At 60.9% G+C, this 56135-nt stretch carries 55 protein-coding genes and 2 tRNA genes (1 of these 57 running past the window's edge); 37 read left to right on the forward strand and 20 right to left on the reverse strand.

The annotated features are described in order from the left end of the window. Positions 1-182 precede the first annotated feature (182 nt). The 4 genes from AC27VU_RS24040 to AC27VU_RS24055 are packed head-to-tail and all read left to right on the forward strand — an operon-like array spanning position 183 to position 2632. A complete protein-coding gene (locus AC27VU_RS24040) occupies positions 183-491 on the forward strand; it encodes a BufA1 family periplasmic bufferin-type metallophore (RefSeq protein ID WP_086803514.1) in 309 nt (102 codons plus the stop codon). 25 nt (positions 492-516) lie between these two features. After that, positions 517-1404 (forward strand): MNIO family bufferin maturase, encoded by an 888-nt coding sequence (bufB, locus tag AC27VU_RS24045; RefSeq protein WP_488725053.1) that lies wholly within the window; start codon positions 517-519, stop codon positions 1402-1404. Beyond that, positions 1401-2159 (forward strand): HvfC/BufC N-terminal domain-containing protein, encoded by a 759-nt coding sequence (locus AC27VU_RS24050; protein WP_488725054.1) that lies wholly within the window; start codon positions 1401-1403, stop codon positions 2157-2159. The genes bufB and AC27VU_RS24050 overlap by 4 nt, the downstream gene beginning before the upstream one ends. Beyond that, positions 2156-2632 carry a DoxX family protein gene (locus tag AC27VU_RS24055; protein ID WP_103520435.1) on the forward strand — a complete coding sequence of 159 codons (477 nt, stop codon included), beginning with the start codon at positions 2156-2158 and terminating at the stop codon, positions 2630-2632. Before AC27VU_RS24050 ends, AC27VU_RS24055 begins: the two co-directional genes overlap by 4 nt. Before the next feature lie 107 nt (positions 2633-2739). On the opposite strand, the gene AC27VU_RS24060 is transcribed toward AC27VU_RS24055, so the two are convergent. Further along, positions 2740-3654 carry a LysR family transcriptional regulator gene (locus AC27VU_RS24060; protein WP_201135622.1) on the reverse strand — a complete coding sequence of 305 codons (915 nt, stop codon included), beginning with the start codon at positions 3652-3654 and terminating at the stop codon, positions 2740-2742. 103 nt (positions 3655-3757) lie between these two features. Here AC27VU_RS24060 and AC27VU_RS24065 point away from each other — a divergent pair, with 103 nt between their 5' ends. The 3 genes from AC27VU_RS24065 to AC27VU_RS24075 all read left to right on the forward strand — a co-directional run bounded on the left by AC27VU_RS24065 (position 3758) and on the right by AC27VU_RS24075 (position 6781). Then, a complete protein-coding gene (locus AC27VU_RS24065; protein WP_003222362.1) occupies positions 3758-4357 on the forward strand; it encodes a short chain dehydrogenase in 600 nt (199 codons plus the stop codon). A gap of 59 nt (positions 4358-4416) precedes the next feature. Further along, entirely contained in the window at positions 4417-5070 is a 654-nt protein-coding gene (locus tag AC27VU_RS24070) for a COG3650 family protein (RefSeq protein ID WP_488725055.1), read from the forward strand. A gap of 97 nt (positions 5071-5167) precedes the next feature. Then, complete coding sequence (locus AC27VU_RS24075; protein ID WP_003222357.1) at positions 5168-6781, forward strand: NAD(P)/FAD-dependent oxidoreductase; 1614 nt, start codon at positions 5168-5170, stop codon at positions 6779-6781. Positions 6782-6920: 139 nt separating this feature from the next. On the opposite strand, the gene AC27VU_RS24080 is transcribed toward AC27VU_RS24075, so the two are convergent. Then, complete coding sequence (locus tag AC27VU_RS24080) at positions 6921-8018, reverse strand: PLP-dependent cysteine synthase family protein (protein ID WP_488725068.1); 1098 nt, start codon at positions 8016-8018, stop codon at positions 6921-6923. A gap of 169 nt (positions 8019-8187) precedes the next feature. Here AC27VU_RS24080 and nhaA point away from each other — a divergent pair, with 169 nt between their 5' ends. The 4 genes from nhaA (at position 8188) to AC27VU_RS24100 (ending at position 11349) form a co-directional block, all read left to right on the forward strand. Further along, entirely contained in the window at positions 8188-9375 is a 1188-nt protein-coding gene (gene nhaA / locus AC27VU_RS24085) for a Na+/H+ antiporter NhaA (protein ID WP_488725056.1), read from the forward strand. Between the two features lie 305 nt (positions 9376-9680). Further along, complete coding sequence (locus AC27VU_RS24090; RefSeq protein ID WP_488725057.1) at positions 9681-10868, forward strand: colicin E3/pyocin S6 family cytotoxin; 1188 nt, start codon at positions 9681-9683, stop codon at positions 10866-10868. Continuing rightward, positions 10865-11095 (forward strand): DUF7683 domain-containing protein, encoded by a 231-nt coding sequence (locus tag AC27VU_RS24095; RefSeq protein WP_262143170.1) that lies wholly within the window; start codon positions 10865-10867, stop codon positions 11093-11095. Before AC27VU_RS24090 ends, AC27VU_RS24095 begins: the two co-directional genes overlap by 4 nt. Next, entirely contained in the window at positions 11092-11349 is a 258-nt protein-coding gene (locus tag AC27VU_RS24100) for a DUF7683 domain-containing protein (protein WP_488725058.1), read from the forward strand. Before AC27VU_RS24095 ends, AC27VU_RS24100 begins: the two co-directional genes overlap by 4 nt. A 72-nt stretch (positions 11350-11421) precedes the next feature. On the opposite strand, the gene AC27VU_RS24105 is transcribed toward AC27VU_RS24100, so the two are convergent. After that, positions 11422-11886, reverse strand: a complete 465-nt coding sequence (locus tag AC27VU_RS24105) for an outer membrane lipoprotein (RefSeq protein ID WP_003222347.1) — start codon at positions 11884-11886, stop codon at positions 11422-11424. A gap of 167 nt (positions 11887-12053) precedes the next feature. Between AC27VU_RS24105 and AC27VU_RS24110 the strand changes: the two genes are divergently transcribed. After that, positions 12054-12290: a hypothetical protein gene (locus tag AC27VU_RS24110; RefSeq protein ID WP_103485726.1), complete on the forward strand. Its 237-nt coding sequence runs from the start codon at positions 12054-12056 to the stop codon at positions 12288-12290. 5 nt (positions 12291-12295) lie between these two features. On the opposite strand, the gene pdxH is transcribed toward AC27VU_RS24110, so the two are convergent. From pdxH to dinG, 5 genes are all read right to left on the reverse strand, one after another. Beyond that, entirely contained in the window at positions 12296-12943 is a 648-nt protein-coding gene (pdxH, locus tag AC27VU_RS24115) for a pyridoxamine 5'-phosphate oxidase (RefSeq protein WP_488725059.1), read from the reverse strand. Between the two features lie 24 nt (positions 12944-12967). After that, on the reverse strand, positions 12968-14182 hold the full coding sequence (locus AC27VU_RS24120; protein ID WP_488725060.1) for an OmpA family protein: 1215 nt from the start codon (positions 14180-14182) through the stop codon (positions 12968-12970). Between the two features lie 111 nt (positions 14183-14293). Further along, positions 14294-15439, reverse strand: a complete 1146-nt coding sequence (locus AC27VU_RS24125) for a serine hydrolase domain-containing protein (RefSeq protein ID WP_488725061.1) — start codon at positions 15437-15439, stop codon at positions 14294-14296. Positions 15440-15649: 210 nt separating this feature from the next. Beyond that, positions 15650-18001 (reverse strand): beta-galactosidase, encoded by a 2352-nt coding sequence (locus tag AC27VU_RS24130; RefSeq protein WP_488725062.1) that lies wholly within the window; start codon positions 17999-18001, stop codon positions 15650-15652. A gap of 93 nt (positions 18002-18094) precedes the next feature. Then, entirely contained in the window at positions 18095-20239 is a 2145-nt protein-coding gene (gene dinG, locus AC27VU_RS24135; RefSeq protein WP_003222341.1) for an ATP-dependent DNA helicase DinG, read from the reverse strand. A gap of 98 nt (positions 20240-20337) precedes the next feature. Here dinG and AC27VU_RS24140 point away from each other — a divergent pair, with 98 nt between their 5' ends. Beyond that, positions 20338-20802, forward strand: coding sequence for a DUF2269 family protein (locus AC27VU_RS24140; protein WP_003222340.1), 465 nt, complete (start codon positions 20338-20340; stop codon positions 20800-20802). Between the two features lie 173 nt (positions 20803-20975). On the opposite strand, the gene AC27VU_RS24145 is transcribed toward AC27VU_RS24140, so the two are convergent. From AC27VU_RS24145 to AC27VU_RS24160, 4 genes are all read right to left on the reverse strand, one after another. Next, positions 20976-21734, reverse strand: a complete 759-nt coding sequence (locus AC27VU_RS24145) for a collagen-like triple helix repeat-containing protein (RefSeq protein ID WP_103522356.1) — start codon at positions 21732-21734, stop codon at positions 20976-20978. Further along, positions 21727-22002: a DUF1145 domain-containing protein gene (locus AC27VU_RS24150; protein WP_003222338.1), complete on the reverse strand. Its 276-nt coding sequence runs from the start codon at positions 22000-22002 to the stop codon at positions 21727-21729. Before AC27VU_RS24150 ends, AC27VU_RS24145 begins: the two co-directional genes overlap by 8 nt. A 162-nt stretch (positions 22003-22164) precedes the next feature. Further along, on the reverse strand, positions 22165-22890 hold the full coding sequence (locus AC27VU_RS24155) for a PA1041 family peptidoglycan-binding anchor lipoprotein (RefSeq protein ID WP_103522357.1): 726 nt from the start codon (positions 22888-22890) through the stop codon (positions 22165-22167). Between the two features lie 90 nt (positions 22891-22980). After that, positions 22981-23676 (reverse strand): PA1041 family peptidoglycan-binding anchor lipoprotein, encoded by a 696-nt coding sequence (locus AC27VU_RS24160; protein ID WP_003222336.1) that lies wholly within the window; start codon positions 23674-23676, stop codon positions 22981-22983. A 197-nt stretch (positions 23677-23873) separates the two neighbouring features. Between AC27VU_RS24160 and AC27VU_RS24165 the strand changes: the two genes are divergently transcribed. Genes AC27VU_RS24165 through AC27VU_RS24180 form a run of 4 tightly spaced genes read left to right on the forward strand, consistent with a single transcriptional unit; the run spans position 23874 to position 25595 of the window. Further along, entirely contained in the window at positions 23874-24371 is a 498-nt protein-coding gene (locus AC27VU_RS24165) for a DUF6231 family protein (RefSeq protein ID WP_041070621.1), read from the forward strand. A gap of 4 nt (positions 24372-24375) precedes the next feature. Beyond that, on the forward strand, positions 24376-24852 hold the full coding sequence (locus AC27VU_RS24170; protein ID WP_003222334.1) for a YchJ family protein: 477 nt from the start codon (positions 24376-24378) through the stop codon (positions 24850-24852). A 48-nt stretch (positions 24853-24900) separates the two neighbouring features. Then, a complete protein-coding gene (locus tag AC27VU_RS24175) occupies positions 24901-25395 on the forward strand; it encodes an LEA/WHy family protein (protein ID WP_003222333.1) in 495 nt (164 codons plus the stop codon). Continuing rightward, a complete protein-coding gene (locus AC27VU_RS24180; RefSeq protein ID WP_003198420.1) occupies positions 25392-25595 on the forward strand; it encodes an SEC-C metal-binding domain-containing protein in 204 nt (67 codons plus the stop codon). Before AC27VU_RS24175 ends, AC27VU_RS24180 begins: the two co-directional genes overlap by 4 nt. A gap of 148 nt (positions 25596-25743) precedes the next feature. Here the strand turns inward: AC27VU_RS24180 and AC27VU_RS24185 are convergent, their stop codons facing one another. Further along, entirely contained in the window at positions 25744-26301 is a 558-nt protein-coding gene (locus tag AC27VU_RS24185; protein ID WP_488725069.1) for a cysteine hydrolase family protein, read from the reverse strand. 143 nt (positions 26302-26444) lie between these two features. Here AC27VU_RS24185 and AC27VU_RS24190 point away from each other — a divergent pair, with 143 nt between their 5' ends. The 11 genes from AC27VU_RS24190 (at position 26445) to pdeM (ending at position 40543) form a co-directional block, all read left to right on the forward strand. Continuing rightward, positions 26445-27089 carry a glutathione binding-like protein gene (locus AC27VU_RS24190; protein ID WP_003222330.1) on the forward strand — a complete coding sequence of 215 codons (645 nt, stop codon included), beginning with the start codon at positions 26445-26447 and terminating at the stop codon, positions 27087-27089. A 202-nt stretch (positions 27090-27291) separates the two neighbouring features. Then, positions 27292-29739, forward strand: coding sequence for a penicillin acylase family protein (locus AC27VU_RS24195; RefSeq protein WP_488725063.1), 2448 nt, complete (start codon positions 27292-27294; stop codon positions 29737-29739). Between the two features lie 192 nt (positions 29740-29931). Continuing rightward, positions 29932-30966 carry a ligase-associated DNA damage response exonuclease gene (locus AC27VU_RS24200; protein ID WP_003222325.1) on the forward strand — a complete coding sequence of 345 codons (1035 nt, stop codon included), beginning with the start codon at positions 29932-29934 and terminating at the stop codon, positions 30964-30966. Then, entirely contained in the window at positions 30963-32651 is a 1689-nt protein-coding gene (locus AC27VU_RS24205) for an ATP-dependent DNA ligase (protein ID WP_201135635.1), read from the forward strand. Before AC27VU_RS24200 ends, AC27VU_RS24205 begins: the two co-directional genes overlap by 4 nt. Before the next feature lie 375 nt (positions 32652-33026). After that, a complete protein-coding gene (locus AC27VU_RS24210; RefSeq protein ID WP_003222321.1) occupies positions 33027-33809 on the forward strand; it encodes a transporter substrate-binding domain-containing protein in 783 nt (260 codons plus the stop codon). Positions 33810-33866: 57 nt separating this feature from the next. Then, positions 33867-34595 (forward strand): ABC transporter permease, encoded by a 729-nt coding sequence (locus AC27VU_RS24215; RefSeq protein WP_003222319.1) that lies wholly within the window; start codon positions 33867-33869, stop codon positions 34593-34595. After that, positions 34592-35302 (forward strand): ABC transporter permease, encoded by a 711-nt coding sequence (locus AC27VU_RS24220; RefSeq protein ID WP_003222318.1) that lies wholly within the window; start codon positions 34592-34594, stop codon positions 35300-35302. The genes AC27VU_RS24215 and AC27VU_RS24220 overlap by 4 nt, the downstream gene beginning before the upstream one ends. An 11-nt stretch (positions 35303-35313) precedes the next feature. After that, positions 35314-36432 carry a succinylglutamate desuccinylase/aspartoacylase family protein gene (locus tag AC27VU_RS24225; protein ID WP_488725064.1) on the forward strand — a complete coding sequence of 373 codons (1119 nt, stop codon included), beginning with the start codon at positions 35314-35316 and terminating at the stop codon, positions 36430-36432. Between the two features lie 13 nt (positions 36433-36445). Next, positions 36446-37210: an ABC transporter ATP-binding protein gene (locus tag AC27VU_RS24230; protein ID WP_003222314.1), complete on the forward strand. Its 765-nt coding sequence runs from the start codon at positions 36446-36448 to the stop codon at positions 37208-37210. A gap of 190 nt (positions 37211-37400) precedes the next feature. Then, the gene (locus tag AC27VU_RS24235) at positions 37401-39890 is read left to right on the forward strand and encodes a ligase-associated DNA damage response DEXH box helicase (protein ID WP_488725065.1); all 2490 of its coding nucleotides are present in this window, start codon (positions 37401-37403) and stop codon (positions 39888-39890) included. Continuing rightward, on the forward strand, positions 39887-40543 hold the full coding sequence (gene pdeM / locus AC27VU_RS24240; RefSeq protein ID WP_262142764.1) for a ligase-associated DNA damage response endonuclease PdeM: 657 nt from the start codon (positions 39887-39889) through the stop codon (positions 40541-40543). Before AC27VU_RS24235 ends, pdeM begins: the two co-directional genes overlap by 4 nt. A gap of 46 nt (positions 40544-40589) precedes the next feature. On the opposite strand, the gene AC27VU_RS24245 is transcribed toward pdeM, so the two are convergent. Both AC27VU_RS24245 and dcd read right to left on the reverse strand, forming a co-directional pair. Beyond that, positions 40590-40796, reverse strand: a complete 207-nt coding sequence (locus tag AC27VU_RS24245) for a hypothetical protein (protein ID WP_003222309.1) — start codon at positions 40794-40796, stop codon at positions 40590-40592. A 103-nt stretch (positions 40797-40899) separates the two neighbouring features. Continuing rightward, positions 40900-41466, reverse strand: a complete 567-nt coding sequence (gene dcd / locus AC27VU_RS24250; RefSeq protein ID WP_003222308.1) for a dCTP deaminase — start codon at positions 41464-41466, stop codon at positions 40900-40902. A gap of 353 nt (positions 41467-41819) precedes the next feature. Here dcd and AC27VU_RS24255 point away from each other — a divergent pair, with 353 nt between their 5' ends. Next, entirely contained in the window at positions 41820-42029 is a 210-nt protein-coding gene (locus AC27VU_RS24255; RefSeq protein ID WP_002554837.1) for a cold-shock protein, read from the forward strand. 162 nt (positions 42030-42191) lie between these two features. Here the strand turns inward: AC27VU_RS24255 and AC27VU_RS24260 are convergent, their stop codons facing one another. Then, positions 42192-43199, reverse strand: coding sequence for a DUF481 domain-containing protein (locus AC27VU_RS24260; RefSeq protein WP_003222306.1), 1008 nt, complete (start codon positions 43197-43199; stop codon positions 42192-42194). A 165-nt stretch (positions 43200-43364) separates the two neighbouring features. On the opposite strand from AC27VU_RS24260, the gene AC27VU_RS24265 reads away from it, so the two are divergent. From AC27VU_RS24265 to AC27VU_RS24280, 4 genes are all read left to right on the forward strand, one after another. After that, a complete protein-coding gene (locus AC27VU_RS24265) occupies positions 43365-43718 on the forward strand; it encodes an MGMT family protein (RefSeq protein ID WP_003222304.1) in 354 nt (117 codons plus the stop codon). A 43-nt stretch (positions 43719-43761) separates the two neighbouring features. Continuing rightward, a complete protein-coding gene (locus AC27VU_RS24270; protein ID WP_488725066.1) occupies positions 43762-45321 on the forward strand; it encodes an AmpG family muropeptide MFS transporter in 1560 nt (519 codons plus the stop codon). Positions 45322-45450: 129 nt separating this feature from the next. Next, complete coding sequence (locus AC27VU_RS24275; protein WP_003222299.1) at positions 45451-47166, forward strand: proline--tRNA ligase; 1716 nt, start codon at positions 45451-45453, stop codon at positions 47164-47166. Positions 47167-47183: 17 nt separating this feature from the next. Then, entirely contained in the window at positions 47184-48137 is a 954-nt protein-coding gene (locus AC27VU_RS24280; protein WP_003222297.1) for a hypothetical protein, read from the forward strand. A 119-nt stretch (positions 48138-48256) separates the two neighbouring features. On the opposite strand, the gene dinB is transcribed toward AC27VU_RS24280, so the two are convergent. Then, positions 48257-49318, reverse strand: a complete 1062-nt coding sequence (gene dinB, locus AC27VU_RS24285) for a DNA polymerase IV (protein ID WP_003222295.1) — start codon at positions 49316-49318, stop codon at positions 48257-48259. A 280-nt stretch (positions 49319-49598) separates the two neighbouring features. On the opposite strand from dinB, the gene AC27VU_RS24290 reads away from it, so the two are divergent. The 4 genes from AC27VU_RS24290 (at position 49599) to AC27VU_RS24305 (ending at position 54183) form a co-directional block, all read left to right on the forward strand. Then, positions 49599-49675, forward strand: a tRNA-Met gene (locus AC27VU_RS24290). Positions 49676-49895: 220 nt separating this feature from the next. Further along, positions 49896-49972 (forward strand) — tRNA-Met (locus AC27VU_RS24295). A gap of 279 nt (positions 49973-50251) precedes the next feature. Then, positions 50252-52891 carry a bifunctional lysylphosphatidylglycerol flippase/synthetase MprF gene (gene mprF / locus AC27VU_RS24300; RefSeq protein WP_003222293.1) on the forward strand — a complete coding sequence of 880 codons (2640 nt, stop codon included), beginning with the start codon at positions 50252-50254 and terminating at the stop codon, positions 52889-52891. Then, positions 52891-54183 carry a virulence factor family protein gene (locus tag AC27VU_RS24305; protein ID WP_003222292.1) on the forward strand — a complete coding sequence of 431 codons (1293 nt, stop codon included), beginning with the start codon at positions 52891-52893 and terminating at the stop codon, positions 54181-54183. Before mprF ends, AC27VU_RS24305 begins: the two co-directional genes overlap by 1 nt. 106 nt (positions 54184-54289) lie before the next feature. Here the strand turns inward: AC27VU_RS24305 and AC27VU_RS24310 are convergent, their stop codons facing one another. The 3 genes in view from AC27VU_RS24310 to AC27VU_RS24320 are tightly spaced (at most 1 nt apart) and all read right to left on the reverse strand, a layout consistent with a single transcriptional unit that may run on beyond the window. Beyond that, positions 54290-54961, reverse strand: coding sequence for a PP2C family protein-serine/threonine phosphatase (locus AC27VU_RS24310; protein WP_338800959.1), 672 nt, complete (start codon positions 54959-54961; stop codon positions 54290-54292). Further along, positions 54958-55656, reverse strand: coding sequence for a hypothetical protein (locus AC27VU_RS24315; RefSeq protein ID WP_003222287.1), 699 nt, complete (start codon positions 55654-55656; stop codon positions 54958-54960). The genes AC27VU_RS24310 and AC27VU_RS24315 overlap by 4 nt, the downstream gene beginning before the upstream one ends. Position 55657: 1 nt before the next feature. Next, positions 55658-56135, reverse strand: partial view of a MarR family transcriptional regulator gene (locus AC27VU_RS24320; RefSeq protein WP_488725067.1) — the 3' portion only. It continues 290 nt past the right edge of the window; 478 of the gene's 768 nt are visible here — the last part of the coding sequence; its start codon lies beyond the right edge, outside the window; it ends in the stop codon at positions 55658-55660.

The raw sequence follows: 56135 nt of genomic DNA on the forward strand, positions 1-56135 counted from the left end.
TCCGTGGGGATTTAACAACACACCGCCGTCGCGAGCAAGCCCGCTCCCACAGTGGATTGCCGTGTTCGAAAATCTTTTCGAAAAAACTTTGCACTGCGCTGTAACGCATCGCCATGAGCGTTCTCTAGTGGGGTAAGCAAGCGCACTTCGCTTGTAAAACCCAAGCTCAAATCTGGAGAAACATCATGACTACCACTCGCACCCTGTCCGCCGCTGCCCTGGTTCTGGCTCTTGGTTCCGCCCTGAGCATGACTGCCGTTTCCAGCGCCAATGCCGCCGATAACAGCAACATGGAAAAATGCTTCGGCGTGGCCATGAAAGGTCACAACGATTGCGCCGCGGGCGCAGGCACCACCTGTGCCGGCACAGCGAAGATGGACTACCAGGCCAACTCGTGGAAGTTCGTGCCAAAAGGCACCTGCACCACCACCGAGAGCAAGACCTCGCCGACCGGTTTCGGTCAGATGGAAGCCTTCAAAGCCAAGTCCTGAACCATTGCCTGCCCGAGTGACGCTCATGTTGACCACCCGCGAAACTGTCCCACCGCGCACTCGGGCAGCCCTCTGCGGGCTCCCGCCCCGCGCGGGGCTGGGGCTCAAGACCGGGCACTTTGTTGAAGTGCTCGGCACTCAACCGGACATCGGTTTCTTTGAAGTCCACGCCGAAAACTACATGGTCGACGGCGGTCCGTTTCATCATTTTCTCGGGTTGATCCGCGAGCAGTATCCACTGTCGCTGCACGGTGTCGGGCTGTCCATCGGGGCCGAAGGGTCGCTGGATGCTCAACACCTGCAACGCCTGAAAACGCTGATCGAGCGCTATCAACCGCAATCCTTTTCCGAACACCTGGCCTGGTCGAGCCACGGCCCGGTGTTCCTCAATGACCTGCTGCCGCTGGCGTATGACACGCCGACCCTGAACCGCGTCTGCGCGCATATCGACCAGGTGCAGAACAGCCTCAAGCGCCCGATGCTGCTGGAAAATCCAGCGACCTATCTCGGCTTCGAACGCTCGACCATCGATGAGCCGGAGTTCATTACCGAGGTGATCCGCCGCAGCGGCTGTGGTCTGCTGCTCGACGTCAACAACGTCTACGTCTCGTGCGTCAATCATCAACGCGATCCACTGACCTACCTCGACGCGCTGCCTTTGCACGCGGTCGGCGAGATTCATCTGGCCGGGTTCGCCGAAGATGCCGACAGCCTCGGCGACCGCTTGCTGATCGATGATCACGGCGCGCCGATTGATGACGCGGTCTGGGCGTTGTACCGGCTGGCACTCGAACGAATCGGCCCGATGGCAACCTTGATCGAACGGGACAATCAGGTTCCGGCGTTCAATGTGCTGCTGGCCGAGGCGCAGCAGGCCGAAGCGTTATTGCTGCACGCCGGGAGTCAGCCATGAGCACTCAAGCCGACTTCAGCGCCGCCCTGCTCGACACTCGCCGGCCCTGCCCCGCTGGCCTGTGCAGCGTTAACGGTGCTGATCCCGCCAGCCGATTCTCGGTGTATCGCAATAACGTGCAAGGTTCGTTGATCAACGCGCTGGCCGACAGTTATCCGGTGGTGCAGCAGTTGGTCGGCGAGGAATTTTTCCGTGGCATGGCCAGCATTTTCATCCAGCAGCAGCCGCCGCGCAGTCCGTTGATGAGCCGTTACGGCGACGGTCTGGCGGACTTCATTGGCGCCTTCGAACCGGCGGCCGGCGTCCCTTATCTAGCCGACGTCGCACGACTCGAACGCCTGCGCACCCGCGCCTATCACGCCGCCGATGCGCTGGCGGTCAATGCGCAACAGATCAGCGCTGCACTGGCCGATCCGCACACACTGGCCGAACTGACCATCGCCCTGCATCCCTCGCTGCACCTGCTCGATTCGGCCTACGCGGTGGTTTCGATCTGGGCGGCGCATCAAGGAGACGCGACGCTGGCGGGCATCGACGTCCATCAAGGCCAACACGCACTGGTGCTGCGCAACGCACTCGAGGTCGAAGTCTTCGCCCTCGATCACGGCGCCAGCGTGTTTATCCGCCACCTGCTCAACCACCAACCGCTGCTGCAAGCTGCGCAAGACAGCCCGCCCTTCGATCTGCCGCAGACCCTCGCCCTGCTGATCGGCCACAACGCCATCACCGACCTGAACAACAAGGTATCGCCATGAACAACCTCATCACTCGTGCCATCGGGCTCATGGAAAAAATCCCGCACAGCCTGATCGCCTTCATCGCGCGGTTCTCGATAGCCGCGGTGTTCTGGAAGTCCGGGCAGACCAAGGTCGAGGGGCTGGCCATCGATTTGATCGACGGCACCTTGCAACTCGGCTGGCCACATTTGGCGGACTCGACGATTCCGTTGTTTCAGAGCGAATACCACGTGCCGCTGCTGTCACCGGAAATCGCCGCGCACATGTCGGCGTTCGCCGAGCACTTCTTTCCGGTGCTGATATTGATCGGCTTCGCCACGAGATTTTCAGCGCTGGCGCTGCTGGGCATGACGCTGGTGATCGAGGTGTTCGTCTATCCCGATGCCTACCCGACCCACGGCACCTGGGCGGCGGTGTTGCTGTACCTGATGGCGACCGGGCCGGGGAAATTGTCGATCGATCATCTGATCGCACGACGTTTTGCCAGCTGACCACAAACTGTAGGAGTGAGCCTGCTCGCGATAGCGGTAATCCAGCTAACATTTTTGTTGAGTTTGCTTACGCAATCGCGAGCAGGCTCACTCCTACAGGAAATGAGTTAGCGCTGAAGTCGATCCAGCGCCTCGCCGCTGCGCTTGAACCAGCCAATCAGATAATCCGCCAGCACTTGCGTGCGTTTGGGCAAACCGCCCTGATAGGGATGCACCAGATACATCGGCATCCGCCGCGTCTGAAAGTCGCGCAGCAGCCAGCGCAACCGTCCGTCAGCCAATTCCGTTTGCAGCAAATACGACGGCAAACGGGCGATACCAGCGCCGGCCAGTGCGGCTTTCTTCAGCAGGTTGTAATGGTTGCTGGCGAACGGCCCCGACACCCGCACCCGCAGCAATTCGTGCTGTTGGTGATACAGCCATTCCTCGCGACCACTGTAGTGACTGTTGAGCAGGCAACGGTGCTCGACCAGCTCCTGCGGGCTCAGAGGTTCGCCGAACTGCTCAAGATACGCCGGGCTGGCACAGGTCATTTCCTGCCACGCCAGCAGTGGCCTGGCCACCAGCCGTTCGTCATTGGCCACTTCGCTGCGGATAGCTAGATCAAAGCCATCCCGGGACAGGTCGCGATAACTGTTGTTCAGCTCCAGCTCGATCTGCACCTCGGGGTATTTCTGCGAGAACTCCAGCAGCAGGCCATCGAAAAACGTTTCCCCCAGCGACACCGGTACCGTCATCCGCACCGGCCCGGCCATGTCGTCCTTCAAGCGCGCCAATGCCTGACGCGCGCGCTCCACCTGAACGACCAGCGCTTGCGCCTGCGGCAGCAAAGCGGCGCCGGCGGCAGTCAGGCTCAGACGGCGCGTCGTGCGTTGCAGCAGCACCACGGAAAACTGTGCTTCCAGCTGACTGATGCGTTTGGACAACTGGCCCTTGCTGCAACCCAGTTGCTGCGCCGCCAGGGTAAAACTGCCGGCCTCGATCAACACCGCAAACGCCGCCAGATCATCCATTTCGCTCATGGATTGTTTCCATTTGAAAACCAAAGGTTGCCTATTAGTGCGCTTATCCGCAGAAAAAACCACTCTAGACTGAAACCTCATTCAACCCATTGAGGAACAGCCCATGAAGATTCTGTTGATCGGTGCCGCCGGCACCATTGGTTCGGCCGTGGATAAAGAGCTGAGCCAGCGTCACGAAGTCATTCGTATCGGTCGCAACAGCGGCGATTTCCAGGTAGACATCAGCGACAGCGCGTCGATTCGCAAGCTGTTCGAGCAGACCGGCAAGTTCGACGCGCTGGTCTGCGCCGCCGGCAACGTGACCTTCGCCCCACTGGGCGAGATGAACGCCGACAGCTTCGCCCTGGGCCTGAAAGACAAGCTGATGGGCCAGGTCAACCTGCTGCTGATCGGCCGCGAATATGCCAACGACGGCGCCTCGTTCACCTTCACCACCGGCGTGCTCAGCCACGACCCGATCCGCTCCGGCGCCTCGGCAGCACTGGTCAACGGCGCCCTGGACAGTTTCGTCAAAGCCGCCGCCATCGAATTGCCGCGTGGCTTGCGCGTCAACTCGATCAGCCCGACCGTGCTGCTGGAAGCCATGGGCAGCTACGCCCCGTACTTCCGTGGCTACAAGCCGGTTCCGGCAGCCGATGTGGCATTGGCCTACGCCAAAAGTGTCGAAGGCCTGCAAACCGGTCAGACCTTTCACGTGGGCTAAACCCTTGTGATCAACGGTCAGCCTGCGTAACGTGGCGGCACTTGTCTGGAGAGCCGAAGATGCGTGTTGCCCGTTCGTTGATCGTTGTTGCCCTGCTGCCGTTGTTCGCCGCCTGCCAATTGCTCGATGGCCCGCGTGAAAGTGCTTCCCACGTCGGGCAGACCCGGATGCAGGGGCAGTTGACGGCGGCCGACGGCAAACTGGTGTTCCAGCCCTGTGGCGAACAGCGTCAGTACGTGGTCAACGACATCGGCGGCACCAGCGTGCTGCAAGAGGCCGCGACCCTCGCCGATCAGCAGGGCAAGCTGTTTGCCGATGTGCGCGGGAAGATCGCCGGCGACCGGCTCGACCTTGGCCAGTTGTATCGCGTCGAGCGCTCCGGCACCGCGTGCGATGACCCGAATTTCAAACTGTTGATCTTGCGTGCCGCCGGCCACGGTCCCGAGTGGAACGTCAAAGTCAGCGGCAAGGGCATGGTCATTGACCGCGAAGGCCAGCCGGCGCTTGCCGTGCCTTATGTCGAAGAGCAACTGGGTGATGGCCGCTTCAACCTCAGCAGCGAAGCCAACAACCAGCGCATCGAGTTGTGGGTCGCGCCGCAACGCTGCGTCGACAGCAGCAACGGCAGCGTGCAGCACATGAGCGCCGAACTGCGCATCGACGGCAAGGTCGAGCGTGGTTGCGGGTATTTCGGCGGATCGCGTAACGACTGAGCGTTTTAGCCTCACCGGATCCGGCCTTTGCGGCTTATAATCGCGGCCTTCAAACGCCCTGGCGCAGTTGTGCGCCCCGCGAATCCGGATCCTCGCCATGTTACGAATCACCGAACTCAAGCTGCCAATCGACCATCCCGAAGAAGACCTGCGTGCCGCCATCGTGCAGCGTCTGGGCATCGCCAGCGATGACTTGCTCGATTTCACCTTGTTCAAGCGCAGCTACGACGCGCGAAAAAAGTCCTCCGAACTGTGCTTCATCTACACCATCGACCTCACCGTGCGCGACGAGGCCAAGGTGCTGGGCAAGTTCGCCGACGACCGTAACGTCAACGTGGCGCCGGATGTCAGCTACAAATTCGTCGGTCAGGCGCCGAGCGACCTGAGCCAGCGCCCGATCGTGGTCGGTTTTGGCCCGTGCGGGATCTTCGCCGGCCTGTTGCTGGCTCAGATGGGCTTCAAGCCGATCATCCTCGAACGTGGCACCGAAGTCCGTCAGCGCACCAAGGACACCTGGGGTCTGTGGCGTAAAAGCGTGCTCAACCCCGAGTCCAACGTGCAGTTCGGCGAAGGCGGCGCGGGTACGTTCTCCGACGGCAAGCTGTACAGCCAGATCAAGGATCCGAAGTTCCTTGGCCGTAAAGTCCTGCACGAGTTCGTCAAGGCCGGCGCGCCGGAAGAAATCCTCTACGTCAGCAAACCGCACATCGGTACATTCCGTCTGACCGGCATGGTCGAGACCATGCGTGAAGAGATCCGCGCCCTGGGTGGCGAAGTGCGCTTCCAGGAGCGCGTCACCGATGTGCTGATCGAAGACGGCCAACTGGTCGGCGTCGAGTTGGCGAGCGGCGAAACCCTGCATTCGAAACACGTGGTTCTGGCCCTCGGCCACAGTGCCCGTGACACCTTCCGCATGCTCCACAGCCGTGGCGTGTTCATGGAAGCCAAGCCGTTCTCGGTGGGTTTCCGCATCGAACACCCGCAGTCGCTGATCGACCGTGCGCGGTTGGGCAAGTACGCCGGCCACCCGAAACTCGGTGCTGCCGACTACAAACTGGTGCACCACGCCAAGAACGGCCGTTCGGTCTACAGCTTCTGCATGTGCCCGGGCGGCACCGTAGTGGCGGCGACGTCCGAGCCGAACCGCGTGGTCACCAACGGCATGAGCCAGTACTCGCGTAACGAGCGCAACGCCAACTCCGGGATCGTCGTCGGCATCACCCCGGAAGTCGATTACCCGGGCGGCCCGCTGGCCGGTATCGAGTTGCAGGAACGTCTGGAATCCCACGCGTTCATCCTCGGCGGCAGCGACTACAAGGCCCCGGCGCAACTGGTCGGCGACTTCATCAATGGCACCCCGTCGACCGAACTGGGCGAAGTCGAGCCGTCGTACAAACCGGGCGTGGCCCTGGGCGACCTGGCCCTGGCGCTGCCGGACTTTGCCATCGAAGCGATTCGTGAAGCGTTGCCGGCGTTCGAGAAGCAGATTCGCGGTTACTCGCTGCACGATGCGGTGTTGACCGGCATCGAGACTCGCACCTCGTCGCCGCTGCGGATCACGCGTAACGAGTCGCTGCAGAGCATGAACGTCAAAGGTCTGTTCCCGGCGGGTGAAGGCGCGGGTTATGCGGGCGGGATTCTGTCGGCGGGTGTTGACGGGATTCGTATCGCGGAAGCGGTGGCGCGCGACATTCTAGGCCTCGAAGCCTGATACCTCTGTTTTGCAGTAACAGCAACCTCCTGTGGGAGCGGGCTTGCTCGCGAATGCAGTGTGTCAGTCGACGAAGATGTTGACTGACCCGACGCATTCGCGAGCAAGCCCGCTCCCACATTGGTTTCCGCGTTCGGCTTTAGATATTGGCGCGCAGCACTGAAGTCGGCAGCGCCTCACCTTTCTCGGCGCTCGCCGCCACTGCCCCCATCAACCCCTCCAGCTCATAGCCCTGCGCCTTCAGCCAGGCCTGATCGTAATAGGTGTCGGCATACCGCTCGCCACCGTCGCACAGTATCGCCACGATCGACCCCGACTCCCCCGCCGCTTTCATCTGTTGCGCCGCCATCAGTGCGCCGATCAGGTTGGTACCGCTCGACCCGCCGACATGCCGTCCCAGACGCTGTGCCAGATAATGCATGGCCGCCAGCGACAGAGCATCCGGCACCTTGACCATCGCATCGATTACCTTGGGCAGGAACGACGCCTCGACCCGTGGCCGGCCAATGCCTTCAATTCGCGAACCGCAATCCAGGCGCAGACTCGCGTCGCCAGTCTGGTAGTAATCGAAAAACACCGAACGCTCGGCGTCGGCGCACAGCACCCGGGTGCAATGCTGGCGATAACGCACGTAGCGGCCAAGGGTCGCGGTGGTGCCGCCGGTGCCGGGGCTGGAAATCAGCCAGCTCGGTTCGGGGTGTTGCTCGAAACGCATCTGCTGGAAGATCGACTCGGCAATGTTGTTGTTCGCCCGCCAGTCGGTAGCCCGCTCGGCATAGGTGAACTGGTCGATGAAGTGGCCGCCATGCTCGCGGGCCAGACGTTCGGATTCGGCGTAAATCTGCGTCGGATCCTTTACCAGATGGCTCTGGCCACCGTAGAAAGCGATCTGCGCGATCTTCTCTTTCGAGGTGGTCGCCGGCATCACCGCAATGAACGGCAAACCGAGCATGCGCGCGAAATACGCCTCGGAAATCGCCGTCGAACCGCTGGACGCCTCGATCACCGGCGCGCCGGGCTTGAGCCAGCCGTTACACAACGCATACAGGAACAACGACCGCGCCAGGCGATGCTTGAGGCTGCCGGTGGGATGACTGGACTCATCCTTGAAATACAACTCGATACCCGGGAAACCCGGTAGCGGCAAGGGGATCAGATGGGTGTCGGCGCTGCGCTGGAAGTCCGCTTCGATAATGCGGATGGCTTCGCGGGCCCACTGGCGGTTGTCGCTCATGATCATGCTCTCGTTGATTCGGGCAGAAATTGCCTCGTCACAGGCTCAGCCGCCAAGCATAGGAAAAAACCTACAGGCCTCACAGATACAGCTGAGCCTCAATATATCCGCCAACTGCTAGGCTCTGTGCAAGTGCGTGTCCGACCTTTTGCCATGTAAATGGAGAGTGACCTTGCCGCTGCGCAGAACCTTTACCCGTTTCTTTCAGCTGGAAGCGGCCAGCGGCTTGCTATTGATTGCCGCCGCCATCCTCGCCCTGATCATCAACAACTCACCGCTGTCATGGCTTTACACCGGTTTTCTCGACACCCCGGTGGTGACGCAGATCGGTGCGCTGAAAATCGCCAAGCCACTACTGCTGTGGATCAACGACGGCCTGATGGCACTGTTTTTCCTGCTGATCGGTCTGGAAGTGAAGCGCGAAGTGCTCGACGGGCAGCTGTCGAAACCGTCGCAGATCGTCCTGCCGGGGGCAGCGGCGGTCGGCGGCATGGTCGTACCGGCATTGATTTACTGGTTTCTTAACCGCGACAACCCGCCCGCCCTGAACGGCTGGGCGATTCCCACCGCCACCGACATCGCCTTCGCCCTCGGCGTACTGGCGCTGCTGGGCAAGCGTGTGCCGGTGTCGCTGAAACTGTTTCTGATGACGCTGGCGATCATCGACGACCTCGGCGCCATCGTGATCATCGCGGTCTTCTATTCCGGCGAACTTTCGAGCCTGTCGCTGGGTCTGGCGGCGGCATGCATCGCAGCGCTGGTGGCGATGAACCGGCTCGGCGTGGTCAAGCTCGGCCCGTACATGATCATCGGTCTGATCCTGTGGTTGTGCGTGCTCAAGAGCGGGGTTCACGCGACACTGGCCGGGGTCACGCTGGCATTCTGCATCCCGCTGCGCACGAAAAATGCCGAACCCTCGCCGCTGATGGCCCTCGAGCACGCGCTACATCCGTGGGTGGCCTACGGCATTCTGCCGCTGTTCGCCTTCGCCAACGCCGGGCTGTCGCTGAGTGGGGTGACCGTCGAAAGCTTCACCCATCACGTCCCCATGGGCATCGCCATCGGCTTGCTGCTGGGCAAAACCGTCGGTGTATTCGGCCTGACCTGGCTGGCGGTGAAAATCGGCATCGCCGCTCTGCCCCAAGGTGCCAATTGGGGTCAGGTGCTGGGCGTGGCGATCCTCTGCGGCATCGGTTTCACCATGAGCCTGTTTGTCGGCTCGCTGGCCTTTGAACCGGGCGTGAGCGACTACGCCGGCATGGACCGGATGGGCATTCTGACCGGTTCGATTCTGGCGGCGTTGATCGGGTATGCGGTGACGGCGGCGGCGAGTCGCCATAACGCACATTCACCTGCATAGGACCTGTGAATGGGCTCGTTGTGGCGAGGGAGCTTGCTCCCGCTGGAGCGCGAAGCGATCCCAATATTCCGGGTCTGCTGCGCAGCCCAGCGGGAGCAAGCTCCCTCGCCACAAGTCCAGGCTCGTCTGAAAACCAGCGAACAATCCCGGAGATAAATCCCCTCACCACAGGCCTGGCTTGTCTGACAAATAGCGAACAATCCCCAGCCCATTAGAGATGCGTCCTACAGCCACCCTTTGTCTGCTTCGTTAACGTCGCACAGCCCTTTCGAAGGGTTGTCGATGGATGAACGAAAGGACGCTCAGTGGCTCGCAACAAGGACATTCCCCGGGTTCCCAACCCACCGGCGGGCGACGGTCATCACGTCACCTACCGCTACATGACAGCCACCGAACTGGCCGAGCGCGACGCTCGACAAAACGCATACGACGCCATGCTGGCGCGGCAGGAGGCTTTCGAGCGCAGTCGAGAGGTTGCGGCGAAAAAGCCTGATCCGGTGCGAGCCGGGTGCGTGTTCGCCAAGTCCTGCAAATTGCCGGACGCGATCATCGATTACTCGAATCCTTCGGGGATGGTGCCGACTGACAGCCTGAAAGATTACGGCGAGTTGATCCTGCTGGGCGCTCGCGAAAGCGATGAAACCGGCGGGGTTGCCCTGAAGAAAATCGGCGCCACCGCGATTCCCGCCGGGCTGGGCAGTTTCGCCCTGGCCGGCGCCGCCTTCGAGGCGCTACCCGCTATCGCCGCCGGAACCGCTGCCGCCACCCTGGCAGGACTGGTGGCGCTGCTTATGCCTTCCAGCCTCGGCGACAGCGCGCTGTACAGCGATGAGCAACTGCGCAGCCTCAAACAGGCCCGCACACGCGTGCGCCTGCGCGTCGAACAACAGGCCGACGGCAGTCTTCGGGGCTACGGCTTCTACACCGGCAGGAATCGCGACTGGGAAATGGTCGATGTCGTGCAGTTCACCGCGCGCGGCAGCCGGTTCGTCGCCGACCTGGGTGAAGGGGTCGAACTGCTCTGGACGCCGGCGGTGGATGGCTCGGACGTTCTCGGCATTCCGGCGCTGGAGGCTGCACCGCAGGCCCCGCACATCTGGGTTTATCCACCGACGAAAGCGGCGGACGGGATTCTGGTGAATCCGGTTTATCCGCCGGAGTATCGGGATTTCATTCTGGTGTTTCCGGCGGATTCGGGGGTAGCGCCGATATACATCGTTCTGAATATTGCTGGGGATATCAAATATCATCCGGCTCCAAATTCCCTTACAGCCTTTCCTGAGGCCAAATCCGCACCAATGAAAACCTCTGTTCGTGGGGGAGGAAAAAAACGCAGGCGATGGAAGGATCTATCAGGGAAAATTTATGAATGGGATTCCCAGCACGGCAAGGTTGAGTTGTACACCAAACAAGGAAAACACCTTGGAGAATATGACCCAAGAACCGGGGAACAGACAAAGCCTGCTGACCCCAAAAGGAGAGTAGAAAAGTGAAACATATAGTTGAGGTATTTGATCAGAAAACCGAGGTTTTACTTCTAAGCGTTGATATCGCCGAACATCATGAAGACGCGCTGAAGGTAATCATGAACTGGAAGCAACCGGAAGATGAATTCGATGGGTACGACCTGTCCGAGGAACAGATTAGTATTTTGGAAGACTGGACCGGGAAAAAGCTATCAGGTGTAAATCGTATAGTTCAACTGGTATGCACCGAATGACATGTCGCTACCCAAAACTTAATCATACTGTCGATGCCTATGATAAAAAAACGTCACTCCCTGTTTTCGAAATACCTGTTCCAGACGGGAAGATCGACCAGCTCAGAACAATCATGAAGTGGACCGTGCCAGAAGACGAAATCTACGGCTACGATCTCGATCCCGAGCAAATAACACAACTCGAAGTTTTAATCGGCCGGTCATTTTACGACCCGGAATATGACTTTCAATTGAGCTGTTATGGAAGTGAGTAATACTGATTAGTCTTGACAAAAAAACCCCGACCAGTCACCTGATCGGGGTTTTCTTTTACCGCTCGTTCTCGCTTAGTGCGAAACGCGGCTGGTGCCACCGACGGTGGAGATGCGCACGCGCTCACCGACACGGAACACTTCGTTTTCCTGAACCTGTTGCACGTAGGCACGCATGCTGCCGTCGTCTTCGCGCACGGTGATTTCAACGCCTTGGGTGCGGGTCATGCCTTCTTCAGCGGCCGAGCCCAGCAGACCACCGGCTACCGCGCCGATGACCGCAGCCACGGCGCTGCCGCGACCGCCGCCGATGGCGCTGCCGCCGACACCACCGACCACTGCACCGGCGACACCGCCGATCGGGGTCTTGGTGCCTTCGATTTTCACCGGACGCAGGGATTCGATGGTGCCCATGCGAATCGTCTGCACGCGACGCGCTTCGTCACGGGAGTAGGAGTCACCGGTCAGGCTCGACTGGCAGCCGGTCAGCAACATCGCCATCGTGGAAAAGGAAGCAACCAGCAGAACAGACTTACGCATAGCATCAACTCCAAAAGAACATGTATTCATTAAACCCCGCAGCTTGACGCCTGTCACGACGCGGCCGGGATAAACTTGATTTTATTCAGGCCCGGTACAGGCACCTGCCGCCCACCCAACAGTAGCGCCAAATCGCCCAACCCGCCCTGCCGACCCAAGGATTTTTCATGGATTACGTGATCATTTTCGTCACCACCGTCGCCGGTTTGTACTTCCACGGGTGGCTGTACGTGCGGATCAAACGCTGGATGGATCGTGATCTTGCACTATCCCTGGCGGGCAATGATGACGGCAAACGCGCCTTCATGCTCGAACAGCTGGCCCATGCCCGCTCGCAGAAAATCAAACGGCAGGATCTGCCGAAGTGGCTTGAGGCCGCTGCGGCAGGCTATCCCGCTCGGTAGACTGCTTAAGGCGCCAGACGTTCAAGAATCCAGTTAGCGCCCTGCCGACGATAGTTCAGGCGATCATGCAGACGACTTGGACGGCCCTGCCAGAACTCGATGCGCTCAGGCAGCAGGCGATAGCCGCCCCAGTGTTCCGGGCAGTCAGGCTGAGTATCGCTGAAGCGTTGCTCGGTGGCCTTGAGCAAATCCTCTAGCTCGCCACGGCCGTTGATCACCCGGCTCTGCGGCGAGGCCCAGGCGCCGAGCCGGCTGCCCAGCGGACGCACTTGATAATACGCGTCGGACTCTTCAGGCGTGACCTTCACCACCCGCCCCTCAATACGCACCTGGCGCTCCAGGGTTGGCCAGAAAAACGTCATGGCCGCGAATGGATTCGCCGCCAGATGCTGACCCTTGGCGCTGTCGTAGTTGGTGAAAAAGGTGAAGCCCTGCGCGTCCAGGCCCTTGAGCAGCAGAATGCGACAATGCGGACGCCCGTCCGCATCGACCGTGGCCAGGGTCATCGCGTTGGCCTCCACCGGCGCCTGTTCGGTTTTCACCGCGTCGGCAAACCACTGGTGAAACAGCGCGAACGGCTCGCCCGGGGCTTGCGCCTCGGTCAGGCCATCCCGGGTGTAATCACGACGCATATCAGCCAGAGCCTGAGTCATGGCGCATTCCTTTTCGTTAGCGGATCACTGCTTGGCAGCATCGGTGGCAGCGACCTTCTTGTCGGTCGCTGCGGCTTTGGCCGGCTCGGTTTTCTTCACCGGAGTCTTGGCTGGAGCCTTCTTCGCAGGTGCTTTGGCTGCAGCTTTTTTCGCTGGAGCCTTTTTAGTCGCCGATGCCGCGGCTTTCTTCGCAGCAGGCGCTGGCGTTACCGGCTTGTCGACTGGCTTGACGTCCTGCGCGGCAACCAGAGTCACCGGTGCCGGAGCTGGCATGTTGTACTTGCTCAACAGCGCAACCATGGTGTTCTGCGGTGTAACCAGCAGCTCGATACGACGGTTCAAGGCACGGCCTTCAACACTGTCGTTAGCCGCGCGCGGAGCGTCGGCCCCCATGCCACGCAGCATCAGGCGGTCACGTTGCAGGCCGCTGAGGCGGAAGATCGCGGCCACCGATTGGGCGCGTTCCAGGCTGAGCTTGGTGTTATCCGCCGCGACGCCCGAGCTGTCGCTGTGACCGAGTACCAGAATCGCCGTTTTCGGATCGGCTTCGAGGATTTTGGCGACGTTGGTGAACGGGCTCAGGGTAACCGGGAGCAGCATGGCCGGACGTTTCGGGTTGAACGAGCCTTCAACCGGTGCGATCAGCACCAGCACGTTCTCACGACGTTCGAACTGCAGGTTGCTGCCTTTGATGGCGGCACGCAGACGCGGCTCATAATCGTCAAGCCAGGCTTGAGTGACTTTCGGATCCGGCATCGGCACGACTTTAGCGGCAACCTGATCTTTGGCAGTGCTCTGCTGCTTGCCGAACGGCCACCACCACTTGGTGCCTGTGTCAGCGTTGGCGTTGGCGACTACAGCCGGCTTGGCGTCGGGTTTCGCCTCAGGCTTCACTTCAGCTTTGACGTCGGGTTTCACATCAGCCTTGGCAGCCGAGTTGTCCGAACCGCCGAACGGCCAGTACCAAGGGCTGCTGCTTTCAGCCTTGGCCACGGGTGCGGTGGCGGCAGGCTTCAACGGGGCTGGGGCTGGGGCTGCCGCTGGAGCCGGTGCCTTTGCAGATGCAGATGCTGTCGCTGGAGCTGGAGCTGGCGCCGATACTGGATCTTTGGCCGCTGCTTTATCGGAAGAGCCGAACGACCACCAATTGCCGCCGTCCGCATCATTTTTAGGGGTCTGCGCACATCCGGTAATCGCAACACACAGGGCGGCCAGGGCAAGAGTGTTTTTATATGACATTGAAAATCCCCAAGATGAAGTAATTGAATCAGAGCTCTTTTGCCCGGATAAATAGACGTTTTGCATCGAAAAACCAAAACAGGCTCCATTCCTGGAGCCTGAAGTAAAGCATTACAGACAAGTGGCAAGTACCCGCGCCAGTTTCTGCGCCCGAGGGTCCATCAAGACGTACGGCCCTAGGGTATTTGTCACAAAACCAAAAGCAACATCGTGCTCCGGGTCTGCAAATCCGATGGAACCCCCGGCGCCCGGATGGCCAAACGCCCGTGGGCCCAGACCATAAGTCGCGTTCGCCACGTCGGGTTGATCAAGCATGCAGCCCAGACCGAAACGGGTTAGGGTCAGCAGGGTCTTGTCTTCGCCGAGGCTATGCTCGCGGGTCAGCTCGTTGAGCATTTCGCCGTCAAGCAGGCTGCCGTCGAGCAATCCGGCGTAAAAACCCGCCAGGCTGCGCGCATTGCCGTGGCCATTGGCCGCCGGTTGTTGCATGCGTCGCCATTCAGGCTTGTTGGTACTGGTGAGCACCGAGGGCGGATTGGTGAATGCACGAGTAGTCATGGCCGTGGGTTCACGCATGGTCACTTGCAACAGGCGCTGGGCCGCGGCATCGCCGACGTTGCCCTTGCCCCGGGCGATGTGCGCCACGCGATAAAACTCCTCGTCAGCCAGACCGACATGAAAATCCAAGCCCAATGGCTTGGCCACGCGGGCGACGATCGATTCCCCCGGCCCGCGACCGTCTGCGCGGCGCAACAACTCGCCGATCAGCCAGCCGTAAGTGATCGCGGCATAACCGTGCCCCTCACCCGGCGTCCACCACGGTGCTTCGGCCGCCAGGGCATCGACCATGGTTTGCCAGTCATAAAGGGCTTCGGGGGCGAGCAGTTCACGCAGGGCCGGCAGACCGGCCCGATGGCTGAGCAACTGGCGCAGGGTGACCGATTCCTTGCCGGCCGCCGCGAACTCCGGCCAGTAGCGGGCAACCGGAACATCCAGTTGCAGTTTGCCTTCGGCCACCAGTTGCAGCGCCGCAACGGCGGTGAAAGTCTTGGTGCAAGAGAACAGGTTGGCGATGGTGTCGCTGTGCCAGGCCTCGGTGCCGTCCTTGTCGGCGGTACCGGACCAGAGGTCGAGGACGGTTTCTCCGCCGACCTTGATGCACAACGCTGCGCCGCGTTCCTGGGGATCGTCGAACAGTGCCGCGAATGCCTCGCGCACCGCTTCGAATTGAAGCTCGTAATGTCCCTGAATCTGCACCCGCAACTCCCCCGCAAAAACACGCTACAATTGGTCGGCATTGTTCCAGTCCTTGAGGGATTTGGGAACAGCCGCAGGCTAGACGGTTGATGTTGTGGCATACGACTGATGCCATCGCCAAAAGGCCCGCTCGCACAGCAGATTCATGAACACCACAAATCCAGTGTGGGAGCGAGCCCGCTCGCGAAGAACGATAGCTCGTTCCGAGGCTTAGTGCCCATTCCCTGAGTGCCCGCCCGCATGCCCGGCGCCAGGCCCTTTGCCGGCCTCGCCCCGTCTGCCGCCTTCAGCTTCATGCGCCGGCGCAGCGGCTTTTTCGGCTTCTTTGCCCAACTGATCAAGCGCCTGCAGGTTGCTCTTGCGCACCGCCTCGACAAAGCCCTGATACGGCAGATCGGTAATCCCCACCAGACCGAAGTGCCCGTTCTCGCCGTCGAGCAGGCGTCCGGTCGCCGGTTGATCCAGATACTGGAACCAGTGCACGCCGACGATCGACGGCTCGTTCAACGCCTGTTTGAGGAAGTTGGCATAGGCCGGCCCGCGATCTTCTTCCCGTGCCAGTTGCGTTACGCCGCCCCAGAACGGCCCACGGTCAGCCGAGCCGAAATTGAATTCGGTGATCAGCACCGGTTTGTCGAGGGCGCGCAAGGCGGCGAAGTCATACCCGTCCTGCGGCTTCAGCGTGTACATATTGAAACTCAACACGTCGCAATACTGCGCGCAGGACGCTACCGCTTCCGGGGTGCTGGTGGCAAAACGGCCGCCGAGCAGCAGCTGATTCGGCGCGTGCCATTTCAACGAGTCAGAGATGGTCTTGAAGTAGGTATCGGCGAACACCTTCTGGAAGTATTTGAAGTCGTTTTCGATTTCCGGGTGCTCCGGATTCGGCATCGGCGGCACGAAACCCGGGTCTTCCATCAACTCCCACGCCGGCAGATCAATGCCCCACGCTTTCGACAGACCTTCCTGGTTGCGGTACTTGTCGCGCAGTTGCTTGAGGAACGCGCGTTTGGCTGGCACGTCGGTGGTCATTTTCAACGTGCCGTAGGCCAGGGCGTAGCGCGACTGCGGATCGTCGCCGGGACCGGCCCAGGCCAGTTCGTTGTCGGCGTAGTACCCGATCAACCATGGATCATCGCGGTGATCACGGGCAGCGATGGCCACGGCACGCTCGGTAGCCATGGCGAAACGCGGGTCGAACGGGTCAGGCATGCCGCCCCACCAGTCTGTGCCGGTGCTGATGCTGGTGTAGTCGCCGACGATCGACAGCGGCAAGGTGTACGGCACCCGCTCAGCGTCGCCCAGCGAATCGGCACTCCAGTTGCCAACCGTGTTGAAACCCCAGGCTTGCAGACGATCAAGGGTGTGCGCGGCCCACTTCTGCTCATCGACCGTGGCTTTGCATGGCGCGGCGCTCGTCGGCTCGGCTGCCGGTTCGGCGGGTGCCTGCGCTGCGCAAGGTTCGCCGTACAGGCGTTGCAGGTTGGCGCCGTAGAAATCGTACCAGCGCCCGGCGTTGTAGCCACGGCCCTGGTCGGCGCCGTTGCCGCCACGGTTGTCGCCATCGCCGAAATGGCTGGCAAGTGGATCGTCTGGTTTTGGCAGCGATTCGAACATCCACTCACGCCCGGCGACGTAGGTCTGGTTGACCTGCGGGCTGACGGTGTTGACCCCCAGCGAATAGAACGGATGCCCTTCCGGCGTCACCAGATACCAGCGCCCGTCACGCTTTTCGGTGCGGAAAAAGCCGCTGGCCTTGAACGCCGGGCCTTGGTTCCAGCCACCGAATTTGTCCAGCGAAGACTTTTCGCGCTCGGCCAGCCAGGTTTTCAGCTGTTGCTGTTCCTTGGCGGCGGCGGATTTCAGTTGTTCATCGCTGCTGACTTTTTCCGGCCATTTGCTGCGGGTCGACTGCCCGTAAGCGTCCACCAGATTGCCATACACGGCCTGAGTCACGGCATCGCCGTCCTGCACGCCGAAACGCTCGAGCAGCAGGCTCTGAGCGGCTTTCGGCTGATCCATCCACAGGCTCACCGACACCACCTGACTGCGGTCCAGTTCACCGCTGCTGCTGGCCAGCAGAATCCGCTGGCCATCGACGGTCATCGGCATCGGCGGCCCGGCCTTCATGCCCTGGCTCAGCGGCGAAGTCGCCACCAACGGCACCAGCAGGGTTTGCGCGGGTCCGGCCGGCAAGTCGACGCGGCTGGTCAGCGTCTGGCCGTTGTTGCTCTGGATTTGCACGTAAACCGTCACGGCCCAGTTCATTGCGCTCTGCAGACGCAGGCTCATCATGCCCGACTGCGACCAGTCCCAGGCGCCGGTCTGCGGGGTCAGGCGCAGGGTCGGCCGGGCTACCGGGTTGAACGTCACCCGGCGCAGCACTTCACCTTCCGGGGTTTGCTCGGCGTTGGCTTGTGGCAGGTCAGTGTTTTCAGTGACGACTTTCACCACGTCGGCAGGACGGACGAAGTTGAACAGGGTCTGCTGACCGGCAGGCGCCGCCAGCAACGGGGCGGCGAAGATCAAGGCAAACACGGCAGGCAACGAGCGGCGAATCATAAGAACGGAGTTCTCCCTAACGACCAAAAGGCCAATGGAAAAGCGATGGCGGAGAGATAGACAACGCGGCGGGCAAAACTGCCCACCGTTGTCTCAGGATATTTCACGACGGAATGGCGGCAACGCATTGAGGATCGCCTTGCCGTAGCGCTGGGTGACCAGGCGCCGATCGAGCAAAGTGATGGTGCCGCGGTCTTCTTCGGTACGCAGCAGACGCCCGCAGGCCTGGACCAGTTTCAGCGAAGCGTCGGGCACCGAAATTTCCATGAACGGATTGCCGCCACGGGCCTCGATCCACTCCGACAGCGCCGCCTCGACCGGATCGTCCGGCACCGAGAACGGGATCTTGGCGATCACCACGTGCTCGCAGTAGGCCCCGGGCAAGTCCACCCCTTCGGCGAAACTGGCGAGGCCGAACAGCACGCTGGAATCACCGCCATCGACCCGCGCCTTGTGCTTGTTCAGGGTTTCCTGTTTCGACAGGTTGCCTTGAATGAACACTTGCTTGCGCCAGTCGCGGTCGAGGCCATCGAACACGTCCTGCATCTGTTTGCGCGAGGAGAACAGCACCAGCGTGCCGCGCGAGCCTTCGACCAGATCAGGCAATTCGCGGATGATCGCGGCGGTGTGAGCCGCGGCGTCGCGTGGGTCGGCCTTCAGATCCGGCACCCGCAGCACGCCGGCGTCGGCATGATGAAACGGGCTCGGCACCACGGCAGTGACCGCTTTTTTCGGCAGACCGGCGCGCATGCGGAAACGGTCGAAGGTGCCCAGTGCCGTCAAGGTTGCCGAGGTCACCAGGCAGCCGTAAGCCACGTTCCACAGGCTGCGACGCAAGGTTTCTGCAGCGAGAATCGGGCTGGCGTTGACCTCGATGTCGAACAGCGAACCGCTTTCGGCCAGTGTCAGCCAGCGCGCCATCGGCGGGCTGTCTTCCGGATCTTCGGCGGTAAATGCAGTCCACAGTTCCCAGTTGCCCGAAGCCCGGGACAACAGGCTGCCGAACAGTGGATACCACTCCTCGGCCTGATTGCTGGCGATGCCGATGTTGACCTCGCCGTCCATGCCTTCCTTGAGCAGGTCGGTCAGACGGGTGAACAGATCGTTGAGCCGCGAGTAGCCCTTCTTCAGCTCGATGCCCATCTCGCGCATGTGCTCGGGAATCACCCCGCCGACGAAACGATGGCGTGGCCGCTCGCGACCTTCGACGTCTTCGCCGGGCTTGAAATCGGCGATCTGCTCGCACGCGGTGAACATGAACTGCTGCTGGGTCTTGATCTCCCGCGCCAGCTCCGGCACCTGCTCGATCAGCTTGCCGAGATCCCCCGGCAACGGATGCTGGGCCAGCAGTTTGGTGAGGTTCTTCGCGGTGGTTTCCAGCCAGTCGGCAGTGGAACGCAGGCGCGTGTAGTGGGCGAAGTGGCCGATGGCCTTGTCCGGCAGGTGGTGGCCTTCGTCGAACACATAAATGGTGTCGCGCGGATCGGGCAGCACCGCACCGCCGCCGAGGGCCAGGTCGGCCAGCACCATGTCGTGGTTGGTGACGATCACGTCGACCTTGCCCATGCCTTCGCGCGCCTTGTAGAACGCGCACTGGCCGAAGTTCGGGCAATGACGGTTGGTGCACTGACTGTGATCGGTGGTCAGGCGCGCCCAGTCGGCGTCTTCCAGCGCGTTGGGCCAGCTGTCGCGGTCGCCGTCCCACTTATTGCCGGCAAGCTTCTCGATCATGCTGGTGAACAGCTTCTGACTGGCCTCGTCGACCTCGATCTTGAAGCCTTCTTCTTCGAACAGCTGGGCGGTGGCGGTTTGCGCGTGGCCTTCCTGCAGCAGCATGTCGAGCTTGGACAGGCACATGTAGCGGCCACGGCCCTTGGCCAGCGCGAAACTGAAGTTCAGCCCGCTGTTGCGCATCAGGTCGGGCAAATCCTTGTAGACGATCTGCTCTTGCAGGGCCACGGTCGCGGTGGCGATCACCAGGCGCTTGCCGGCCAGCTTCGCCGTGGGGATTGCCGCCAGGCTGTAGGCCACGGTCTTGCCGGTACCGGTGCCGGCTTCCACCGCGACAATTGCGGGGTCGCCACTGCGCCGGCCTTCGTCGTCGGTGTCGATATCCCCGAGGACTTTGGCGATTTCAGCGATCATCAGGCGCTGGCCATAACGCGGCTTGAGGCTCTTGGCTTCAAGAAAACGCGAATAGGCGCCCTGGATCGTGGTTTTGAGTTCAGTGCTGATCATTGATTGTCGGGCGCAAAAACGCTGGATAAATTTTCAGTGGTTTCGGATGGCGGCTATCATACCCCGCTAATTAATCCCGCGCAGAACGGAGTGCCCCAATGACACCTTTTAGCCTCGTTTATCCGCTGCATGTCTTGTCCGCCCTGGTCTGGGTCGGCGGCATGTTTTTCGCCTGGATGGTCCTGCGCCCGGCGGCTGTAAAGGCTCTCGACGGCCCTGCCCGCCTGACCCTGTGGGTGGAAGTGTTTCAAGGTTTTTTCCGCTGGGTCTGGGTCGCGGTGATCCTGTTGCCGATCAGCGGCGTCGGCATGTTGCATTTGCAGCACATCGGCTTCGAGACCGCGCCTAAGTATGTGCAAGTGATGATCGGGCTGTATGTGGTGATGACGGCGCTGTTTATCCGGATTCAGGGCCTGATGCTGCCGGAGTTGCGCAAAGCGGTGGAGGCGAAAGACTGGCCCGCGGGTGCGGCGGTGCTGGGGCGGATTCGCCGGGTGGTGGGGATCAATCTGATTGTCGGGTTGGTGCTGGTGGCGATTGCGGCGGCGCGGCCGATGTTCTGACCCGCTGACGACAGGTACTATTTGTGGCGAGGGAGCTTGCTCCCGCCGGGCTGCGCAGCAGCCCCAAATCAGCTGGCGCGTTCAATCTGATGGAGCGCGGTATCTGGGATGGGGCCGCTACGCGACCCAGCGGGAGCAAGCTCCCTCGCCACAATTGTGAATAGTGCTGTTATTTAGAGGCGTTGCACGGTCACCGCACCCGCCGCCCCCACCGGCCCTGGCTGACCATCAGCCCCGGCCTTGCCGTTCTTGCCGCCATCAGCGCGATACACCAGGCAACCCTTGGACTTGCCGCCTTGGCCGGCCTTGCCGCCGACACCCGCCGGACCACCGGCGCCGCCAGCGACGTCGACTTTGATCAGCTCGGCCGGAAACTCGCGGGGCACTTCCAGGCGCACCAGCGCACCCGGAGCACCGGGTTGGCCGTCGCTGCCATTGCTGCCATCAAAACCGTGTCCGGCTTCGCCCCAGGTACAGCCCGGATCTTCACCGTTGCCGCCATCCAGACCGACAAAACCTGGTGCGCCGGTACCGCCACGGGCATCGACAAACAGCTTGGGTGCGGTCAACGCCTTGAACTGTAGATTCAGATTACGCCCGGCACGCGCGGCTTTTTCATAGGTCCCCGGTGCCCCGCGTGCGGTGATCAGGCTGCCTTCGCTCAGTTCGGCGCGAATGACTTTCATGTCCAGCGCCTGTTCACTCGGGACGATCGCGATGCGTGCTTCATGGCCCAGGCGCAGTTCGCCGACGGTCAGTTCGGTCACATTGGCAGGAATCAGCAAGGTGCCGTAATCGGCGACTTCGAGTTTTTCCAGCTGCAAGGTGCTGGCGGTGTTGGGCAGGCGCATCAGGGAATTGGTTTCGACACTGACCACCTGGGCGCAGGCCAGGGGACTGATGAATGCAGCGAGCAGGCAAAGTTTACGCATGGGAAGAAGCCTCCGGAGCGGCCGGGGCCGGGATGGTTTGCAGGTGGAAAACGCCAAACAGCAGGATCAGCAGACGGTCACGCCACGGGTTGGCACGCCCCTCGAGGCGAGAGAACAGCAACTCCAGCACATGCAGCGCCAGCAACAAGCCGCCGGCCAGATTGACCAGCAGATGCAGCGGATGCACAAACGGCATCAGCAGATTGAGCACTACCACGCACCAGAACAGCAGGGTCAGCAAACGCCCCAGCCCCCAGAAAACCTTCATACGCTCCCCCGTGTCGGAATTATTCTTTGGGCGCACAGTAACGGCTTACACGGGGGATAAGCCAGAGGGGCAAAAGAAAAAACTTTTGTCAGTCGTCGGATCGCTGCCGGTTCGACGATGATCGTCGCCCGGCAGCTCTAGCCTGCGGACTACAGACAAGTCTCAGCGATTGATATGCAACTCGACCCGACGGTTTTTCGCCCGTCCTTCTTCGGTCGCATTGTCAGCCACCGGCTCACTCTCGCCGCGTCCCTCACTGGTCAGTTTGTTCGGCGCCAGACCCTGGCTCAGCAAGTAGGCGGCAACACTGCTCGCGCGGCGTTCGGAAAGCGCCTGGTTATAGGCGTCCGAACCTTTGCTGTCGGTATGCCCGATAACCTTGATGCTCACCACGTCGGCGTTGCGCAATTTGTCCATCAGCGTATCGAGCTGGGCTTTGGCTGCCGGGGTCAGATCCGATTTGTCGAAATCGAACAACACATTGCCGGCATCGCTGAGGGTGATGACTTCGGTTTGCGGCGCTACAGGCTCCGCAGGTTTTTCGGTCACAGGATATTGCGGCAACGGGCAACCACGGTGATCGACCGGCGTATTGGGCGGTGTGTCCGGGCAACGATCACGACGGTCGAACACGCCATCGCCGTCTTCATCGCCATCCTGGGCGTAACAGATCAGTCCGCCAGTCAGAATCCCCAGCGCTGCGCCGCCACCGGCCCAGCCGCCACTTTCAATCGCGCCGAGCCCACCGCCGACCAAGCCGCCAATGAGGCTGCAGATCGGCCATGTACGTTGATTGAGCGGGGCATCGCCATCGCTATGAGTGGCGCAACCGGTGAGCAAGCTGCCCAGCAGCAGCACCGGCAAGACGGACCTTGGGAAAACAGTCATTGTGAAAGCTCCTGTGTCACCGGCCCATACCGGTTACACAGGAGTAAAGACCCGCATCCGCGACTGCACAAGCCGCGGATGCGAGAGGGGCTAGCGGACGATTTTGATTTCGGTACGACGGTTCTGTGCACGACCGTCAGCGGTTTTGTTATCCGCCACTGGTTGGCTTTCACCCATGCCCGATACCGAGACGAAGCTGGCACGCGGCACACCTTGCGAAATCAGGTATTCCACCACCGAGTGCGCGCGACGATCCGACAGTTTCTTGTTGTAGGCATCGCTGCCGACGCTGTCGGTGTGGCCGGTCACGGTCAGTTGCGCCGTGGACGACTCTTGTTTCAGGCGCGTGGCGACTTTGTCCAGAACCTGTTTGTCGGCACCGGTCAGGGTGGCTTTGTCGAACTGGAAGTGCACATCACGAATAACGATGGTTTCTTCCCTGACAATGACCGCCTCTTCTACCACTGGCGCAGGGGCCGGTGGAGGGCAGCCGTCAGCATCGACTTGCACACCTTTAGGCGTGTGCGGGCACTTGTCGCGACTGTCCGGCACACCATCGCCGTCTTCATCGCCATCACCGTGCACCCAGCAATAGGCGGCTGCCGTACCGCCGACCAAGAGTGCGCCGTAGCCGGCCCACGCCGAACTTTCCGTCGCGCCGAGGCCCGCACCGACCACACCGCCGACCGCCGCACAGGTCGGCCAGTCGGTTTTCTGCAAACCTGCGCAACCAGTCAACACACTGGTTAGCAGAATCAAAGGTAACGCTGTCCGAACTATGCTCATCTGGTTTTCTCCTGAGGGATCGGCTTAGAACCGATTCACGGAGTAAAGACCGGAGTTTTAATCTCCGCCAGCAATAGGCCAGCGTCATTTGGGACCGTGTTCACAGGGATTTGGCACTTTTGCCATACGCGACAAAACGGGGTCTAGGCCGGATCCGTCTGGCGCGCTAGTCTTGGCGATCTGATTGAGGAGCTTCGATGAACGTCGCCATTTCTTCGCGCACGCCGCAACAGGCGCTGGCCGCTTTACTGGATCGCTATGCACCGGCGCGTCTGCTGCTGATCGGCGCCAGCGAATTTCCGGCGCTCGCCGCGTTCAAGCAGGCGCACCCGGACTGCTGCGTCGCCCACGCCGAACCCGGTGCGTTGCCCGCCGAACTCGCGGCACGGCGCTTCGATCTGGCGCTGGTGGTCGATTGCCTGGAGCATCTGCCCAAGCGTGACGGCCTGAATCTGCTGGGCGGGATCCGCAACCTCAATGCCAGCCGCATCGCTGTGCTGGCAGACCTGCCGGCCAGCGGCTGGCAGGAGACCGATTTCTATTCACTGGCGCTGCAAGCCAGCGAACGTTTTCAGCGTGACGAGCAGGTACTGACCCTGTTCACCTACGATCTGCTTGACTACAAACAAGTCCCCGACTGGCTCAACTCGCGGTTCTGGGCCAATCCGGAAAACTTCGGGAAATACTGGTGGTAATGCAATGAGTACAGCCATTTGCCCGTGCGGCAGCGGCAACCTGCTGGAGGCCTGCTGCGGTCACTATCACGAAGGCCATCCCGCGCCGTGCGCCGAAGCCCTGATGCGTTCGCGCTACAGCGCCTATGTGCTGGGGCTGATCGATTATCTGGTGGCAACCACCCTGCCCGCCCAGCAGGCGGGTCTGGATCGGCAGTCGATCAGCGCCTGGAGCGCGCAAAGCACCTGGCTCGGCCTCGAGGTCGAAAGCTCGGAAGTGTTCGGCGGCCAGCCCGAGCACGCCTTTGTCACCTTTACCGCGCGCTGGCACGACAGCCAGGGCGAACACAGCCACCGCGAGCGCTCATCTTTCGTGCAAAACAGCGGGCGCTGGTACTTCATCGACCCGACCGTGCAGTTGAAGCTGGGGCGCAATGACAGTTGCCCGTGCGCAAGCGGACAGAAGTTCAAGAAGTGCTGTGCAGGGTATTTCGGCGCATAGGCCTGCAATTTTTTTAGCGTCTAGACTGGCTGCAAAGGGAGTTCAACCATGCTCGGTCGTTGGCGCACATTCCAGTTCTTCACGTTGATGCTGTTGCTGAACCTCGGCGGTTGCGCCTCGTGGTTCAGCGACGACAGCGTCGACCCAGCCGTGCACCTGGTGAAAGTCGAAGTGGTGCGGGCCAAGTTGCTCGAACAGAAATTCATCCTGCACTTTCGTATCGACAACCCCAACGACAGCGACCTGACCGTGCGCGGTATGGAATATCGCATTCATCTGGCGGATCTGCTGCTGGCCGAAGGCGAGCATGAACACTGGATCACCGTGCCCCCCAAAAGCAGCGCGTTCTACCGGATACCGATCCGCACCAACCTGTGGCCACGAGTGAAGGACGTGGTGAAAATGCTCAAGAGTCCGCACCAGCAGGTGCCTTATCAACTGCAGGGCGAGATGGAAACCGGTTTATTCATCGCTCACTACGTGCACCTGGAGCGCAATGGCGTGATAATCCCGGCCGATTTAATTCCGGAGCACAACCGATGACTCAGCAACCTCACGTCCATGGCCCTGACTGCAACCACGATCATGACCATCATCACGATCATGACCATGGCCATGTCCACGGCCCGAACTGCGGCCACGCTCACCAGGAACCGGTGCGCAACGCCCTGAAAGACGTCGGCCGCAACGACCCTTGCCCGTGCGGCAACGGCAAGAAATTCAAGAAGTGCCACGGCGCTTGATGTTTCAGGTGAAGTCCTTCTTCGCCTGACAAGCCGCCTTCGCGAGCAAGCCCGCTCCCACATTCGACCGCATTCCTGCTGACTGAACGCAGTCGACTGTGGGAGCGGGCTTGCTCGCGAAAGGGCCGGCACATTCACCCCAAACTGTTCAGACAGCCGCCAGAATCTGCTTCGCACTGACCACCGTCGCATACTCCCCCTGCAAATTCCCCAGCGACATCCCGTGCACCTCTTCGGCTGAGCGCGGTGTGCCGAAGTAATCGGCCTTGTCGAAGGTGAAACACGCATCCTCCGCCACCCACGCCTCAAATCCCAGATTGCCCGCCGTGCGCGCCGTGGATTCCACCGAATTGTTGGTGGCCACGCCAACAATGATCAATTGCCCGATCCCCGCCTCACGCAATTGAGATTCCAGCCCTGTGGCGCAAAACGCATCCGGCACACGTTTCTGGATCAGCCACTCGCCTTGCTGCGGCGCAAACCGTGGCTGAAACTCCACCCCCGGTTGTTCGGGCCAGAACACCGAATCCGGCGAATGCGACAGATGCTGCACATGAATCACCGGTCGCCCGCGGCTGCGCCATGCCCCCAGCAAGTCGAGCATGCGTTCTTCGGCCTGCGGATTATTCCGCCGCCCCAGGCGCGACTCCAGAATGCCTTGTTGCTGGTCGATGATGATCAGTGCCGCGTTGGCCTTCAGCTCCATGGCGATTTTTCTCACGGGGGTCATTGAATTTTCCGCAGTTCAGCATCACCTGCAATTATTAAGCAAGCTATCGAACACACGGGACCACCTGCTGCCGGCGTTTGCTCTACGCAACCAAGCCAATTGTTGATCTGGAGTTTGCAATGATCGATCTGTATTACTGGACCACCCCCAACGGCCACAAAATTTCGCTGTTCCTCGAGGAGGCTGGCCTGCCTTACAAGGTGCATCCGATTAACATCAGCCAGGGCGAGCAGTTTCAGCCACACTTTCTGAAGATCGCGCCGAACAATCGGATTCCGGCGATCGTCGACCACGAACCGGCCGATGGCGGTGAGCCGCTGTCGCTGTTCGAGTCCGGAGCGATCCTGCTGTATCTGGCGGAGAAGACCGGCAAATTCCTGCCCAAAGACCTGCGCGGCCGGCAAACCGCGTTGCAATGGTTGTTTTGGCAGATGGGCGGCCTGGGGCCGATGGCCGGGCAGAATCATCACTTCAGCCAGTTCGCCGCGGAAAAAATTCCTTACGCGATCAAACGCTACATCGACGAAACCGCGCGCCTCTACGGCGTGTTGAACAAGCAACTGGCCGATCACGAATTCGTCGCCGGCAGCGAATACAGCATCGCCGACATGGCGATCTACCCGTGGATCGTCTCGCACAAGTGGCAGAGCCAGAACCTTGAAGACTTCCCACACGTGTTGCGCTGGTTCAACCGGATCAAGGAGCGTCCGGCGACGGTGCAGGCGTATGCCTTGGTGCAGCAGATCAACCCGCCGAAAGCCTGATTGAAGCGCAAAAGATCGCAGCCTTCGGCAGTTCCTGCAGGGTGTACTCAATCCAATGCAGGCGTTGCCGCAGGCTGCGATCTTTTCCATTCGACAGAAATACACAAATAACCCCTGCCCCCGCTTGCGCGGCCACCTCCTGCTCACTAACGTAGCGGCTTTATTGCGCCCCCAGCCTCTACACCCCCGCAGGAGCTTTGCCATGGCCTCGCCAGCCCTTACACATTTTCTTCCCCGGTTCGGCGTTGCCGCAGCAGTGACCGGTGTCTTGAGCCTGTCCGGTTGCCAGACCTGGAACGCTCAGGACACCCTCCCGCCCACCTCCGGCGTGCAACCGCTCAAGGGCCTGGCGCAGAACGTTTCGGTGCGACGCAATGCCCAAGGCATGCCGTTGATCGAGAGCAACAGTTTCCACGACGCACTGTTCAGTCTCGGCTATGTTCATGCCAGCGACCGCATCAACCAGATGGTCACCCTGCGCCTGCTGGCTCAGGGACGTCTGGCGGAAATGTCCGGGCCGTCGATGCTCGACGCCGACCGCTACATGCGTGCGGTCAACCTGAAGAAAAGCGCCGCCGAGCTTTACAAGGCTTCGTCGCCACGGCTCCAGCGCTTCTTTGAAGTCTATGCACGGGGCGTCAACGCCTACCTGTTCCGCTACGCCGACAAGTTGCCGGGCGACCTCGCCTCCAGTGGCTACAAGCCGGAATACTGGAAACCGGAAGATTCGGCGCTGATCTTCGCGCTGCTGAACTTCAGCCAGTCGGCCAACCTGCCGGAAGAGATCTCATCCCTGGTGCTGGCGCAAACCGTGACCAGCGACAAACTCGCCTGGCTGACCCCGTCCGCACCCGATGAAAATCTGCCACTGGCCGAGGCCGACAAGCTGCAAGGCCTCAAGCTCAACGGGCAGATCCCCGGTCTCACCGAGCTGAGCAATGCCAGCCAGCAATTGGCAGCGATGAATCTGCTGGGCGCCAGCACGTCGAACAACTGGGCGATCGCCCCGCAACGCAGCCGCAGCGGCAAGAGCATTCTGGCCAGCGACAGCCATGGCCCACTGGCGGCACCGTCGCTGTGGAGCTTCGTGCAGATCCGCGCGCCGAAATATCAGGCTGCCGGTGTCACCGTCGCCGGTCTGCCGATGATCCTCGGCGGTTTCAACGGCAAAGTCGCGTGGAGCGCCACCAGCGTGCTCGGTGACAACCAGGACCTGTTCCTGGAAAAGATCCGCCGTCAGGGCAACAGCCTGACCTATGAGGTCAACGGCAAGTGGCAACCGCTGGGCGTGCGCAACGAAACCTATTTCGTCAAAGGCCAGCGGCCGATTCGCGAAGCGGTGTACGAAACCCGCCACGGCGCGCTGCTCAATAGTGCCCAGGCCGCACAAGGCAATGGTTTTGGCCTGGCCCTGCAAACACCGAGCTTCACCGACGACAAATCGCTGGACGCGTTTTTTGACCTGACCCGCGCGCAGAACGTTGAACGCGCCTCGGACGCCAGTCGCGAGATCCGCGCCATCGCCCTGAACATGGTGTTCGCCGACGCCAGCAACATCGGCTGGCAAGTCACCGGGCGTTTCCCCAACCGTCGCGAAGGCGAAGGCCTGCTGCCATCGCCGGGCTGGGAAGGTCGCTACGACTGGGACGGTTACGCCGACCCGATGCTGCACCCGTACGATCAGGACCCGACCCAAGGCTGGCTCGGCACCGCCAACCAGCGCGTCATTCCCCATGGCTACGGCATGCAACTGTCCAACTCCTGGGCGGCGCCGGAGCGCGGCGAACGTCTGGCGGAACTGGCCGGCAGCGGCAAACAGGACGGTCGCAGCGTGATCGCCATGCAGTACGACCAGACCACGACGTTTGCCGCCAAGCTGAAAAAAATGTTCGAAGCGCCGGGCATGAAGCAGCCGCTGAAACAGGCGATTGACGCCCTGCCGGAAGCCGATCGCAGCAAGGCTCGCGAGGCCTTGACCCGATTGATGGCGTTCGACGGCAAGCTCAGCCCGACGTCGGCGGATGCGGCGATCTACGAGTTGTTTCTGCAAGAAAGCATGAAGCAGATCTTCCTCGACGAACTTGGCCCCGAGTCCAGCCCGGCGTGGAAAGCCTTTATCGCCAATGGCGACTTGTCCTATTCGGCGCAGGCCGATCACCTGCTGGGGCGTGAAGACAGCCCGTTCTGGGATGACATCCGCACACCGCAAAAAGAAGACAAGGCACAGATTCTGGCGCGCAGTCTGGCGGCCGCGATCAACGCTGGAGACAGTCAGTTGGGTGGCGATCACAAGGCCTGGCAGTGGGGCAAACTGCATGGCTACACGTGGAAAAACGCCAACGGCCAGACCGTTCGCGGGCCGCTGGCAGCCGGCGGCGATCACACCACGCTCAATACCGCGGCGTTTGCCTGGGGCAAGGACTTCAACACCACGCGGGCGCCGTCGATGCGTTTCATCGTCGACTTCAGCCAGAGCGAGCCGCTGATGGGCCAGAACGGCACCGGCCAGTCCGGCAACCCGGCGAGCCCGAACTACCTCAACGGCATCGATGCGTGGCTCAAGGGCCAGTACATCGGCTTGCCGATGCAGCCGCAGAACTTTGACCGGGTGTATGGCAAGACGCGCTTGACCCTGACTCCGGGCAAATAAACACAATCCCTCCCTGTGGGAGCGGGCTTGCTCGCGAAGGCGTCGTGTCAGGCGATTTTGTATTGCCTGACACACTGCATTCGCGAGCAAGCCCGCTCCTACATTGGTTTTGCATCGCCTGGGAAATAATCGATAGAACTTCCGGACTCCCGCCAACCTCTTAGCTAACAAGCCCTCCATTCTGGTAACGACATGGACCTTGTTATCGCCCGCCCCGAAGGTTTGTATTGCCCGGCCGGGGACTTCTACATTGACCCGTGGCGCCCGGTCGAGCGCTCGGTGATCACCCATGCCCACGGCGATCACGCCCGTAACGGCAATCAGCACTACCTTGCCAGCAGCGCCAGCGAAGGGATTTTGCGTGCGCGTCTGGGTCAGGACATCAACCTGCAAACCCTCGCCTACGGCCAGCGGCTGACCCACCACGGGGTGACCTTGAGTTTCCATCCCGCCGGGCATGTGCTCGGTTCAGCCCAGGTGCGCCTGGAATACGGCGGCGAAGTCTGGGTCGCGTCGGGGGATTACAAGATCGAACCCGATGGCACCTGTGCGCCGTTCGAACCGGTGCGCTGCCACACCTTCATCACCGAATCGACGTTCGGCCTGCCGATCTACCGCTGGCAGCCGCAGGCGCAGGTGTTCAGCGAGATCAATCAGTGGTGGCAGGCGAACATCGCGGCGGGCAAGGCCAGCGTGCTGCTCTGTTATTCGTTCGGCAAAGCCCAGCGGATTCTGCACGGGATCGACGCCAGCCTCGGCCCGATCCTCAGCCACGGCGCGGTCGAGCCGCTGAACCGGGTCTACCGCGAGGCCGGCGTGTATCTGCCGCCGACGATCTACGCTGGCGACATCAAAAAGTCCGACCCGATCATGCGTCAGGCGCTGGTCATCGCCCCGCCCTCGGCCGGTGGCAGCACCTGGATGCGCCGTTTCGGTGATTTCAGTGATGCCTTCGCCAGCGGCTGGATGCGTCTGCGCGGTACTCGGCGGCGTCGTGGGGTGGATCGCGGCTTTGTGCTGTCGGACCACGCCGACTGGCCGGGCCTGCTCTGGGCCATCGAGCAGACCGGCGCCGAGCGCGTGATGGTGACCCACGGTTCGATCGGCGTGCTGGTGCGCCATCTGCGTGAACAAGGCCTGGACGCGCAGGGTTTCAACACCGAGTACGGCGACGACGAAGAGGAAAACATCGACGCCGAACCTGCCATCGCCGAGGTGCAAGCATGAAAGCCTTCGCCGAGTTGTACGCCGAACTCGACGCCACCACGTCCAGCAACGCCAAACTGGCGGCGATGCAAAGTTACTTCGCCCAGGCTGCACCGCAGGACGCGGCGTGGGCGGTGTACTTTTTGTCCGGCGGGCGCCCACGGCAATTGGTGCCGGTGCGCATCCTGCGCGAACTGGCGGTGGAGGTATCTGGGCTGCAACCGTGGCTGTTCGAGGAAAGTTATCAGTCCGTCGGCGATCTGGCGGAAACCATTTCCCTGGTGCTGCCGGAAAATTCGCACAGCTCCGCGGCGGGCCTCGCCGAATGGATCGAAGACAAGCTGCTGCCTCTGCGCGGTGAAACCCCGGAATACCTCGCCCGCCAACTGCCCGCCCTGTGGGCGCAACTGGATCGGCCGAGCCTGATGCTGTGCATCAAGCTGATCACCGGCAGCTTCCGCGTCGGCGTATCGAAATTGCTGGTCACTCGCGCTCTGGCGTCAATGGCCGGCCTCGACAGCAAACGCGTGGCGCAGCGGCTGGTGGGTTACACCGACCTGTCGAACCGGCCGAACGCGGCCAGCTACCTGAAACTGATCGCGCCGGAGTCCGCCGACGAACACGCCCAGCGTGGCGGCCAGCCCTACCCGTTCTTCCTCGCGCATGCCTTGTCGCAACCGGTCGAGGAATTTGAAGGGCTGCTCGGGCCGGCGAGCCACTGGCAGGTGGAATGGAAGTGGGATGGCATCCGCGCGCAGGTGGTCAAGCGCGAGGGTCGGCTGTGGGTCTGGTCGCGGGGTGAAGAACTGGTGACCGAGCGTTTCCCCGAGTTCGACACACTGGTTCACGCGTTACCCGACGGCACGGTGATCGACGGGGAAATCGTGGTCTGGAAAAGCACTCATCCGAGCACCGAAGACGCCTTCGATCCGCAATCGAGCGCACCGCCGGCGGTGCAACCGTTCGCCCTGCTGCAGCAACGCATCGGGCGCAAAACCCTCGACAAAAAAATCCTCGAAGAAGTGCCGGTGGTGGTGCTCGCCTACGACTTGCTGGAATGGCGGGGCGAGGACTGGCGCAACCGTCCGCAGGCCGAACGGCGGGCGCAACTGGAACAAGTCATCGCCCACGGTAACAACCCGGTGTTACTGCCCTCGCCGATTCTGACCGGCAGCGACTGGTTCGACCTCGCCCGTCAGCGTGAAGCCTCACGCCGACTGGGGGTCGAGGGCATGATGCTCAAGGCCCGCGACGCCCTGTATGGCGTGGGCCGGACCAAGGACATGGGCGTGTGGTGGAAGTGGAAGGTTGACCCGTTCAGCGTCGATGCGGTGTTGATCTACGCCCAGCGCGGACATGGCCGGCGCGCCAGTCTGTACAGCGATTACACCTTCGCCGTGTGGGACGGCCCGCCAGAATCCAGCCAACGGGCGCTGGTGCCGTTCGCCAAGGCCTATTCGGGGCTGACCGACGAGGAAATGCGCCAGGTCGACAGCATCGTGCGCAAGACCACCGTGGAAAAATTCGGCCCGGTCAGCAGCGTCAAGCCGAGTCTGGTGTTCGAACTGGGTTTCGAAGGCATCGCCCTGTCGCGACGGCACAAGAGCGGGATCGCCGTGCGCTTTCCGCGAATGCTGCGCTGGCGGCAGGACAAGACGGTGGATGAGGCCGACAGCCTGGCGACGCTGCAGGATTTGCTGGCCTGACCCGGTTTCCGGGGACACCGATCACATTTAACTGGATGAACGCCCTGTGGCGAGGGAGCTTGCTCCCGCTCGACTGCGCAGCAGTCGCAAAAAGACGGCCTGTCTGAAAAATCCAGGGGAGTGCTTCGCCCTCCAGCGGGAGCAAGCTCCCTCGCCACAACGGCTCATTCCACCCCTTAACGACCCAAGTTGGTGCAGCCTTCAACAGCCGCCCATTCTTGTGCACCAATCCTTCTCCCTCCTCCCTCCCCCAACCTTTTAAAACACTTGTTCGGGACTCTGGTTCGGAAATTGCTACTTTCTATAGGTCGTACGCGTTGCAGTAACAATAATTCTGCGCCACAAGCGCTCATATTGGTTCTTAGGGATTGAATAATGAAAAAAGCATTGCTGACCCTTTCTGCACTGGCGTTGTGCATGGCTGCCGGCTCCGCGCTGGCCAAGGAATACAAAGAGCTGCGTTTTGGCGTTGATCCTTCCTACGCACCGTTCGAGTCGAAAGCGGCCGACGGCAGCCTGGTGGGCTTCGACATCGACCTGGGCAACGCGATCTGCGCCGAGCTGAAGGTCAAGTGCAAATGGGTTGAAAGCGACTTCGACGGCATGATTCCGGGCCTCAACGCCAACAAATTCGACGGTGTGATCTCGTCGATGACCGTGACCCCGGCCCGTGAAAAGGCGATCGATTTCTCCAGCGAGCTGTTCTCCGGCCCGACTTCCTACGTGTTCAAGAAGGGTTCCGGCCTGAGCGATGACGTCGCTTCCCTCAAGGGTAAGTCGGTCGGTTACGAGCAAGGCACCATCCAGGAAGCCTACGCCAAGGCTGTGCTGGAGAAGGCCGGGGTGAAAATCCAGGCTTACGCCAACCAGGATCAGGTTTACGCCGACCTGAAAAACGGCCGTCTCGACGCCTCGATCCAGGACATGCTGCAAGCCGAACTGGGCTTTTTGAAGTCGCCGGATGGCGCCAACTATGAAGTCAGCAAGCCGGTCGACAGCGAATTGCTGCCAGCCAAAACCGCTGTCGGTATTAAGAAAGGTAACAAAGAGCTGAAGGCGCTTTTAGATAAAGGTATCAAAGCGTTACACGATGACGGCAAATACGCCGAGATTCAAAAGAAACACTTTGGCGATCTGAATCTGTACAGCGGTAAATAATGCCCTGGCGCCCATCGTTCGATGGGCGCCTTTTCCATCCGCTCAGGTTGCTGATTTATGTTCGAAAACCTCTTACAAAATCTGGGGCTCTCCGCCTTCAGCCTCAAGGGTTTCGGCCCGTTGCTGTTGGAAGGCACCTGGATGACCATCAAATTGTCGGCGTTGTCGCTGCTGGTGGCCGTGTTGCTCGGCCTCCTGGGCGCCAGTGCCAAACTGTCGAAATCGAAACTGCTGCGCCTGCCTGCCCAGCTCTACACCACGCTGATTCGCGGGGTGCCGGATCTGGTGCTGATGCTGTTGATCTTCTACAGCCTGCAAACCTGGCTGACCGCCCTGACCGACGTCATGGAGTGGGACTACATCGAAATCGACTCCTTCACCGCCGGGGTGATCACCCTGGGCTTCATCTATGGCGCGTATTTCACCGAAACCTTCCGTGGGGCGATCCTCGCCGTACCACGCGGTCAGGTCGAAGCGGCCACCGCCTACGGCCTCAAGCGTGGCCAGCGCTTTCGCTTCGTGGTGTTCCCGCAAATGATGCGCTTCGCCCTGCCAGGCATCGGCAACAACTGGATGGTGATGCTCAAGGCCACCGCGCTGGTGTCGATCATCGGTCTGGCGGATCTGGTCAAAGCCGCGCAGGACGCCGGTAAAAGCACCTATCAACTGTTCTACTTCCTGGTACTCGCCGCCTTGATCTATCTGCTGATCACCAGTGCTTCGAACGTCATCCTGCGCTGGCTCGAGCGTCGCTACGCCGCCGGTGCCCGGGAGGCCGTACGATGATCGAACTCCTGCAGGAATACTGGAAACCCTTCCTTTATACCGACGGCAACAACATCACCGGTCTGGCGATGACGATGTGGCTACTCAGCGCCTCGATCTTCATTGGCTTTCTGGTGTCGATCCCGCTGTCGATTGCCCGGGTGTCCTCGCACTTCTATGTGCGCTGGCCGGTGCAGTTCTACACCTACCTGTTCCGGGGCACGCCGCTCTACATCCAGTTGCTGATCTGCTACACCGGGATCTACAGCCTGGCCGCCGTGCGCGCGCAGCCGTTGCTCGACAGTTTCTTTCGCGATGCGATGAACTGCACGATCCTCGCGTTCGCCCTGAACACCTGCGCCTACACCACGGAGATTTTCGCCGGGGCGATCCGCAGCATGAACCATGGCGAAGTCGAAGCGGCCAAGGCCTACGGTCTGACCGGCTGGAAGCTGTACGCCTACGTGATCATGCCGTCGGCGCTGCGTCGCTCGTTGCCGTATTACAGCAACGAAGTGATCCTGATGCTGCACTCGACCACCGTGGCCTTCACCGCGACCATCCCCGACATCCTGAAAGTTGCGCGGGACGCCAACTCGGCGACCTACCTGACCTTCCAGTCGTTCGGCATCGCCGCGCTGATCTACCTGACCATTACCTTTGCGCTGGTCGGCCTGTTCCGCCTCGCCGAACGCCGATGGCTGGCGTTCCTCGGGCCGACCCACTAGGAAAACCTGTAATGCGACACCAGATCCATGACCTGTTGGCCCCGGTGCCGGGGACCGCACGACAGATCCACAGCTTCCACTTCGGCCCGGAGCAGGCCCAAGGCAAGATCTACATCCAGTCCTCGCTGCATGCCGATGAAATGCCCGGCATGCTCGTCGCCTGGCATCTCAAGCAGCGCTTGGCGGAGCTGGAAGCCGCCGGGCGCCTGCGCAGCCAGATCGTGCTGGTGCCGGTAGCCAATCCGGTCGGCCTTGAACAAGTGCTGATGGACGTGCCGCTGGGCCGCTACGAACTGGAGAGCGGGCAGAATTTCAATCGCTGGTTCGTCGACCTCAGCGAAGAAATCGGCAACGACATCGAGGGCAAGCTGGGCGACGACCCGCAGCGCAACCTTGAGTTGATCCGCACCAGCCTGCGCAACGCCCTCGCCCGCCAGACCGCCGCCACGCAACTGCAATCCCAGCGCCTGACCCTGCAACGGCTGGCGTGCGATGCCGACATGGTGCTGGACCTGCACTGCGATTTCGAATCGGTGGTTCACCTCTACACCACGCCCGAGGCGTGGCCGCAGGTCGAGCCGCTGGCGCGTTACATCGAAGCCCAGGCCAGTCTGCTGGCCACCGATTCCGGCGGCCAGTCGTTCGACGAATGCTTCACCCTGCTGTGGTGGCAACTGCAGGAACGCTTTGGCGAGCACTTCGCGATTCCGCTGGGCAGCTTTTCGGTGACCGTCGAATTGCGCGGCCAGGGTGACGTCAATCACCCGATGGCCAGCCGCGACTGCCAGGCATTGCTCGACTATCTGGTGCAATTCGGCGCGATTGTCGGCGAACCGGCAGCGTTGCCGCCGCTGCCCTTCGCCGCCACGCCACTGGCGGGTGTCGAACCGGTGGTGACGCCCGTTGGCGGCCTGCTGGTGTACACCGCAGAGGCCGGGCAATACCTCGACGCCGGGCAACAGATTGCCGAAATCATCGACCCGATCACTGATCGGGTGACCTCTATTTGCTGTACCGCTGCCGGCGTGATGTACGCCCGCTCGCTGCGGCGCATGGCCACTGCCGGAATGGTCATCGCCCACGTGGCGGGCGCCGAAGCCTATCGCAGCGGCTACCTACTTTCGCCTTGAGGATGTCTGTCCCATGTACAAATTGACTGTTGAAGGTCTGCACAAAAGCTATGGCGACCATCAGGTACTCAAAGGCGTTTCGCTCAAGGCCAAAACCGGCGACGTGATCAGCCTGATCGGCGCCAGCGGCTCGGGCAAAAGCACCTTTTTGCGCTGCATCAACTTCCTCGAACAACCCAACGATGGCGCCATGAGCCTCGATGGCCAGGCGATCCGCATGGTCACCGACCGCCACGGCATGCACGTCGCCGACCCGAACGAGTTGCAACGCCTGCGCACGCGCCTGGCGATGGTGTTCCAGCACTTCAACCTGTGGAGCCACATGACCGTGCTGGAAAACATCACCATGGCCCCGCGCCGGGTGCTGGGTTGCAGCAAGCAGGAAGCCGAAGACCGCGCTCGCCGTTACCTGGACAAGGTCGGCCTGCCGGCACGGGTGGCCGATCAGTACCCGGCGTTTCTCTCCGGCGGCCAGCAACAGCGGGTGGCGATAGCCCGGGCGCTGGCGATGGAACCGGAAGTGATGCTGTTCGACGAACCGACCTCGGCGCTCGACCCGGAGCTGGTGGGTGAGGTGTTACGGGTGATTCAGGGTCTGGCTGAAGAAGGCCGGACGATGATCATGGTCACCCACGAAATGAGTTTTGCACGCAAGGTATCGAGTCAGGTGCTGTTTCTGCATCAAGGGCTGGTGGAAGAAGAAGGCGCACCGGAAGATGTGCTGGGCAATCCGAAGAGTGAACGGCTGAAGCAGTTCCTCAGCGGTAACCTCAAGTAACCCCATCCACAGTTCCCCTGTGGGAGCGGGCTTGCTCGCGAAAGCGATGTGTCAGTCAAAACTGTTCTAACTGGCACACCGCTTTCGCGAGCAAGCCCGCTCCCACAGGGGTGTGTGCTCGCACAAAATTAAACTTGTCCCTCAACGGCGCGGTCACTGAAGGAACACCTTCAGAGCGCAAGCCGCCGGTATGTCCACCTCCACCGACTTCGCAAAACTCTGGTTCAGCGCACGCGGCTGGAAGCCGTTCGCCTTTCAGAAAAACGTCTGGGCCGCCGTTAAAAAAGGTCAGTCAGGCCTGCTCCACGCCAGTACCGGCGCCGGTAAAACATATGCGGTGTGGTTCGCTGCGCTCAACCGCTTCGCCCGTTTGGCCGCGCCCGCAGCCACAACCAGCAAACGCAAACCCCAGAGCGAACCGCTGACCGTGCTGTGGATCACGCCGATGCGCGCCCTCGCGGCCGACACCGCCCGCGCGTTGCAAGCGCCGGTCAGCGATTTGCAGATCCCGTGGAGCATCGGCCTGCGCACCGGCGACACCAGCAGCGCCGAACGCGCGCGTCAGGGCCGGCGCCTGCCGACCACGCTGATCACCACCCCGGAAAGCCTGACCCTGCTGCTCGCCCGTGCGGACGCCAAGACTGCCTTGTCGAGCCTGCGGATGATCGTCGTCGATGAATGGCACGAGCTGCTCGGCAACAAACGCGGCGTACAGCTGCAACTGGCCCTCGCCCGCCTGCGCCATTGGCAACCCGAGCTGATCGTCTGGGGCGTGTCCGCCACCCTCGGTAATCAAGCCCACGCCGAACAGGTGCTGATCCCACAGGGCTGTGGCATCAGCGTGCATGGCCAGAGCGAAAAATCACTCACGGTCGACACCTTGATCCCACCCGCCATCGAGCGCTTTCCCTGGGCCGGGCACATCGGCCTGAAGATGCTGCCGCAGGTTGTTGCCGAACTCGACGCCTGCGCCAGCAGCCTGGTATTCACCAACACCCGCGCGCAGTCGGAGATCTGGTATCAGGCGTTGCTCGAAGCGCGTCCGGACTGGGCCGGGTTGATCGCGCTGCACCACAGCTCACTGTCCCGCGAGACCCGCGACTGGGTCGAGCAAGCGTTGAAGGACGGCAAGCTGAAAGCCGTGGTCTGCACCTCGAGCTTGGATCTGGGCGTGGACTTTTTACCGGTGGAACGGGTGCTGCAAATCGGTTCGGCCAAAGGCGTGGCGCGACTGATGCAACGCGCCGGGCGCTCCGGTCACGCGCCGGGGCGCACCTCGCGAGTGACGCTGGTGCCGACCCACAGCCTGGAACTGATCGAAGCCGCTGCCGCAGGCGACGCGGTGGAGCAACGACACATCGAACCGCGTCTGTCGCCGCATAAACCGCTGGATGTGCTGGTGCAGCATCTGGTCAGCATGGCGCTGGGCGGTGGCTTCATTCCCCAAGAGCTGTACGAAGAAGTCCGTGGCGCCTGGGCTTATCGTGACCTGACGCTGGCGGATTGGGCCTGGGCGCTGGCTTTCGTACGGCACGGCGGGCTTTCTCTGACAGCCTATCCGGATTACCGCCGGGTCGAGCCGGACGAACACGGCGTCTGGCGTGTACCCGATGCGCGGTTGGCGCGCCGTCATCGCATGAGCATCGGCACCATCGTCAGCGACGCGAGCATCCATCTGAAATTCTGGAGCAAGGGCGGTGGCGGCAAGCAGTTGGGCAGTGTCGAGGAAGGCTTTATCGCGCGCCTGAAACCGGGTGACGGCTTTCTGTTCGCCGGGCGTTTGCTGGAATTGGTACGCGTGGAAAACATGACCGCGTACGTCAAACGCAGCACCGCGAAAAAAGCCGCCGTGCCGCGCTGGAATGGCGGGCGGATGCCGCTTTCCAACGAACTGGCCGCCGCCGTGGTCAGCCGCTTCACGGCGGCAGCGCGCGGGGAGTTTGCCGGTCCGGAAATGCAGGCGCTGCAACCGTTGCTGCAAACCCAGGCGCGCTGGTCGGGCCTGCCTACCTCCGACAGCCTGTTGGCCGAAGTGCTGAAATCCCGCGAGGGCTGGCACCTTTTCCTCTACCCGTTTGCCGGGCGTCAGGTGCATCTGGGGCTCGCCAGCCTGTTGGCGTGGCGCGTGAGTCAGCGCCAGCCGCTGACGTTTTCGATTGCAGTGAATGATTACGGGCTGGAGTTGCTCAGCGCCACGCCGGTCGATTGGTCCGGGCAACTCGATGCGGCGCTGCTCAGCCCCGATCATCTGTTGCGCGACGTGCTGGCCAGCCTCAATGCCGGGGAGCTGGCGTTGCGGCGTTTCCGTGAAATCGCGCGGATCGCCGGGCTGGTGTTCGCCGGTTATCCCGGCGCGCCGAAAAGCACCCGTCAGGTGCAGGCCTCCAGCGGATTGTTCTTCGAAGTGTTCAAGCAATACGACGCCGACAACCTGCTGCTGGCTCAGGCCGGGGAAGAAGTCCTACGCGAAGAACTGGATATTCGTCGTCTGGAACAGACACTGGAGCGGATCAACCGGATGAAACTGGACATGCACCTGATTAAACGTCCTACACCGCTGGGCTTTCCATTACTGGTCGAGCGCATGCGCGAAAGCATGAGTTCGGAAAAACTCGCCGACCGTATCCGGCGCATGGTCGGCGATCTGGAAAAATCCGCGGACAAGGGTAAAACCTCATGAGCGCAGCTTATCCCGTGCGCCTGGCCGGTGAAGAACTCTGGTTGCTGCCGGAAAAGGCCCTGTACTGGCCGGCGCAGCAAGCGCTGCTGATCGCCGATGTGCATTTCGGCAAGGCTGCGGCCTACCGCAGCCTCGGCCAGCCAGTGCCGCAGGGCACCACGGCGGCCAACATCGACGTGCTCGACCGCTTGCTGGCGAGACTGCCCTGCCGGCAGCTGATTTTCCTCGGTGACTTTCTGCACGGCCCCGGCTCGCATGCAGCGGGCACCCTGAATGCCTTGGCCGAATGGCGCGCACGTCACGTGGATCTGCCGATGACGCTGATTCGTGGCAATCACGACAAACGCGCCGGCGATCCGCCCCAATCGTTGAACATCAGGGTAGTGCCGGAGCCGCTGCTGCTCGGGCCGTTTGCCTTGCAGCACGAACCCGACCCGCATCCCGAACGCCATGTGCTGGCCGGGCACGTGCATCCGGTCTATCGGCTCAATGGCAAGGGGCGACAGCGTTTACGGCTGGCGTGTTTCCGGCTGGGCGAACGTTTGAGTCTGCTGCCGGCGTTTGGCGCGTTTACCGGCGGCTTTGCGGTGGAGAAGGATGACGCGTGCAGGATTTTTGTCGTCGGTGATGACGAAATATGGCCAGTCAGCTGAGGTCTTGGGCAAACCTCAGCTGACTGGCCATTCATGGGGCAGTGGCTCAGGCCACTGGCGCGGGTGGCGGCTCGTCCGGCAGCGTTGGCTCGCCCGGTTCGGTCGGTTGTTCGTTGGGGGTGTCGGGATCAGGCTGGCCGGGAATCCCGCCGGCCATGTTCAGCGGGTGTGCCAGCAGAGACCAGGCCAATACGCCAACCTGATTGGGCTCAAGCCTTGCCAGTTCGGCGGTGATATGCGGATCGATCTTCATGGAACCCTCCTCGGCGAAGGCCCGCTTTGCCAGAAGCAAAAACGGGCAGTACACCCCATAGAGTGTCTGCCCGCCAAAGAATTCCCGCGAACTGCCGGATGGATCAGGTACGCGGCAGAGTCACGCCACGCTGGCCCTGATATTTACCGCCGCGATCCTTGTACGAAACTTCGCACTGCTCGTCGGATTCGAGGAACAGCATCTGCGCCACGCCTTCGTTGGCGTAGATTTTCGCCGGCAGGTTGGTGGTGTTGGAGAATTCCAGCGTCACGTGACCTTCCCACTCAGGCTCGAGCGGAGTGACGTTGACGATGATGCCGCAGCGCGCGTAGGTGCTTTTACCCAGGCAGATGGTCAATACGTTGCGCGGAATGCGGAAGTATTCGACGGTGCTGGCCAGGGCGAAGGAGTTCGGCGGAATGATGCAGACGTCGCTGTGAATGTCGACGAAGCTGCCGGCGTCGAAGTTCTTCGGATCGACGATCGCCGAATTGATGTTGGTGAACACCTTGAAATGGTTGGTGCAGCGCACATCGTAGCCGTAGCTCGACACACCGTAGGAAATCACACGGCTGTCGTCGCTGCCGCGCACCTGGCGCTCGACGAAAGGCTCGATCATGCCGTGTTCCTGCGCCATGCGGCGAATCCACTTGTCCGATTTGATGCTCATGGCGGGTGTCCTGAATAGCGAGGTGGAAAAAATCTGTCCGGCATCTTACCGGGCGCGCCGCCGTGTTCAAAGTCCACACTGAAATTCTCGCCGAACACGCTGGAAATACGGGTTCTGGCGACGAACTGTCACACCGCCGATCCCTAAAACAGAGAAACCTTCGCAAGAAACATTGGCACGTTCCGGAAAAAGGGTTAAGGTGGCGCCACTGTGTTGCTTGTGTCACTGAGAATCTCTACACGATATGTTGAATTTCGATCCAACCATCTACAAGAATTTTTCCTGCTCTTTGCACTCAGTCTCGGCCAGGGTTCTTCCTGAGTCGCAGTTATCTTTGTTCAAGGAGTTACACCATGTCTAATCGCCAAACCGGTACCGTTAAGTGGTTCAACGATGAAAAAGGCTTCGGCTTCATCACTCCACAATCCGGTGACGACCTGTTCGTTCACTTCAAAGCTATCCAATCCGACGGCTTCAAAAGCCTGAAAGAAGGCCAACAGGTTTCTTTCATCGCTACCCGCGGTCAGAAAGGCATGCAAGCTGAAGAAGTACAAGTTATCTAACTTGTAGCTTCTTTAGAAAAGAGCCCCGCCCTCAAAGCGGGGCTTTTTTGTGGGCGTGTGTTTTTCCACGCACAAAAAAGATCGCAGCCTGCGGCAGCTTCTACAGGATGAACACCATCCCCTTGTAGGCGCTGCCGCAGGCTGCGATCTTTTGCTTGTGCTTTACCAGGCCACGCCAAACCCTGCGGTGTAGCGGGTCTTGTTCAAATCCGCGTCCTTGGTACCACTGATGATGTCGCGTTCAGCCTTGAGGTTGAGCGACGCCCAGTCGGTGACCTTGTAGCGCAGCCCCATCTCGGCATCCAGCGCGTAGTTGGCTACGTCAGAGAGTGGCTTGCCCAGTTCGCCATTGGTGAAGAACTCGACTTTCTTGCCGATCAGGTAGCGGTTGTAATCCCACTTCATGGCGACCGAATAGAAGTTGTCCTTGCCGCCATCGCTATATTCGTAATCGGTGCGGTTGAGCAACGAACCGAGCGAGAACGCGCCCAGTTCGTCGTCCCAGAACTGGTAGCCCGGACCCGTACCAACGACGCGCTGACGCGACAGCTCCTCAATATAGTCACGCTTGTAGTTCAGGCGACCCTGCCAGAACCACTTGTCGGTGAGGAAGCGGTCAAGTGCGTATTCGGCGCGCCAGTTATTGGTGGTGACCTGCTCGTCCTGCACTTCGCGGTTGTATTCGCCCTCGGCAGTGTGCCGCCAGCGGCCATGACGCGCGGTGGTCTTGAAGTCAATGTCGTAGTCGTCGGTATCCTTTTCCGCACGCTGATAATCCAGAGCCAAGCCAACATTACCCTTCCACACCAGATCCTCGACCACCGGTTTCGGCTTGAGAATCTGTTGGATACTCGCCAGCTCCACGGTTTTCGGCGCCTCACCGTTGGCCAAGGTGACCTTGCCGTCATCGGCGGCGGTCAGCGACTTGGCTTTTTCACCGCTGTAGGCGTCCTGCTTGACCAGCAGCTCCTGATCGCTTTGCAGGGTCTTGACCTCTTTCCAGTCGATGCTGACCGCCCCCGCATACTGGGTCTGGATCAGCAATTTGCCGCCGTCGAACAAGGAAATCTTACCGCTCAACTTGTCACCGTTCTTTAACCAGACGGTATCGGCAAGCAGCGGCGTGGAGGCACTGAAGACAGCAAGGCACAGCAAGGTTCTGGACAGCATAAGCGGATCGAGGGCTCAAGTTTGCGAGAAAAGGTCGGCATTATCCGTAGGAATAAGACCCTGACAAGGACTGACCGGGCGATTTCCATTGAGTTCATTTCTCATCTGCGCGCCGACGGATTACCCTTGACCCCATCCACCACCTCTTGTTCAGGAACGGCGCAGGTGAAAGAGCCACCCCATCCCGACGAAAGTCCGGCGCAAATCCGACGCACGGCGCTGTATTCGACACTTGCTCAAGTACCTGAGGGCAAAGTGGTCAGCTATGGTCAGTTGGCTGAACTCGCGGGGTTGGGGCGCGCCGCCCGCTGGGTCGGCCGGACCCTGAGCCAGCTACCGGCCGATACCAGGCTGCCGTGGCACCGGGTACTGGGCGCCGGCGGTCGGATCAGCCTGCCGCCGGGCAGCCCCTCGGGGGACGAACAGCGGGCACGATTGCGTTCTGAAGGCGTCACCGTCCTGAACAATCGTGTGGATATTCAGCGCCATGGCTGGCGTCCGATAGAGCACAGCGGTTAGAGTGCGCGCTTTGTTTTCGCAATCTTGAGGCAGACTTCAGCCCATGCCCCGTAAAACCTGGCGCGCCGCGCTCGCCGCCTATGCCAGTCCTTCGACGCTCGTGCTGTTGTTGCTCGGTTTTGCTGCCGGCCTGCCGTACATGCTGGTATTTTCGACGCTTTCCGTCTGGCTGCGTGAAGCCGGTGTTGCCCGTGAAACCATCGGCTACGCCAGCCTGATCGGCCTGGCCTACGCCTTCAAATGGGTGTGGTCACCGCTGCTCGACCAATGGCGCCTGCCTTTATTGGGCAAGCTTGGCCGCCGCCGTTCGTGGCTGGTGCTCTCGCAGACGCTGGTGATTCTGGGCCTGATCGGCATGGGCTTCTGTGATCCGCAGAAACACCTGTCCTGGCTGATCGCCATTGCCGTCATCGTCGCCTTCGCCTCCGCCACCCAAGACATCGCGGTCGACGCCTATCGCCTGGAAATCGCCGACGACAGCCGCCAGGCCGCGCTGGCTGCCAGTTACATGTCCGGCTATCGCGTCGCCGCCCTGCTCGCCACAGCGGGCGCGCTGTTCTTTGCCGAAGGCTTCGGCTCCACCGGTTTCAACTATCAACACTCGGCCTGGACCGGCACCTACGCCCTGTTCGGGGTATTGATGATCCCTGCACTGCTGACCTCGCTGCTGATGCGCGAACCGCCAGTGCCACTGCGCACGCAGTTGCAGGCCGGCCGCTACAGTTTCGGGCATCAACTGGCCTCGGTATTCGTGCTGATCGTGGTGCTGGTGTCGGTTCCGGCGATGTTCACCCAGCTCTACAACACCGATTTCGCCGGCGTGCTGTTCGGCAATATGAGCCCGCTCGACCTGTTGCTCGAAGACCGCGCCTTCCTGCGCGCCATCCTCTACACCCTGCTCACCGGCCTGTGCCTGTCGACCATGGGCCGTCGCGGCCTGGCGCCGGTGCTGACCCCGGTCAACGACTTCATCCTGCGCTACCGCTGGCAGGCGTTGCTGTTGCTCGGGCTGATCGCCACTTACCGGATGTCCGACACGGTGATGGGCGTGATGGCCAACGTGTTCTATATCGACCAGGGCTTCACCAAGGATCAGATCGCCAGCGTCAGCAAGATCTTCGGCCTGATCATGACCCTCCTCGGCGCCGGGATGGGCGGTCTGCTGATCGTGCGCTTCGGCATCCTGCCGATCCTGTTCATTGGCGGCGCAGCTTCGGCGGCAACCAACCTGCTGTTCGTGATGCTGGCTGACATGGGCCCGAACCTGCAGATGCTGGTGGTGACCATCTCCCTCGACAACTTCAGCTCGGGGATGGCGACCTCAGCCTTCGTCGCCTACCTGTCGAGTCTGACCAACCTGAAGTTCTCGGCCACCCAGTACGCCCTGCTCAGCTCGATCATGCTCCTGCTGCCGCGCCTGATCGGCGGTTATTCCGGGGTAATGGTCGAGAAGTTCGGCTACCACAACTTCTTCATGATCACGGCGCTGCTCGGCGTGCCGACCCTGGTGCTGATCGCCCTGCACTGGTTTCAGGAAAACCGCCGCGAAGGTCCGACACCAACGCCCGAGCCTGTGCCAACCAGCGTGGTCGAAGAGTCGTAGGACAATTCAGATACGGCGGGAGGATTCCCGCTGTTGAGCCTCACCGCCGAGCGCAATCCTGTACGTCGGCAAATCTCGCCGGTACACTGCTCCGTCATTTCCAGTCATAGCAACCGACAACGGCCAACCATGCGCACCAGTCAATTTTTGCTCGCCACACAGAAAGAAACGCCTTCCGATGCGGTCGTCGTCAGCCATCAGCTGATGCTGCGCGCCGGCATGATCCGCAAACTCGCTTCGGGCCTGTACACCTGGCTGCCGATGGGCTTGCGGGTAATGCGCAAGGTTGAAGCCATCGTTCGCGAAGAAATGAACGCTGCCGGTTCTCTTGAAGTGTTGATGCCGAGCACCCAACCGGCCGAGTTGTGGCAGGAATCGGGGCGCTGGGAAGAATACGGCCCTGAGCTGCTGCGCATCAAAGACCGCCACGGTCGTGACTTCTGCGCGGGCCCGACCCACGAAGAAGTGATCACCGATCTGATGCGTAACGAGTTGAGCAGCTACAAGCAGCTGCCGATCAACCTGTACCAGATCCAGACCAAATTCCGTGACGAAATCCGCCCACGCTTCGGTTTGATGCGCGGCCGCGAATTCATCATGAAGGACGCCTACTCGTTCCACGCCGATCAGGCTTCGCTGCAGGTCACCTACGACCGCATGCATCAGGCGTACTGCAACGTGTTCACCCGTCTGGGCCTGAAATTCCGTCCGGTTGAAGCCGACAACGGCTCGATCGGTGGCGCTGGCTCCCATGAATTCCACGTGCTGGCCGAGTCCGGCGAAGACGATATCGTCTTCAGCAACGGTTCCGACTACGCCGCGAACATCGAAAAAGCCGAAGCCGTGCCACGCGAAACCTCGCGTCCAGCACCGACCGAAGAGCTGCGCCTGGTCGACACCCCAGATACCAAGACCATTGCCGCCCTGGTGGAAAAATTCAATCTGCCGATTGAAAAGACCATCAAGACCCTGATCGTCCACGCCGAAGAGCCAGGCAAGCTGATTGCCCTGGTCATCCGTGGCGACCACGAGCTCAACGAAATCAAGGCCGCCCAGCAGCCGGGCGTTGCCAGCCCGCTGGTGATGGCTTCCGATGCCGAACTGCGTGACGCCATTGGCGCCGGCGCCGGTTCGCTCGGCCCGCTGAACCTGCCACTGCCGATCATCATCGACCGCTCGGTCGAACTGATGAGCGACTTCGGTATCGGCGCGAACATCGACGACAAGCACTACTTCGGCGTGAACTGGGAGCGCGATCTGCCGGTTCCGACCGTCGCCGACCTGCGTAACGTCGTCGCCGGCGACCCAAGCCCGGATGGCAAAGGCACCCTGGAAATCAAGCGCGGCATCGAAGTCGGGCACATCTTCCAGCTGGGCAACAAGTACAGCAAGGCGATGAAGTGCGAAGTGCTGGGCGAGAACGGCAAGCCGGTCACCCTGGAAATGGGTTGCTACGGTATCGGCGTATCCCGCGTGGTGGCTGCTGCCATCGAGCAGAACAACGACGACAAAGGCATCATCTGGAGCGACACCCTGGCGCCGTTCCAGATCGCCCTGGTACCGCTGCGTTATGAAACCGAGCAGGTGCGCGAAGCCACTGACAAGCTGTACGCAGAACTGACTGCGGCCGGTTTCGAAGTGCTGCTGGACGATCGCGACAAGAAAACCAGCCCGGGCATCAAGTTCGCGGACATGGAGCTGATCGGCATTCCACACCGGATCGTGGTCAGCGACCGCGGTCTCGCCGAAGGCAACCTGGAATACAAGAGCCGCACCGAGGCCGAAGCGCAAGCGCTGCCGGTTGCCGATGTGCTGTCCTTCCTTCAGGCCCGTATCCGCCGCTGAATCCAGATAGAGACCTCATGTTCAAGCGAAACACCCTGGGCCTCGGTGGCGCCGCCTTATGCGGCGCCCTGCTGGTCAGCGGCTGCGCCAATCACATGTCACAGCGCAGCGAGCACGAAGAGCGGGTCGAGCGTAAATTGCTCGATCACAGCCTGCAGATCGACGTCGGTGAGCCCAAGGTGCTCGAACTGCCGCAACGCCGCGTGAAGATCAGCGAACAGAAGACCTTCGAGGTCACCGAGTTCGAGGTCACGCGGCATTACGATCGCTATACGCCTTACCAGCCCTGGCGGAAAATCTACGAGATTCCGCTGGGTGCGGTTGCGCTGGTGGGGGGTGTCGGCGCCAACGTGGTCAACGTCTTCGCACTCGGCAACCTGCCGGACAGCATGACCAGGGACTGGTTGAGCTACGGTCTGGACGGGCTCAACCCGGCCATGAACATGCAATCCCATGGTCGCGCGCAACAGAACCTGGCCAGTATCGATGAAGTCCAGCGCGACAAGCGCATGGAGTATTCGAGCCTGCCGTGGAGCGAGCGTCCGGTGCAGGTCAAGGCTGGCAAGCAGACATTCGACATGACCACCGACCGCAACGGTGTGCTGCGCCTGAACCTGCTGGACAGTCCGTTCGCCGAAAATGACCTGAATCATATCGGCAAGCTGCAGATCAGCGTTGAAGACGGCAAGGATGACGTGCACAGCGATTCATCCCTGGCCATCAGCAGCCATTTGCGCAGCAAGTTGCTCGAAGCCCATGGTTTGATTTACGACGATCTGGAAGACGACGAAGTGAGCCAGTGGGTCCACCGGGTCAAGCGTCTGTCGGAGCTGGGTCTGGAAGAGGAAGCCAGCGAGCTGGAGCAAAGCCTGATCGAACTGACGCGCAACGATCCTGAGTTACAGGCCGAGTTTCTCAAGTCGCTGACCAAGGATGCCGGGCGTCTGGTGGCGGATCCAGGACCGAATTAAGCCTGAAAAGCTTCGCGAGCAAGCCCGCTCCCACAGTTGATCGAGTTCCTTCAGATGGAATGCAGTCAAATGTGGGAGCGGGCTTGCTCGCGAAAGCGGCATCAGCAACACCGCAGCAATTAGCGCTCAAACAACTCCATCTGCTCAAACCCACCCCGCAAATCCTCCAGCCTGACCCCCACCCCCAACAACCGCACCGGTTTCCCGCCCCGGTTGAACGCCTGCGTCAGCATCAACTGATAACTGCCCAGATCGCGCCCTGCCCCGGCTTGCTCCAGTGTGGTCTGAGTAAAGTCATGGAACTTCACTTTGACGAACGGCTTGCCCGGGCGATAGCTGCTGTCGATCCGCTCCATGCGGGTTTTCAGGGTTTCCAGCAGCTCCGGCAATTTGTCCAGGCAACTGCGCAGATCGGGCAGATCAACGTCGTAGGTGTTTTCCACGCTGATTGACTGACGGCGACTGTCGTTGTGCACCAACCGGTCATCGATCCCACGGGCCAGACTCCATAGTCGCTCACCGAAACTTCCGAATTCGCGCACCAGCGCCAACTTGTCCCACTCACGCAGTTGCAGGCAGTCGACGATGCCGAGCTTGCCCAGCTTGTCGGCGGTAACTTTGCCGACGCCGTGCAACTTGCTCACCGGCAGACCACTGACAAAATCCTCGACCTGATCCGGGGTAATGACGAACAACCCGTTGGGCTTCTTCCAGTCACTGGCGATTTTCGCCAGAAACTTGTTCGGCGCCACGCCCGCAGACACGGTGATGTGCAACTGATTAGAGACCCGGCGACGAATGTCCTGGGCAATTCGCGTGGCGCTGCCGCCAAAATGCGCGCTGTCGGAGACGTCGAGGTAGGCCTCGTCCAGCGACAGCGGTTCGATCAGGTCGGTGTAATCGCGAAAGATCGTATGAATTTCCTTGGAAGCTTCGCGATAGGCGTCCATGCGCGGCTTGACGATGGTCAGGTCGGGGCACAGCTTCAAGGCATGTCCGGATGACATCGCCGAACGTACGCCATACGCCCGTGCTTCATAGTTACAGGTAGCAATCACCCCGCGCCGATCCGCCGACCCGCCCACCGCCAGCGGCTTGCCTGCCAGGTTCGGGTCGTCGCGCATCTCGATGGCGGCGTAGAAACAGTCGCAGTCGACGTGGATGATTTTTCGTTGAGTCATGACAGAAAAGGAAACATGGCGAGCCGGATCCGCAGTATCTCACTGACACCTGTATATAGCACCAGTAGTCTGAATGTTCTTTTCAGGCTGTAGGAAAACGACCATGAATTTATTTTCTCAATCGAAAATCTCCTGCCGATAGAGCTGAAAGCCTTGCCCCACCTGCCCTGCGTGCCCTTCGCCTGCCTTGTAAAAAGCGCTAACCGATTGAACAAGAACAGATTTATCTGGATTCAAGGTTGACAGACCGGCGTTCCTCTGTAGAATGCCGACACACAGACGCGGGATGGAGCAGTCTGGTAGCTCGTCGGGCTCATAACCCGAAGGTCGTCGGTTCAAATCCGGCTCCCGCAACCAAACATCAAAAAAGGCTACTCGAAAGAGTGGCCTTTTTTGTGCCTGTCTGTTTTTCAGACCGGCCTCCACATCACGCACATCCGGGCGAACAGGAATTCGTTGCATTTCCGAAACTTACCGCGCCCCTGCGACCGTTTGACGCAAATTCACACTTATTTGACCCATTACGGGATTAGCGGTTGACACCTCGCCGTTCGCCTGTAGAATGCCGCCACACAGACGCGGGATGGAGCAGTCTGGTAGCTCGTCGGGCTCATAACCCGAAGGTCGTCGGTTCAAATCCGGCTCCCGCAACCAAACATCAAAAAAGGCTGCTCGAAAGAGTGGCCTTTTTTGTATCTGTGGAAAAAGTCCTTTCGCAACAATGATCTGTCACGCTGCAGTGAAACACTCAGGATCGTCAGACCCGCCGAGTTGCGACTATGCTTGAGTCGCAGGCAAGACGTCTGCAATCCATGACCCGCCCTCGCCGATACCCGATGAGAGGCGTAGTATTTTGTGATTATTTTTTTCTACAGGGATTGGTAACTTGGCTGGATACCTCCATCCTGTCGCGCACAATCCAAGAGGTGATTGATGCGCGCCAACTCGTCTGATCCACAAGACACCGTCACAGCAGACCATCCGATCAAGCCCGAGCGCCTGCGCTTGCTGGATCGTTTGAGCAAATACCGCCAGCCTATCGGTCTGGCGGTCACGTTGCTGTTGTTTGCCATTGCGCTGATTGCCTGTCGCCATCTGCTGAGCGAACTCGATCTCTACGCGCTCCATGACTCGATCCTGGCCGTGCCGAAACCTGCTCTGCTCGGGGCATTGGGTGCGACGGTGATCGGCTTCATTATATTGCTGGGCTATGAATGGTCAGCGAGCCGCTATGCCGGCGTGACGCTGCCACCGCGCACGCTGGCGCTGGGCGGCTTCACTGCGTTTGCAATTGGCAACGCCATCGGCCTGTCGCTGCTGTCCGGCGGCTCGGTGCGCTACCGTTTATATGCACGCCATGGCTTGGGGGCATCAGAAGTCGCCCACATGACGCTGTTCGCCAGCCTGTCGCTGGGCTGCGCCCTGCCACCGCTGGCGGCTCTCGCAACCCTCAGCGACCTGCCTTCCGCTTCCGCCGCCTTGGGCCTGTCAGAGGGCCTGCTCGGCACGATTGCCATGGTGGTGCTGGGTCTGGGCGCGATTCTGGCGATCGGCATCTACCGCCGGCGCCTGCCGGAGCAACCGTACCGCGATAACCTGCTGGTCAGGGCCGGGCGCCGGACGCTGCGCCTGCCGGGCCGCCGACTGACCTTCCTGCAACTGATCATCACCGCCCTCGACGTCGCCGCAGCAGCCACCGTGCTTTACCTGCTGCTGCCGGAAGCCCCGCCATTCGGCGCCTTCCTGCTGGTGTACCTGCTGGCCCTGGCCGCCGGCGTGCTCAGCCATGTGCCCGGGGGTGTCGGGGTCTTCGAGGCTATCCTGCTCGCCGCGTTCGCCGACACACTTGGTGCCGCGCCACTGGCCGCCGCCCTGCTGCTCTACCGCCTGATCTATGTCGTGCTGCCGCTGCTGGTGGCCTGCCTGTTCTTGCTGATCAACGAAGGCCAGCGCCTGTTTCAGACCCAGACCATGCGCGCAGCGTCCGGTCTGGCGGCGCCCATTCTGGCGGTGCTGGTGTTCCTGTCTGGCGTGGTGTTGCTGTTTTCCGGCGCTACCCCGGAGATCGACACCCGTCTCGAACACATCGGCTTTCTGATCCCGCATCGTCTGGTCGACGCCTCGCACTTCGGCGCCAGTCTGATCGGCGTGCTGTGCCTGTTGCTCGCCCAGGGCCTGCGTCGTCGGCTGTCTGCCGCGTGGATGCTGACCACCATTCTGTTGCTGGTCGGCGCCCTGCTCTCGCTGCTCAAAGGCTTCGACTGGGAAGAAGCCACGCTGATGACACTCACCGCTGCGTTGCTGGGGGTGTTCCGCCGTTCCTTCTATCGTCCGAGCCGCCTGACCGAGCTACCGTTCTCGCCGCTGTATCTGGTGGCCAGCCTCTGCGTGCTGGGGGCTTCGACCTGGCTGCTGCTGTTCGCCTATCAGGACGTGCCTTACAGCCATCAACTGTGGTGGCAGTTCACCCTCGACGCTGACGCGCCGCGTGGCCTGCGCTCGCTGCTCGGTGCTGCCGTACTGTTGCTGGTGATCGCCCTGACCTGGCTGCTGCGCACCGCGCGCCCGGTGATTCACCTCCCGACACCGGATGAACTGGAACGCGCCTCGAAGATCCTCATGGCCTCGTCGCAACCCGATGGCGGCCTGGCACTGACCGGTGACAAGGCACTGCTGTTTCACCCCAACGACGAGGCGTTCCTGATGTACGCCCGCCGTGGCCGCAGCCTCGTGGCGCTGTACGACCCGATCGGCCCCGGCCAGCAGCGTGCCGAAATGATCTGGCAGTTCCGCGACCTGTGCGACATCCATCACACCCGTCCGGTGTTCTATCAGGTACGTGCCGAGAACCTGCCGTACTACATGGACATCGGCCTGACCGCGATCAAGCTCGGCGAAGAAGCCCGGGTCGATCTGCATCGCTTTGACCTGGAAGCCAAGGGCAAAGAGATGAAGGACCTGCGCTACACCTGGAACCGTGGGACCCGCGACGGCCTGTCGCTGGAAATCCACGAGCCGGGCCAGGCGCCGATGGACGAGTTGAAAGTGATTTCCGATGCGTGGCTGACCGGCAAGAACGTGCGCGAGAAAGGTTTCTCCCTCGGTCGGTTCAGCGACGATTACCTGAAGCATTTCCGCATTGCGGTGATTCGCTTCGAAGGCCGCCCGGTGGCGTTCGCCAACCTGCTCGAGACTTACAGCCATGACCTGGCCAGTCTCGATCTGATGCGCTCGCACCCGGACGCCCCCAAGCTGACCATGGAATTCCTGATGGTCGGTTTGATTCAACACTATAAGAGTCACGGATACGCGCGCTTCAGCCTGGGCATGGTGCCGTTGTCGGGGTTGCAACCCCGGCGTGGTGCACCGCTGACCCAGCGTCTGGGCTCGATGGTCTTCCGCCGTGGTGAGCAGCTGTACAACTTCCAAGGCTTGCGCCGCTTCAAAGACAAGTTCCAGCCTGACTGGGAACCCCGTTATATGGCAGTGCCCGCCGGACTCGATCCGCTGGTGGCGCTGGCCGATACTGCTGCCCTGATCGCGGGCGGCTTGACTGGATTGGTGAAACGCTGATGATTCAACGCTCCCTGAAGTACATCCTGGCCGCACTGATCGTGCTGGCCGTGATTGCCGGCGGCGGTTACTGGTACCTCAAACGCCCGGCACCGCAACCGACTCTGCAACCGCTGACTGCCGCCGACGGCACGGTCATGACCCGCGTCGTTCCCGGCACCCAGCCCAAGGCTCAGGTTCTGGTAGCGGTCAATGACGACCAGAAGCTGACCGACAACCAACTGAGCACCCTGAGCCGCAGCGCCTCGGCGCAAATCGTTCAGGTGATTCTGCCCAAGGACTGCCTGCAACAGAGCCGCGCGCTGCAAACCGGCCTGCGCGAACTGAATGGCCCGGCCACGCTGGTCAGCGGTATCGGCCCGGGCGCCGTACTGGCCTGGCGCTGGTTGTCCGAGCAGAAGGACGACAAGGCCCAGGCCATCTCGGTTGACCTGGCCCTGGAAAAACCCGGCTGCACCCACCTGCTGCCGAAATCTGCGGCCCACGGCCATTGGCTGGTGGCATGGAACGACAACCCGGACGACACCAGCGCCGGTTTCGTGCGCGATCAACCGAACGCCGAAACCAGCATCAGCGACTACGACATCAATCTGCCGCAAGTGCTGAACAACGAGCTGCGCAAGATCCTCGTCGGCGGCGACAAGGCCAACGGCGGTCTGGCGATTCCGGTGGTTGAAGTGCCGGCCGGTCAGGCCAAGGACACCGTGACCCTGTTCCTTTCCGGTGATGGCGGCTGGCGCGACCTCGACCGCGATGTGGCCGGCGAGATGGCCAAGATTGGCTACCCGGTGGTCGGCATCGACACCCTGCGCTACTACTGGCAGCACAAGAGCCCGGAGCAAAGCGCCCTGGACCTGACCGAACTGATGCAGCACTACCGTCAGAAATGGGGCACCAAGCGCTTCATCCTGACCGGTTATTCGTTCGGTGCCGACGTCCTGCCGGCGATCTACAACCGCCTGCCGGACACCGAGCAGCAACGCGTCGACGCCATCATCCTGCTGGCCTTCGCCCGTACCGGCAGCTTCGAAATCGAAGTCGAAGGCTGGCTCGGCAACGCCGGCAAAGAAGCCGCCACCGGCCCGGAAATGGCCAAGCTGCCAGCGGCCAAAGTAGTGTGCATCTACGGCGCCGAAGAAACCGACGAAAGCGGCTGCACCGACAAGACGGCAGTCGGCGAAGCGGTGAAACTGCCCGGCGGCCACCACTTCGACGAGAACTACCCGGCGCTGGCCAAGCGTCTGGTGGACCTGATCGAGAAGCGTCAGAGCAAGGATCAGCCGACAGAGTGATCTGAAGCGCTCCAACGAAAAGCCCCCGCAACCTCACGGTTGCGGGGGCTTTTTTACGCAAACTTGCAGCACTTCCTGCCAGTCGAAACTTCTATCGATACCGAGACTAAAGCTGAACATCTATCCACGTGATGTCATCTTCTACATCGATACAGCTGCCATCCGGCGCTGCTAGCAAGTAGCTTTGCTGTAACTCGGTTAGCTCCGCCCAAAAGCCATCGGTTGCAAATACCAGTCGTTCTCTTAGGGTCAATGAATGAAACACAAAGTCAGGGTTCGGTGCGCGACTCGCCTTCAAGCATCGAGTCACCCGGTTTCGAGCCGGATCTTGCGCCAGCTCGGAGTGGGAACGGTCGCGCCTCCAGTTAGCCTTACAGTGGGGCGACGTAATCCATTCGATCGCTCCTGCTGGCGTCACAACACCGCACGAACAATCACCCTCATACGCAAGCGTGAGTTTCCCATGAGCAGCGACACCCACCACATAACAAGTGGCGCCTGTGTGACTTGCAAACAAAACGGGGTGGAGGTCGGCCAGTATAGAAAGCAGTACCTGTTCAACAGCTTCGCACTCAGGAATATCGAGGCCGTGATCAAAGTGTTTTGACCAGACCTCTAAAACATCTTTCACAAAGGACTCAGCCAACTGGCCACTGCCAACCCTCGATGTACCGTCCGTGATAACAAATACGCCGTTTTCTCCATCACAGAGCGCTCCAGCAAAGTCATGGTTGGTTCTCCTGGCTCGCCCTGCTACCGATCTGACGTGGTATTTCATGCGCTGCCCAGTTCTTTCATGCGCCCATGAATGATTTGCCCTCTTCCCGGATTGGCCTGTACCGAGCCCGAGCTTTCAATCACATAGTCAATGCCACTGAGAACCCTGAGTGCTCGAACTCCATTCGTGATGAATTCTTTGAGCTCGGATTCCGCCTGCCGAACCTCTTCTAAAAGCTCTGGACGTCCATCAATCAAGATAATGATGTCTTCGACGTCTTTATGGTATGGATCGCCACCGCCACGACCACTGAAGGCTTCCAGTTTTGTCGCGAGAAAATAGGTCGGTTTGAATATCTGGATGACGGTACCACTGGGCAACGTAAATTTATTGGCCCGCGCCAGCCCCTCTACAAACCAGCGGTTGGCATATCCGAGAACCTCGGGATCAGAAGGCATCACGTCAACGACGATGTCGTTGAAGCGGAAACGACAGTTCACTTCATCCTCGCCAGTAATCTTGAAATTCCTGGCCGCCAACCGTTCGGTAAGCTGCTGCCAGGCGCCAATGCCTGCTAGCTCGATCACCAGGTCAACATCATCGGTGAAGCGAATGTCGTCCAGCACAACAGCATCAGTTACCAGCATGGCTGTGGTGCAACCTCCGACAAAGGCAACCTCCGCGAGAAACGCCTCTCCCAAACCCTCAGCAACAAACTCTATAAGCTCGTAGTTGTGATCAGCGTTGGATGACATGTTATTTCAGTCCCATCCCTGCTTTTAGAATGTCGACCGCAACACCACACTCTCGCGGACCTCCAAGGCGGATTGCATCAGCAAGCGCAAGATAGTGGTAAAGGGTCCTGTCCCGCTTCACCGCTTCCGGCACTGTCTTGTAGAGCGGCTCTATCGCCTGTCCACGCTCCGCTCCAAGTGCATCTGGCCAAACCGGAATCAGTCCGCCAGCACTTTTGATGCTTTTGGACAGTGCCGGTGCTGCAAAACCCGTCGGGATGCCGCGAACCATTGCCCCGGGCTTTACAGGGAAAAAGTATTTCAGAGCGTGCTCGGTGATGTTTAGCAACTGCCGCCGGTTAACTTTTGGAAGTCCGGTGTCATAGTCATTGGTGAGCAGCCCGGACACACGACACCTGGCGATGGAATTTGAAACTTCGCTCTTGCTTAGCCCAAGTGAAGCAGACAACGCACGCAACGAGTAACCTTCACTCCAGCTC

This window comes from Pseudomonas sp. 14P5.3.2 (assembly GCF_057799175.1).

Coding starts and splice junctions, on each gene's coding strand:
- AC27VU_RS24245 (WP_003222309.1), bottom strand. CDS start 40,796: ATGAAGATCGATCCGCATATCACCGCCGAACTGGCAAGGCTTGAGCCC.
- pdeM (WP_262142764.1), top strand. CDS start 39,887: ATGAGCGCAGCTTATCCCGTGCGCCTGGCCGGTGAAGAACTCTGGTTG.
- AC27VU_RS24165 (WP_041070621.1), top strand. CDS start 23,874: ATGAACGTCGCCATTTCTTCGCGCACGCCGCAACAGGCGCTGGCCGCT.
- AC27VU_RS24075 (WP_003222357.1), top strand. CDS start 5,168: ATGTTACGAATCACCGAACTCAAGCTGCCAATCGACCATCCCGAAGAA.
- pdxH (WP_488725059.1), bottom strand. CDS start 12,943: ATGACTCAGGCTCTGGCTGATATGCGTCGTGATTACACCCGGGATGGC.
- AC27VU_RS24315 (WP_003222287.1), bottom strand. CDS start 55,656: ATGTCATCCAACGCTGATCACAACTACGAGCTTATAGAGTTTGTTGCT.
- AC27VU_RS24110 (WP_103485726.1), top strand. CDS start 12,054: ATGGATTACGTGATCATTTTCGTCACCACCGTCGCCGGTTTGTACTTC.
- AC27VU_RS24145 (WP_103522356.1), bottom strand. CDS start 21,734: ATGCGTAAACTTTGCCTGCTCGCTGCATTCATCAGTCCCCTGGCCTGC.
- AC27VU_RS24100 (WP_488725058.1), top strand. CDS start 11,092: ATGACATGTCGCTACCCAAAACTTAATCATACTGTCGATGCCTATGAT.
- mprF (WP_003222293.1), top strand. CDS start 50,252: ATGCGCGCCAACTCGTCTGATCCACAAGACACCGTCACAGCAGACCAT.
- AC27VU_RS24225 (WP_488725064.1), top strand. CDS start 35,314: ATGCGACACCAGATCCATGACCTGTTGGCCCCGGTGCCGGGGACCGCA.
- AC27VU_RS24130 (WP_488725062.1), bottom strand. CDS start 18,001: ATGATTCGCCGCTCGTTGCCTGCCGTGTTTGCCTTGATCTTCGCCGCC.
- AC27VU_RS24210 (WP_003222321.1), top strand. CDS start 33,027: ATGAAAAAAGCATTGCTGACCCTTTCTGCACTGGCGTTGTGCATGGCT.
- AC27VU_RS24195 (WP_488725063.1), top strand. CDS start 27,292: ATGGCCTCGCCAGCCCTTACACATTTTCTTCCCCGGTTCGGCGTTGCC.
- AC27VU_RS24120 (WP_488725060.1), bottom strand. CDS start 14,182: ATGTCATATAAAAACACTCTTGCCCTGGCCGCCCTGTGTGTTGCGATT.
- dinG (WP_003222341.1), bottom strand. CDS start 20,239: ATGATCAGCACTGAACTCAAAACCACGATCCAGGGCGCCTATTCGCGT.
- AC27VU_RS24190 (WP_003222330.1), top strand. CDS start 26,445: ATGATCGATCTGTATTACTGGACCACCCCCAACGGCCACAAAATTTCG.
- AC27VU_RS24270 (WP_488725066.1), top strand. CDS start 43,762: ATGCCCCGTAAAACCTGGCGCGCCGCGCTCGCCGCCTATGCCAGTCCT.
- AC27VU_RS24200 (WP_003222325.1), top strand. CDS start 29,932: ATGGACCTTGTTATCGCCCGCCCCGAAGGTTTGTATTGCCCGGCCGGG.
- AC27VU_RS24070 (WP_488725055.1), top strand. CDS start 4,417: ATGCGTGTTGCCCGTTCGTTGATCGTTGTTGCCCTGCTGCCGTTGTTC.
- dinB (WP_003222295.1), bottom strand. CDS start 49,318: ATGACTCAACGAAAAATCATCCACGTCGACTGCGACTGTTTCTACGCC.
- AC27VU_RS24065 (WP_003222362.1), top strand. CDS start 3,758: ATGAAGATTCTGTTGATCGGTGCCGCCGGCACCATTGGTTCGGCCGTG.
- dcd (WP_003222308.1), bottom strand. CDS start 41,466: ATGAGCATCAAATCGGACAAGTGGATTCGCCGCATGGCGCAGGAACAC.
- AC27VU_RS24160 (WP_003222336.1), bottom strand. CDS start 23,676: ATGAGCATAGTTCGGACAGCGTTACCTTTGATTCTGCTAACCAGTGTG.
- AC27VU_RS24155 (WP_103522357.1), bottom strand. CDS start 22,890: ATGACTGTTTTCCCAAGGTCCGTCTTGCCGGTGCTGCTGCTGGGCAGC.
- AC27VU_RS24050 (WP_488725054.1), top strand. CDS start 1,401: ATGAGCACTCAAGCCGACTTCAGCGCCGCCCTGCTCGACACTCGCCGG.
- AC27VU_RS24185 (WP_488725069.1), bottom strand. CDS start 26,301: ATGGAGCTGAAGGCCAACGCGGCACTGATCATCATCGACCAGCAACAA.
- AC27VU_RS24275 (WP_003222299.1), top strand. CDS start 45,451: ATGCGCACCAGTCAATTTTTGCTCGCCACACAGAAAGAAACGCCTTCC.
- AC27VU_RS24310 (WP_338800959.1), bottom strand. CDS start 54,961: ATGAAATACCACGTCAGATCGGTAGCAGGGCGAGCCAGGAGAACCAAC.
- AC27VU_RS24105 (WP_003222347.1), bottom strand. CDS start 11,886: ATGCGTAAGTCTGTTCTGCTGGTTGCTTCCTTTTCCACGATGGCGATG.
- AC27VU_RS24215 (WP_003222319.1), top strand. CDS start 33,867: ATGTTCGAAAACCTCTTACAAAATCTGGGGCTCTCCGCCTTCAGCCTC.
- AC27VU_RS24170 (WP_003222334.1), top strand. CDS start 24,376: ATGAGTACAGCCATTTGCCCGTGCGGCAGCGGCAACCTGCTGGAGGCC.
- AC27VU_RS24280 (WP_003222297.1), top strand. CDS start 47,184: ATGTTCAAGCGAAACACCCTGGGCCTCGGTGGCGCCGCCTTATGCGGC.
- AC27VU_RS24180 (WP_003198420.1), top strand. CDS start 25,392: ATGACTCAGCAACCTCACGTCCATGGCCCTGACTGCAACCACGATCAT.
- AC27VU_RS24140 (WP_003222340.1), top strand. CDS start 20,338: ATGACACCTTTTAGCCTCGTTTATCCGCTGCATGTCTTGTCCGCCCTG.
- AC27VU_RS24205 (WP_201135635.1), top strand. CDS start 30,963: ATGAAAGCCTTCGCCGAGTTGTACGCCGAACTCGACGCCACCACGTCC.
- AC27VU_RS24150 (WP_003222338.1), bottom strand. CDS start 22,002: ATGAAGGTTTTCTGGGGGCTGGGGCGTTTGCTGACCCTGCTGTTCTGG.
- AC27VU_RS24235 (WP_488725065.1), top strand. CDS start 37,401: ATGTCCACCTCCACCGACTTCGCAAAACTCTGGTTCAGCGCACGCGGC.
- AC27VU_RS24305 (WP_003222292.1), top strand. CDS start 52,891: ATGATTCAACGCTCCCTGAAGTACATCCTGGCCGCACTGATCGTGCTG.
- AC27VU_RS24220 (WP_003222318.1), top strand. CDS start 34,592: ATGATCGAACTCCTGCAGGAATACTGGAAACCCTTCCTTTATACCGAC.
- AC27VU_RS24260 (WP_003222306.1), bottom strand. CDS start 43,199: ATGCTGTCCAGAACCTTGCTGTGCCTTGCTGTCTTCAGTGCCTCCACG.
- AC27VU_RS24055 (WP_103520435.1), top strand. CDS start 2,156: ATGAACAACCTCATCACTCGTGCCATCGGGCTCATGGAAAAAATCCCG.
- AC27VU_RS24060 (WP_201135622.1), bottom strand. CDS start 3,654: ATGAGCGAAATGGATGATCTGGCGGCGTTTGCGGTGTTGATCGAGGCC.
- AC27VU_RS24175 (WP_003222333.1), top strand. CDS start 24,901: ATGCTCGGTCGTTGGCGCACATTCCAGTTCTTCACGTTGATGCTGTTG.
- bufB (WP_488725053.1), top strand. CDS start 517: ATGTTGACCACCCGCGAAACTGTCCCACCGCGCACTCGGGCAGCCCTC.
- AC27VU_RS24230 (WP_003222314.1), top strand. CDS start 36,446: ATGTACAAATTGACTGTTGAAGGTCTGCACAAAAGCTATGGCGACCAT.
- AC27VU_RS24255 (WP_002554837.1), top strand. CDS start 41,820: ATGTCTAATCGCCAAACCGGTACCGTTAAGTGGTTCAACGATGAAAAA.